Origin of the sequence: Hymenobacter crusticola (assembly GCF_002154225.1) — a bacterium.
Lineage (GTDB): Bacteria > Bacteroidota > Bacteroidia > Cytophagales > Hymenobacteraceae > Hymenobacter > Hymenobacter crusticola.
In genome coordinates this window covers 57,672-115,342 of sequence record NZ_MTSE01000016.1, presented here as the reverse complement: position 1 = coordinate 115,342, position 57,671 = coordinate 57,672, and the positions used below count along the sequence as shown (strand labels likewise).

Sequence of the window (57,671 nt, the reverse complement as noted above, 5' to 3'; positions counted from 1 at the left end):
CACCGACGGCGTGTAGTCGTCCTCGTATTGGCCCGAGCGCACGGCCCACAGGAAAACGCCCAGGAAGGTGACAGCCACCAAAAGGCTGATGCCAATCAGAATGAAAATGATGTTCATAGCTTGTTTCGATAAGCGGCGAGGCGCACCAGCAGCGTCGCAAACAGCATCACGCTGAGCGAGCTAATCGGCATCAGTATAGCCGACACGATGGGCGTGAACTTGCCTTGCACCGCCAGACCTAGGCCGATGCCATTGTAGCCGAAGGAGAGAATGAAGGTGGCTAGCACTACTTGCAGGCAGTCCTGGGAGAAGCGCAGGAAGGTGGCAAACTGGCCGAAGCTGCTGGCGTCCAGGATGGCGTCGCAGGCGGGGGAGAAGTTGCTGAGTGTGTCGGTGAGGGCGATGCCGGCGTCGGCTTGCCGGAGGGCGCCGGCGTCGTTCAGCCCGTCGCCGACCATGATAACGGTGCGGCCTTGCTGGCGCAGGGCGGCTACGTAGTCGAGCTTGTCTTGGGGCGACTGCCAGAAGCGGAGTTCCGCTTTCGAGCCAAATAGCTCCCGCAGGCGCTCTTGCTCGGTGTTGTTGTCGCCTGATAGTATGGCTAGGTGGTAGCGCTTGCCGAGGGTTTGCAACACCTCCTGCATGTGCTCCCGGTACACATTGTAGAACGCAAAGCAGCCTAGGGCCTTGCCGTCCACGGCCATATACACGCGCGACTGCCGGGTGTCGGCCGATGCTTTTGGGCCTTCCCGCGGCTGGGTTTCTGCGCCCACGAAAGCCGCCGAACCTACTTTCACTTCGCGCCCTGCTACTACGCCGCGCAAGCCTTGGCCGGGTACTTCGAAGTAATTGGCAACAGAGAGCTTATTGCTACCTAGCTCTTTCGCTAAACGCTGGCTAAGCGGGTGCGTGGATTGCTGCACCAAGGCGGCTATTAACTGGGTTTCTTCCAGTTGCAACGGTAGCCCCACGTAGCGCACTTCCGAGCGGTGGGTATCGGTGAGGGTACCGGTTTTGTCGAACACGATGGTATCGGCGCGACCTAGGGTCTCGACCACGGCGGAGTTTTTCAAGTAGAATTTCAGGCGCCCAAACACCCGCAACGCCGCGCCCATGGCGAATGGCGTGGCCAACGACAAAGCACACGGGCAGGCAATAACCAGCACCGAGGTGAAGGCGCGCATGGCCATGTGCGGGTCTTTCGGGTACCAATACAGAATGGAACCGAGGGCCAGCACCAGCGTAACCGCCACGAAGTAGCGGCCGACTTTGTCGGCATAGGTTTCCAAGGTTTGCTTCTCGGCTTTCTGGAAAGCGGGGTTGTTCCAAAGCTGCGTGAGGTAGCCTTGCGACACTTCGCGCACCACTTCCAGCTCCACCGCTTCGCCGACTTGCCGGCCGCCGGCGTACACTACTTCGCCCGTGAGTTTGGCTACCGGCACACTTTCGCCCGATACAAAGGAGTAGTCGATCTGGCCGGTGCCGCGCATGAGCATGGCGTCGGCGGGAATGACTTCTTGGTTGCGCACCAGAATGCGGTTGCCGACTTGCAAGTCCTTTACCGACACCGACTTCTCGCCGCCCTTCGTCAGCAGCGTGACGGCGACGGGGAAGTAGGAGGTGAAATCCCGGTCGAAGTGCAGAGCGTCGTAGGTGCGCTGCTGCACCCATTTGCCGATGAGCATGAAGAACACCAAGCCCGTGAATGAATCGAGGTAACCGGGGCCGCGGTGGGTGAGAATGTCGAAGAGGCTGGTCAGGAACAAGGCCGTGAGACCTAGGCTGATCGGGAAGTCGAGGTTAATGTAGCGCTGCCGCAGTCCTTGCCACGCCGATTCGTAAAAGCCGCGCGCACTCACTAGCAGCACCGGCAACGCCAGCACCAGACTCAAGTACCCAAAGAACCGCCCAAACTCCACCTGCAATTGCTCGGTGAACGACAGGTAATCGGGAAACGCCAACAGCATGACGTTGCCGAAGCAAAAGCCTGCCAGACCTAGCTTATAGTACAGCGCGCGGTTGCCGTGGTGGGGCTGGGCACCTAGCTCGGCCAGCGTGATCTGCGGCTCGTAGCCCACGGCGGCCAGCAGCTTTACTACTTCCTTGAGGCTCGTTTGGCTCGGCAGGTAGCTCACGGTAAGCTCCTTGCGCAAGAAGTTCACCCGCGACTCCGATACGCCCGGATTGAGCTTGTGCAGGTTTTCGAGCAGCCAGATGCAGGAGGTGCAGTGCATCTGCGGGATGGTGAGCGTGAGCTTGGCCAGCGTGTCGCTGCGGAAAGCGAGGAGTTGCGCCTGCACCGATTCTTGGTCGAGGTAGTCGAAGCGGCCGGGCAACTCTACCGCTTTTACCTTCTGGCCGGGGCGCTCGTCGAGGCGGTAGTAGGTGCAGAGGTTGTTGGCGTTCAGCAGCTCGTACACGGCTTGGCAGCCCTGGCAGCAAAACGGTTGCTCGGCGAAGATAATCGGCTCGTCGGGGCACTCGTCGCCGCAGTGGGTGCAGGCAACGTGGGTATGAATGGCGGGAGCAGTCGTGGGCACAGGAATGCTGATCTAAAAGAAGATCAAAGCTCCAAGTTGTGGCCGACGGAAAGGCTGACGAACGTCAGGGCTACGTCCTGATTAACGTCAGGGCATCCCGGCAAATAGCTCCGGAATTTTGACCCGTTGTTGCCGCCGCCCGCCGGTCCGACGCCCTAGGCGTCCGACCGGTTGTCGTGAGAACAGTTTGCCAGAATAACCCGCGTGTACAGCTAGCTCGTGCAGGCGGCAACCGGTCGGACGCCTAGAGCGTCCGACCGGCACAACGTCAATAACATACTCCTCTATATTCCTTACCGCATTATGCCTGCCCTTTCCGACATCCGCACTGAGGCTGATATCACGACGCTTATCAATGCCTTCTACGCCAAAGTGTTTCCCGACGAGCTGCTAGGTCCCATCTTCAGCGCCGACGTGCAGATTCACTGGCCGCAGCCTTTCTACACCATGGGCGCGTTTTGGAAGCGGGTGCTGCTGAACACCGGCGGCAACGACGGCTGGCCGTTTCCCGGCGGACTCGTGCTGCCCAACACGGGCGAGTATTTCCGGCGGTGGCAACAGCTATTTCTGGCCGCCGTGGAGGATAATTTCACCGGCCCGATTGCGGAAGCGGCCAAGGAAAGGGCACAGGAAATTGTGAAGATGTTTGAGAAGCGCCCGCCGCGCACGCTCAGCAGCCTGCTGGGGCTTTGTAAGTTAGAAAAGTAGGAGCCACTGAGAACCTAGCTTTATCAGACGTCCTTTCGACCAGCAGGAGAAATCTCGCGGGCTTCGCTAGAACGTCATGCTGAGCTTGTCGAAGCATCTTTACCGCTTCATTCTCACGCTACAATTACCATTGCACGCGAGATTTCTCCCGCTGGTCGAAAGGACGTTCGCTTTCTACTCGTCTTGGTGGAATAGACTCCAAGCAAAGACGAAGTTTTAACGTCTTTTAAATCCCATTCGGGGCCCAACTGTAGTATCTTTGTATCGTTGTTCCGTTCGCGGGGTCAGAGCTGCTCCTGGCCCCGTTTTTTTTGTGCTGTTGATTTCGTTTGTATGCGTCGTTCGCACACTACCGGTTCGCTGCTCCTGACGCTGGCCTTGTTCGTGTGGGCCGGGATGGTGGTGGGCATTTCCTTCCTGGAAGCGCCGCTGAAGTTCACTGCCCCGCACATCACCGTGCCGCTTGGGCTAGGCATCGGCCGCATCGTGTTTGCGGCGCTCAACAAGGCCGAACTGGCCCTAGGCATCCTAGCGGTGGTAAGTGCGTTTTACTTGCGCGTGCCGAAGCGGGTGGGCACCGGGCTAGGTGTGCTGAGCACCATCTTGCTCGCCCAAACTTTCTGGCTGCTACCGGCTTTAGATGTGCGTGCCACAGCTGTGCTAGCGGGCAGCACAGCGCCGCCGGGCTTCCTGCACATGCTCTACATCGGGCTGGAAGTGCTGAAACTGGTGTTTTTGTTGCTAACGGGAACCTGGGCGCATGGCTGGGCCTTGCAGGTAGCATGCCAGCGCACTTCTGCCCCCGAGCCGCGCGTACCGCACCGTCTAACGCTTTAAGCTGCTGTTCTTATGACTGCGCCCCTAGCTGATATTCAAACCGAAGCCGACATCAAAACACTGGTCGATAGCTTCTACGATAAGGTAAACCAGGACGACTTACTGGCGCCCATCTTCAACGGGGTTGCGCACGTCAACTGGGCCGCGCACCTGCCAGCCATGTACGACTTTTGGAGCAGCCTGCTGCTGGGTACCTCGCGCTACCGCGGCCGGCCCTTCCCTAAACACCTGCCGCTGCCCGTCGATGCGACGCACTTTCAGCGCTGGCTCAACTTGTTCTACGCGACGGTGGAAGAAAACTTCGCCGGCCCCAACGCCGACCAAGCCAAGGTGCGTGCCCTCAACATCGCCACGATGTTTGAGTACCGCATCCGCAAATACAACTCGTTGTCTATCCTGTAAAAGTCGCCTGCCGGTCCGACGCCCTAGGCGTCCGACCGGTTGCCGTCAGAACAATCCATCAGAACGATGGTCGTGCACCTAGCTTGTGTAAGCGTCGTTCTAACAGTAGCCGGTCGGACGCCTAGGGCGTGGACCGGCAGGCAACCATCCTAGCTTACCAGTGCGCCGAGCGCAGCTTTTCCGGCTGCAACACCCGGATGCTTTTCGGCGTGACTTCAATAAAACCGGCTTGCTTGAACTCGCTCAAGGTGCGAATCAGCGACTCGGAGGCGGTGCCGATCATGGCGGCCATGTCTTCGCGGGAGAGCTGGATGGCGGGCAAAGCGAGGTCGGCTTGCGCGTGCAGGCGCAGCAGCGTGTCGGCCACGCGGCGGCGGATGGAGTTGTAGGCCATGTCGAGCAGCTGCTGCTCCCGTTCGCTCACGCGCCCGGCTAGCAGGCGGATGAAGTGCTGACCCACTTCGGGGTTACGCGTCAGCAGTTGTAGAAAGTCTTGCTTGGGAATGTACACCAGTTCCGAATCGTCGACGGCCACGGCGGAGTCGCTGTAGGGCGTTTGCTCCAGCAGGGCCATGTAGCCGAAAAACTCGCCGGGGTTATAAATGCCCGTAATCAGCTCCTTGCCGGCGCCGGTGGTTTTCACCGTTTTCACCCGCCCCGACTTCACAAAATAAAGCCGCGCGGGCTCATCGCCTTCCACGTAGATGTCCTGTTTCTTGCGCGCCAGGTGCACCTTACGGTCGGCCGACAGGCTTTCTAAGTTAGCGACTTGCTTGGCGTCTTCCAGGAACTCATTCAGGCCTTCAGCTTGCAGATCGTAGTCGGGTTTGAGGTGCCGGAAGCGGTTGAGGCGGCCGGTTACGGCGCTGAGCAGCTCGGTTTCGTCGAAGGGCTTGGTGAGGTAGTCGTCGGCACCTAGCTCCATGCCGCGGCGCATGTCGGTGCGCTCGGTTTTGGCCGTGAGGAAGATGAACGGCACGCCCGCTAACTGCGAGTTTTGGTTGAAGATATTCAGCACGCCGTAGCCATCCAGCACCGGCATCATGATGTCGCAGATGACCAGGTCGGGGCGCTGGGCTAGGGCTTGCTCTACGCCTAGCTTGCCGTTTTCCGCCGTCGTCACGTCATAGCCGGCCAGCTCCAAAATCTCGGCGGTGTTCTCCCGGATCAGCTCGTTGTCCTCAATCAGCAGAATGGTTTTCATAGGGAATGGTGATGGTGACGGTGGTGCCCACGTTCAGCGCGCTTTGCAAAGAAATGGTGCCGTTCATTAATTCCAGGTACCGGCCGATGATGTACAGCCCCAGCCCCGTGCCCGGAATATTGGTGACGTTGCGGGCCCGAAAAAACCGCTCAAATAAGTGCTCCTGGTCCTCCACCGAGATGCCCACGCCCTGGTCTTGCACCGTCAGGGTCAGCAGCTGCTCGGTGCACCTAGCCCGCACCGTGACTACCGAGCCTTCGCCCGAGTACTTGATGGCGTTGGAAAGCAGATTCACCAAAATCTTGCGCAGCAGCGACGGATCGAGCCATACGGGCTTGCTGCAAAAAGCCTCTTTATCAATCGTCTGCCTAGCTTTTAGCAAGCCTTGTACGTCGGCAATGGTGTCGCTCAGCAGGGTATCAATGCTTAAGTGCACGGGCTTGGCTTCGATCTTTCCTTCCTCGATGCGGCCCACCGACAGAAACTCTTCCAGAATGTCGTTCAAGTGCATCACCGAGGCGCGGATGCGCTGTAAGTGCTTGAGGCGCTTGTCTTGCTGGTCGCCGCCGGGGTACTTCTCGATGAGCGTGGCCGACGTCAGCACGGCCGTGAGCGGGGTGCGAAACTCGTGCGAGGCCATCGACACAAATCTCGATTTCAGCTCGCCTAGCTCTTGCTCGGCGGCCAGGGCTTTGGTCAATTCCTGGGTGCGTTGTTCGAGCTGTTCGAGCGTGGTCATGAGGGCGTGGGTGCGGTCCACGACTTTTTGCTCTAGCTCGGCGTTTAGGCGCTCTACGCGCTGGCGCTGGGCAATCAGCTCGCGCTCAGCGTTTTTCTTAAAGGTGATGTCGACGATGTAGGACACCACGTAAAGCTCCTCATCCAGGTGAAAGTAGCTGAGGCTGACTTCCACCGGAAACTCGGAGCCGTCTTGGCGGCGGGCCAGCAAGTCGCCGCTGTGGGCGCCCATGGCCCGCACCGAGGGGTGGGCGTTGAAGGAGTGGCGCAGCTCCTCATGGCGGCGGCTCACCGACCTAGGTACCAGCAACTCAATGGGCTGGCCGGGCAGCTCGTCGGGCGCGTAGCCGAACAGCTGGTGCGAGGTGCGGTTGGCCGAGATAATCAGCCCCTGCCGGTCGCACACGATGATGCCGATGGTGGCGTTGGCTACCACCGCCTCGAAGCGGCCCACGCTTTGGGCTAGCTCGCGCTCCGCCTGTTGCAAGCGGCTTTGCTCGGTGAGGCGCACCAGAAAAAACGGTTGGTTTTCCAGCGCGAAGTACGTCAGCTCGATGCATCCCCAAAACGCCGGCCCGTTCTGCCGGCTGATTTCGGCTTCCGTTTCGTAGTGGCCTTGCTCCACCACGGTTTGCTGCAAGCTAACCCAGCCCGCATTCGACAGCGGCTCGGTGCGCAAAGTGCGGCTCGGCTCGTCTAAAAACGCCTGCTCCGACGCGTAGCCGAGCAGCGCAATACCCGCCTGATTGACCCGCACAAACCAGCCCAGCGTCACGTCATAAATGCCGACGAACTCTTTAGCTTGGTTGAACAGAATGTCGGTCAGGGCATTCGTAAACGGGGCGAGCGACATGGAAAGCAAGGAGAAGAAGATGAAGGTTTGCCTAGGCTAGGTGGGGCAAAGTTCCGCACAACGCCGCAGCCGGGGCCTGACAAATATCAGCTATTTGCCTGACGCGCATCAGGGAAAAGGAGACCTAGCGCCGGCAATTTTGCACGACCAAGATTCCTGAAAGCCGATGCCCTTCTCCCAGCTCAAACCACCGCGGCAAGCAGCCTCCACCGACGTGCTGCTGGTGCTGCTGCCCCCGACCCACGGCGAAGGTATAGCATCGCAGCTCGCCAGCACCAACGCCTCCCTCGACCGCCTCCAAACCCTGCTGGAGCCTGCTATTCGCATCCTGCGCATCAACGAAGCGAGCCATCCGGCCGTGGTGAGCAGCTTCCACGCCACCGAGCTGCCGGCCTTTGTGTTTCTGCGCCAAGGCATTGAGCTGTGGCGCCACCAAGGCTTGCCCGACGACGAAGCCATTGCGCCCCTGCTGCTGCGGAAGATTAATTCCTAAAAGCTAAGGCGGGTTGGGTCCGTCCGCTGTATAAGCAGGCCTAGGTAGCCAAGTGTCGGGGGCAAATCACCATCTTACGCCCACCAACACCAGCTACCGAAACCGGATGCACAACACACTTCGCGCAAAATTGCAGCAGGGCGAACCCGCCCTAGGCACCTTCGTGCAACTAGGTGGCACGACCATTATCGAATGCCTCGCCCTCCCGGGCCTCGACTACGTGGTGCTGGATCTAGAACACGGCACCGGGAGCGTGGCCGAGGCTGCCGCGCAGATCTTGGCCGCGGAGCGCCATCACCTCACGCCGCTGGTGCGCATTAAGGACGCCTCCCGCGCCTCGGTGATGAGCCTGCTGGATCAGGGCGCGCAGGGGCTCGTTATTCCCGCCATCAAAACGGTGGAGGAGGTCCGCGACGTGGTGCGCTACGGCAAGTACGCGCCGCTCGGCGAGCGGGGCTTTGGCCCGTCCCGAACCTCGGCCTTCACCTACTCGCCCGACCTGCAAGACCTGCCGCAATACCTAGAAAACTGCAACCGCGAAACCCTGATTTTGCCCCAGTGCGAAACCCGCGAGTGCCTGGAAAATGTGGAGGAGATAGTAAACCTAGCCGGGGTAGATGGCCTGTTCATTGGCCCGTTTGACCTCTCCATCGCCCTCGGAATACCCGCCCAATTTGAGTCAGATGTGATGCAAGCGGCCGTCCAACGCATCCTGTCCGCGTGCCAGGCCGCCGGCAAGTTCTGCTTCATCTACGCCGACCGCACCCGGGCGCGACAACGGTTTGCGCAAGGCTTTCACAGCGTAGCCACCAGCATGGACACCGTCGAAGTAACCCGGGCTTTTCAGCTGCTAGTCCGAGACGTACTCGAATCTAAATGAGAAGCTAGGTTTGCCTGCATTTAGGTTGAAAGCGAAAGCAGACCAAGCAAGCCGCTGCTTGAACAGCATAAGGAGCGCCCCTTTTCACTGCCTGCGGTAGACGCTAGCAGCGAAAAGGGACGCTCCTTATTACGTGTTCTTCTTACTTATTCTTCACGAACCGTACCGGCAAGTGAGGCGGGTTGTAGCCTACCGGGTACCCGCCAAATCGGGCGTAGGTGTCGCTGGGGAGCTGAATGATTTTGAAGGCAAGCGGCGTATCGTCGGCTTGCCGTTCGGAGGTCCAGAGCAGGCAGTTGGAGCCTTCGCCGTGGGGGTTACCGGAAAGCACGCGCAGGTTGGCGGGCACGGCATTGAAGCCCGACTTGTTGTTGGCGTAGCCATCCTGCTTGAGCCAGCCCGTGCTAGCCATTAGTTGACCTAGCAAGCGCTTCGATTGCAGATCTTCCCCGTCCGTCGACTCTAGGTATTCGTCGTAGGGGATGCCCTGCGACTTGATGAGCTTCACGTAGTCTTGCTTGGTGGGGATGCGCCAGCCGGCCGGCACCTGGATGTTGGGCAAATCGGCAAACTTGAGGAAGGTGCCATACTCCGGCTTGTCAGAATCCTTGATGCCGCCCGGGCCAGCGTAGTTCACGGTCGTCCACTCTAGGTCGCCGATGGTGACGGTGGGGTAATAGAGGTTGCCGATCTTCACGTACGTGCCCGTGGCCGGCGGCTGCGACAAGGCGCCGCCAGGGTTGCTGGGCGTGCCGCCCCCTACTTTGCGGTAGCGCACCGAATACTGGTTGCCGCCATCGTTGCGCTTGGCATCTAGGTAGTTGGTCGCCGAAGTGAAGGAGGTAGCTTCTGGGTCAACCAAAAGGCTGAAGTACGATTTCAGGTCTTTGGCGATAATACTAGATTCCTTGTAGCCGGAGTACTTGTTGCTAAACACCCGCATCTTGCCCGACTGCGCGTGAAAGCGCAACGACCTAGGGTTAGTTTTGTACTCCAGGGTACCGGTGAGCTTATAGAAATAGCGCTTTACTTCGTCGCCAGAGTTCATGACTTCGGTGGTGTATTCCACGGCGTTCTTGCCATCAGCGGCAAACACCATCGTGCGGAACTCCTTGAAACCCTGCTCGCCCTGGAAGGTGCCTTGTTCCCAGTTCGACGTGAGTGGGCCTTCGTTGAGGTCGGCGTACCAGGTGCCGGCCATTTCCTCCGGAATGGGCGTGACGGGTGTGTTGGGTACCTCAATGGGAGCTTCCGTCGTCGGGTCCTCTGGGGTGGGTTCGATGGCGGGGTCGTCTTTGCAGGAACTGGCCAAAAAGGTAAGGGGAGCCAGCAGGAAGAAGAGCGGCTTCAAAACGGTTTTCATAGCAGAAACAGGTTGGAAAGGTTGGCGGGTAAGGCAAAAGCGCCCCTGCGCGGCTCATAAGTCGCGGGCGCTGGGGTAAGTAGGAAGAGTGGAAAAACGAGAGCCTAGGTGCCTAGGTAGTCCAGCCGGAAGGGGGCGGAACTACCTAGGTGCGAGAGCCTAGCTCTTCACCAGCCGGCGCACGACGAAGCCTTGGGGCGTATCGAGGCGCAGGAGGTAAAAGCCGGCGGGCTGGCGCTGCAAATCGAGGGTGTGCGATTGGGAGCCCGTGGCGGCTTGGCGCAGCACGGTGCGGCCTTGCGCGTCGGTCACGGTGAGGCTCGCTTGGGCAAAATTGGCGTCGTGGCCCTGCGTGGTTAGCGTGAAAAGGCCTGACGTGCTGGGGTTAGGATACACCTGAAGGGCGGCGGCTAGCTTTGCATCGCGCGCGGCCGTCACGTCGCTGGTGAAGGCAATGCCATCGAGGTAAAGCGCATTGCCCGCCGTGTAATCTTCGCCCATAGCCGATTGAAACAGAATGAAAACCGAGTCGGGGGCTAGGCTAGATTGGTACTGCAACGGTAGCCGCATGAGGGTGTAGGTGCTAGGTCCGGCCAGCAGCAGGGAGTCGGCGCCGGCTATTACCACCCGTTGGCCATTCACGGTGCGCGTCAGCGCTACTACCACGTGCGCCGAATCAGCGGCGATGTTGGTGCCGGTCTGTTTATAGTGAAATTGGAAGTGGGAGGGGCGGCTCGTGAACGGAATACCCCCGAGCTCATTGGCCCCAAAGTCGGGCACTTTGCCCACCGAGAGCATGCCGGGCACGGGCACCAAGTCCCCTAGTAGCTTATTTTCCAGCTTCACGGCAAAGCTGCCATTGTGCTTCTCCGTGGTTTTGCTCACGGTTTCCGTGACCACCGGCGTCCCGAACTCGTGCAGCCAATCGTCGGTCGTCGACCAGTCGACGGGTTGCTCGGAGCCGTGGCGCTCCGCCCAGTTTTCGAAGTTTCCGTTGGGCAGGCTCTGTGCAGAAGCCGTGGCTGTCGCGCAAAGGCTTAGCGCGGCAAAAATGAGTTGGTACAAAGTCTTTTTCATAGCAAAAAGAGGAGGAAGAGTGGAGGTAAGGAATTCAAGCTGGCTGCCTGGAGGCGGTCTTGTATGGCTGTTTGCTCGGCCGGATTTATAATCCGGCTGTTCGGAGTTGCGGATTTGTAATCTGCCGGAGCTGCGCCATTTGGGGTTGTTCTGACGTAGCTGCCCGCGTTGCGGGCGGGGATTACAAATCCCCAGCTCTCGACAGCCGGATTACAAATCCGGCCGAGCCAAGACAAAAAGAAGAGGAAGAGTGGAGAGGTAGAGCGGGCGTTTTGAGCAAGCCGAAGGAGCGCGACAGACCTAGCTTCGCCCTTCGGTCCGAAAGCGGACCTAGCTTGTGGTTGAAAATCAGGGGATTGGTGGGCTAGCTTTTGGTGCGGGGCTTAGCCTTGCACTTGGCGTTGGCTATCCAGCCAGCGCAGAATCACGTTCATGAAATCAAAATTGCGCTCGGGGTTGGCGGCATCGGCAAGGCGCATGCTTTCCTGCTGGGTCTTGACTTTCGCGAAGCCGTGGTCAACGTTTGGCAGGGTTTGAAACGTGGCTTGGCCGGGGTGCTCACGGTTCACGATGTCGACAAGTAGCTGATGGTCTTCGTTGTAGGAAATGTAATCGGCTTCGCCGCGTAGGGCCAGCACGTGCGTGTTGAGCTTTTTCCAGGCGGCAGCGAGGTTCACTTCCTGCCACTGCTGCATGTAGGTGTAGTGCTGCGGGAAGGAAATCAACGGCTTGGCGCTGGGGTACTTGGCCAGCACTTGGGCGGGCGTCTGTTTCTCGGTGAGCAGCAGGTGCAAGGCCGCCGCGTAAGTCTTCATCAGGTTCGTGATGGAGTCGTAGGGCAGCTGCTGGAGCTGGGCTTGGTTGCGCTTGTTCTGCAAGGCGTACTCGATGAAATTGCGGCTGGCCGTGCCGTACACCACCACGCCTTTCACCGGCTGCCCTTCAGCCACCAAGGGCGCCATGATGCCGCCAATGCTGAAGCCAGTGATGAAGATGTTTTGCTGATCGACGAAAGCGAGCTTCCGAATGGCCACCAAGCCTGCTTTGTAGCCGTTGGCCTCCGTCTGGAAGTCCGATTCCAGACACGGAATGCCTTTGCTGTCGCCCATGCCGGTTTTATCGACGCGCATGGTAGCGTAGCCGTGGCGCGACAGCGAGTCGATGATGCGGTTGGTGGTTTCGGTGGGCGTGAGCGGGTTATCCACCGAAAAGCAGCCCACGCCTTGGATGAACAGCACCATCGGAAACTTTTGCTGCTTCGTGCCTTTCGGTTTGGTGATGATGGTGCGGAGCTGGTTGCCGCCCACCTGCACCGACGAATACTGGGCGTCGTACAGCGGGCTTTTCTCCTGCGGAAACGCCGTAAACACCACTTGCTTGCGAATCTTTTTGCCGTCGCGCAGCACCGTAAACGTGCTTTTGTCGCCGGTGCGGTACTGCTTGAGCAAGCTGACAAACGGCCCAACTTCCGGACCTAGCTCTCGGGCATCTACCTGCACGATGATGTCGTGGGGCTTCAGGCCCGCGGCCTGGGCCGACGATTGCGCCCGCACGTCGCGGACGAAGATGCCGTTCTTGTTGGGCAGCTTGTAGCGCCGTTGCAGACTGTCGTTGATGCCCTGCAGCCCAATGCCCACGTAGGGGCGCCGCGGCAACTCTTGGGCGCTAGCCGGCCGCATAGCAAGCGAAAATAGAAGCAGAAAGGCAGCAAAGAGTTTCATGAGGCAGAAGTAGAGCTAGGGTAGGCGAAGAGCCCCTTACACGATGGTGGTCGAGCGCTAAAGACTCTTACCCAAGGCTGGTTGATTTTATCAGTGCGGCTGGCTCGGCACCACGGCGGTGTTGATGTTTGCTTGGGCTTTGCGCAGCACTTCTTGCAGGGCAACGTTGAGCTGCTGCACGGTGCGGCTGCCCATGCGCCGGCGGTTCAAAACGAGGTGCTGATTCGCGAGGCGTGTTTCGTGCACCAGCTCGTGCTGGCCGTTGTAGAAGCGCACGATGGCGTATTTCTGGGTGCAGCGGTTGGCTTCCACGTTCCAGTAACCGGGCAGCGTGGCCGTTGGGGGTTGGGCTTGGGCCGTGGCCTGCGTGGAAACGCACAGCGCCAGCAGGAGAAGACTGAGAACGGAAGTGGCGAATGTTTTCATGGCGGAAAGGAGCTAGGGGTCGGAAAATGCTTCGGGGATCGGGCGCATGCTAACGGGTTGAGTGGCAATGACGCAGGCCTGTCAGATGCCTGCAAAGTACCGGTGTGTAATCAGGGTCCACAATCGCATATTGATGTGAGGGAGCCCTCAAACAGACGGCGCGCGGGGGCGCAGGCTGGCTAGCCGGCCCGGCGCTTCTCGTCCTCGGCGCCGTCTTGGCGCTTGCGCGTGGGCGCTACCTTGTCGTTGCCGAAGCGGTAGGAGAAGGAGAGGGTCGCCACCCGCGTGTCCTGGCGCTGGTAGATGGTTTCGGCGTAGTTATCATACACGGAGGCGGCCCGCACTTTGCGCGTGTAGAGCACGTCGCCGAGGTTCAGCTTGAGGCTGCCTTTTCGGTCCCACAGACTCTTCTGAATACCTAGGTTCAGCTGGCCGTAGGGCTGAATGAGGAAGAAGCCGTACTGGCTTTTGGCTTGGTAGCGGGCCATGATTTCGGCGCTCCACGTTTTGCCCAGCGTGAGGGTGTTGGTGCTGGTGAGGTTGAAGGTGGCCCGGCTGGCGTTGAGGGCGGTGCCGGCCAGCGTGCCCACAAACTGGTTACGGTAGAACACGCCGGTGTTGTGCATGGTCCACCACGTGGCGGGTTGCAGGGGCGTGGTGAGGGTGAGGCCCACGTAGCGCTGCCGACCTAGGTTGGCGGGCCGGGCCACCACCGTGCTATCGGTTTCGGGCTGCACCGTATTCACGATGGGCCGATTGGTGCTGCTGTAGCTCAGCCCCACACTGATTTTCTGCTTGTAAGTGTGCGTCAGCTCCAGGTTGTAGCTAGTTTGGGGGCGCAGGTTGGGGTTGCCAGCGCCGGAAGTGGTTGGGTCGATGATGACGCGGAACGGGTTGAGCTGGCTGTACGAGGGCCGGTCGATGCGGCGACTCACTGACACGGCCACTTCGTGCTTGTCGTTGAGGGTTTGCTTCAAACCTAGGTTCGGAAACAGCTGCACGTAGCTGCGGCGGAAGCTCGCGTCGCCGCCGTCGCTCATCAGCTGGCGGCCGCGGGTCTTGGTTTCTTCGCCCCGTAAGCCGGCCTGAATGCTCAATTTGGCTAAGGTTTGGTTGAAGCTCACGTACGCCGCCGTGATGTCCTCGTCGTACTGGAAGCGGTTGGTGCGACCTAGGTCCACGGTGGTTTCGCCGTTCACGGTGTTCTCAAAGCGCACATCATTATCAGAGCGCACGCGGCTGGCTTTCACGCCGGCTTCCAGGCGCGCCGTTTTCGAGAGCGGGTGCGTGTAGTCGGCCTTGGCCGATTGAATGGTCAGCTCCCCGCGCTGGTTGCCGGTCACCAGCACCGTGGGGCGCCCCGATAGCTCGAAGTCAGTCGTCAGCGCCTGGGGTCGACGCGTATCATAGCGGGCATAATCCACATCGGCGGTCAGCTCGCGGTTGCCGCTGGAGTCGTTCGGGAAGGTGTGCTTGAAGTTGACGTTCGCAGCCGTGTTCGGCAGCGAATAGCTCCGGCGCGACACGGTGTGGTAAATGTCAACGGGCTGATTGGCCACATCAAAAAACGTGACGAACGTGTTGCTTTCCCGCTCCGGCCCCCGGTCCGACAACCCGCTGACCACCGCCCCCAGCGCCGTGCGCTGGCCTAGGCTGTAGTCGGCGCCCGCTTTCCAGGTGTGGCTTTGACTGCTCACCAGCTGCACGCTCCGCTGCGCAATGCGGTCCGACTCCGTCCGTACGCCGTCCTGCACCTTGTAAAAGCGTCGGCTAATGTCGAGCTTGTCGAAGCCGTTGCGCTCGGCGTAGGCGTAGTTGCCAAACAGGTTCAGTTGGTTGTGCCGGTGGTTCAGCGTCAGGCCCGAGGTAAACTTGCCGTACTCGCCCCGGCCGTAGCTCAGGCTCACATTGCCGTTGGTGCCTTGGCGCTGGTCTTTTTTGGTGTTGATGGCGATGATGCCGGCGCTGCCCTGGGCGTCGTATTTGGCGGGCGGGTTCGTAATGAGCTCAATGTTCTTGAGCTGGTCGGCGGGCAGGGCGCGCAGGTAGTCGGCTAGCTCGGTGCCGGTCATGGGCTGGCGCTTGCCGTCGATGAGCACCAACAAACCCTGTTTGCCGCGCAAGGCTAGGTTGTCGTTGCCGTCTACGGTCACGCCGGGCGAGCGGGTGAGCACATCCAAGGAGCTGTTACCAGCGGCCAGCGTCGAGCCTTCCACGTTCACGATGGTGCGGTCGGCTAGCTGTTCGTAGAGTGGCTTTTGCCCGACTACGGTTACTTCTTTCAGCGTGGTAGCAGCGCTGGCGGGCAGGGCTAGGGCGGGCAGTTGCGTGGTTGTTTGCGCCTCAAAGGCTTGGCTCCACCGCCGCGCAAATCCTACCTGCGAAGCCGAAACCAAGTAGCGCCCGTCACCCGCTTCCACCCGAAAATTGCCTTGTGCGTCGCTGAACTCGGTTTTGATCACCGACGAGTCGGCAGCGCGGTGCAGCGTGATGGTGGCAAATTCGAGCGGGGCACCCGCCGCGGTACGCACGGTACCCGTAATTGTGGCCAAGCGTTGGGCCTGCGCGCCCGTGCTAGCTACGGTGCCTAGCACCAGCGCTAATGGCAAGCCAGCCGGTACGGAAAAGCGCGGAAGGAGCAGAGTTTTCATAGCAGAAAGAAGTGGAGACCAGAACCGGTGGAAGGCAGCAGTCAGGCTGGCGGATGCGGCGTTCCGCTAGGAACCTAGCCCGCTGTTGCCCGCTGTGCGTCTGATTGTTGTAAAACTATTGCGCGCCTTCGCGCCCGGAAACGACTTCTTGTCTGAATTGAGGAATGCGCTGTTTGAACTGTGGAATTCTGGCTATTGAGGAAAACAGCGCGGCAAACCCCAACAAAAAAGTCCGCGCAAGCGGACTTTGCTAAAGAATGCTAATGCACTGTAATAGAATAAGAAGGAAGCTGGGTGAGCGTAAAAACTTGCACCCAGAACAAGGCCGTCTGCCGGTCCGACGCCCAAGGCGTCGGACCGGTTGTCGTTTGCAACTGGCTATTTTAATGTGTAAGCGTCGGACTGGCCAGCAACTACTTGCCCATCCACGTTTTAAACGGCGTCAGCTTCTCCCGGCTCACCACTACTTCTTTGTCGATGGCGGGCTTCAGGTGCAAGGCTAGGCGGTTGCCGAAGTACGTTTCGATCTGCTCCACGCTGCCGATGGAAACCAAAAACGAGCGGCCGATGCGGAAGAACCTAGCCGGGTCGAGCATGGCTTCCAACTCATCGAGCGAATAGTCGACGGCCATCTTTTTGCCATCGAAAGTTTTGAACAAGTTCAGGCGCTCGTCGCTGTAGAAGTAGGCAATCTGCTGCGTCTCCACCGAAATCAACTTCTGGGCATAGTGCACCAAAAAGCGCTGGCGGTACTCTTTAGGCTGAAGTTGCTGCAACTCCCGGATCAGGCTGCTCACGTTCAAGCTAGGTTCCGATGATGGGCCTTGATACAAGGCTTTTACCTGCGAAAACTTATCCAGCGCCGCCCGCAAATCTTCCTTCTGAATGGGCTTCAGCAGGTAGTCAATGCTGTTGACCTTGAAGGCTTTAATGGCGTATTCGTCGTAGGAAGTGGTAAACACGACGGTGCTTTTGACCTCCGTTTCCTCAAAAATCTGGAAGCTTTGGCCGTCGGCTAGCTCAATGTCCATCAGGATCAGATCGGGGGCCGGGTGCGCTTTCAGCCACGCCACCGTTTCGCGAATGCTGCCGGCCACGCCCACCACTTCCGCGTCGGGCTCTACGGCCGTGAGTGTTTTGGTGAGCTTCTTCACGGCCATTTCTTCGTCTTCAACGATCAGGATTTTCATGGGACTCGACGCGTAAAAAATTGGGGCAAAGGGGGAAAACTTACGGCTTGGGTTGAATGAGCGGCACGGTGACCCTGAACTCGGTATCCGTCTGCGTTACCTGGATTTCGGGCTGCTTCAGCAGGTTGAACTTGCTGGCGATGTTGCTGAGCCCTACCTGGTTGGAGGCCACGTGCTGCACCTTCTTTTGCAGGTTGTTGCGCACCATCAGCAGCCCGTTGGGTTGGGTGCTGATGTGCACCGTCAGTGGATAATCTTTGTGGATAACGTTGTGTTTCACGGCGTTTTCCACCAGCAGCTGCAAGGTGAGCGAGGGCAGCAGGCTTTGCTCGTAGCTAGGTTCAATGGCTAGGTCGAGGTGCAGGCTGTCGCCGTAGCGGGTTTTGAGCAGGTGAAAGTAGGAGCGGATGAATTGCAGTTCGGTAGCTAGGTTGGTCAGCTCGTTTTCGTTGTTGCGCAGCAGGTAGCGGTACACCTTGCACATCTCATCCAAAAACTCCTCGGCCCTCTCCGCATCCTCGCCGATGAGGTAGGAGAGGGTGTTGAGGCTATTGAATAGGAAGTGCGGGTTAACCTGCTTTTTGAGGCTATCAAGCTGAGTCTGTAAGTTTTCCTTCTGAAGCTGCTCCTTCTCCTTCTCGGCCTGGAGCAAGCGCGAGAAATAAAACAGGGCCTCTTGAATGCCGGTAATCAGAAAGGCGATGACCAGGCCGCTCGTGATGGTTTGCATGTACACGGCCCACGGGTAAGGTGGTCGGAACCCCGTCACGTCCACAACCCACATAACCGCCCAGTCGATGAGCACGTTGCAGAGCCAGCACAGCGGAATGGCCAGCAGCAGGCGTTTGCGGGCTTGATGCAAAGCCGGATACCGGCGCTGAAACCGCCTCAGAATCCAGCGGTCTGTCTCCCAGGTAGCGGCAGAGTTGACCACAGACTCGATCAGTAGGTTGAGGGTAGCGAGGCTGAACGGGTGCTCGTAGGCCTTGAATGTGTAAATGGACAGCCCCACGAAAAACGCCACGCCCCCCACCCGAAGCCATCGGTCATCCAGTTGTTCTACTCGTTGAGCTTTCATGCACAGGGAGGCTTATTCACCAAATATAATCTCTTGGGAAGGCCAAGTGAAAGTGCCGACCGCTTGGTTTGGGTAATGGCTAGGTTGAATTGAGGAAAACGCCGCTTCAACCGTGCGCCGTGTTTGGCGGCTTCTGACGTCCCAACGGTTGTCATTCCGAGCGGAGCGAGGAATCTGGGTTGAAGGCAAGGTCGGTTTACTCAGATTCCTCGCTGCGCTCAGCAGGGCAATTGGTAGAAGCGCAAGCAGTTAAAGCGCAAAAAAGGAGGGTTGAAGCGGTGCTTTCCTCAATCTGTCATTTCCTGCTTTTCGGCGGCAGCGGGAGGGGAGAACTTGCTGGCACAAAGCCCGATGGCCGCGCCGCAAGCTAGGCTGCATCGGGCCACACGCCCTTCTTTCTTCTACTTCTATGAACAAGCTTTTCGCGACGTTGCTGCTTGCAACTACCTGCTACCTAGGTGCGCCCTGGTGGCGAATTGGCCTAGGTGCCGGGCCTACCCCCAGTGATTATCAAACGCTAGTGTCGGCCGAACGAGCGTTTTCGGCGTTCACCAGCGCGCACGGCATCAAAGCCGGTTTCACGCGCTTCCTGGCCGACGAAGCGCTGGTGATTGTCAAGGGCCGCTACCAGTTGGGCAAGCCGCTGTTCGAGCAGATGCCCGTGCAGCCCGGCGTGCTTTCCTGGCAGCCCCACTACGCCCGCCTTGCCGCTTCCGGCGACTTTGGCTACACCACCGGCCCGTTTGAAGTGCGGCCGCACACCGCCACCGACGTGCCAGTGGGCTTTGGGCACTTTACCAGCGTGTGGCGCAAAACCAGCACCGGCGAGTGGAAAGTAGTAGCCGATGTGGGCATCACGCACCCAGCGCCCGGCCAGCCCAGCGAAGCTAGCTTGCTTACGCCGCCCGCTGTCCGAAAAGCAGCACCTGCCGACACCGCCGCCCGCCGCCAAGAGCTGCTCGCGGCCGAAGAAAACCTCGGTCGTTTGGCCGCTGCCCAATCGTTGCAGGCGGCCTACAAAGCGGTGCTGCCCGCCAGCCCAACCGTGCGGCTCTACCGAAGTGGCAGCTTGCCTTACGTGGGCGCCGCGGCCACCACTTTTGCCGCTGCCCAAACGCAACCCGCCACTTTCTCCGACGCTAAGGCGGTGGTAGCGGCCTCCGGCGACCTAGGTTTTACCTACGGCTACGCACAGCTGCAGGACAAAAAAGGTCCCTTTCTGCGCATCTGGCAGCGCGGGGCCAAAAACGCTTGGCAACTGGTGCACGAGGTGCTCGACGTGCACTAAAAACCTAGGTAAGCGGAGTAACGCGGGCCAGGCAGTAGGCAAGAACCTGATAAAAGTCAGGGAATGACCTGATAGGTGGCAGGAAGGAGGCTTCAGGAAACAGCCAAATTTGACTGTTCATCAACGCGTTACCTAGCCATGACTCCAACCTTGCTCATCCTGACTGATTTCCTGGCGGGCGCCAACCGGGCGCTAGACTACGCCGCGACGCTGGCCCACCTCGTGGGAGCCCGACTCGTGCTTTTGCACGTGCAGCGCACCTCTTGGCTCGACCCGGAGCGGCTCACGGGTAAGCTTTCTGCTATAAACGAGGAAGCCACGCAGCTTGCCCTGAACAGCCTAATCCGCGACTTGCCGGTGTCGGCCGTAGCTGAGGTAGGCGTTGGTCGCGTGGAAGAAGTGGTGCAGGAAGCCGTAGAGCGGCACCACCCCGTCTTGATCGTGCTGAGCCGGCCGGAAACCGAAAACACGCCCGATGAACTGGTGACCACCACTGCCCTAAACTTGCTGCGCCTGCATGCGTGTCCGTTGTTGGTCGTGCCTCACACAGCCACCACCGACACGATTCCGCAGCGCGTACTGCTCGCCGCCGATGGCGGCCGATTTAGCCTAGGTACGCATCTAGAACCCGTGCGCAAGCTGCTGAAAGCGCTACAAGCGCAACTCACGGTGGTGCACATTACCGAATCGGCTACCCGGCACACGGCCGCGCAGGCCCGGGAATCGGTGGAACGCACCGGCCTCACGCGCGACTTGCCAGCGGTGCGTACCTGCCACCTGTGCCAGCAAGAACCCGGAGAGGGAATCTTGCAGGCAGTAGCCGAGCAACGGGGCGATTGGCTGGCTGTTATTGCCCGGCCGCACACCTTCCTCGGTTCGTTGTTTCACCATAGCGTAACGGCGTATGTGGTGCTGCATAGTCCGGTGCCGGTGCTCGTGCTGCCCGCCGATGCACACGTGCAAGAGACGGTACAACAGGTCGGAAATCACCTGCTGGCTGTATAGAAGCTAGAGTACGAAGCCCTCGGAGGGGATGTATATAACAAAAACGGTGGCCGAGCTCGGCCACCGTTTTGCGTGTGGTTGGTAAGTAAAGGATCAGGGCTTAACGGATAACCGTGATACGCAGGTTTTCCACCTTGCCATTGCTGACCAAGCGGCAGACGTATAGGCCGTTGGCCAGATCGGCGATGGGTAGCGGCACGTAGTATTCCTGCCCGCTCATCACCTCGGCGTTGTAGAGCGTCGAGACCAGCGAGCCTAGCTCGTTGTACAAGTACACCTGAGCTTTGCCGCCCTGCTGCGTGTGGAAGTGCACCGTGCTCGTTTCCGTCAGCGGGTTAGGATATACTTCGAGTAGGTTACGCGTTGCTCGGTCAGATACCAACGCCTTTTGCGCCAGCACCGCCCCAGACGTGGTAGCCATGGCAGCCGCACCGGTCACGCGACGCAGGGCCGTGGCTGGGATGAGTTGCTTGGCAATGTTGGGGCCTTGGTAGCTTACCGCAAACACCTGCCCGCCGCCGTTCTGGAAGTACGTCACCGTGAAGGCGTGCGTGCCGGCCTTCAGCCCAATGGTGCCCGATTGCTCGCGGGTGTCGTGCGAGCCATCGTTATTGACGATCATGGTGGAGCCGATGAAGAGCTGCGAACCGTCGTCGGAGCTGGTATAGAAGGTGTATAGCCCATCGGTGGGCACCGTCACGTAGCCTGTGTAGTACAGCGCGTACCCGTAGTTTCGGGGAGCTACTGCCAAGGTGGGCGTGGTGGAGGTGCCACTTTGCAGCGGCGTCAGGCTAGCAAAGTTGGGCAGCACGTCCCAGAAGCCTTCGTAGTACTTGTAGTCGAGGCCAGCCACGGTATTGGCCGGGTTTTCGGGTACGCGCAGGTTGGAAGCCGTATTTACCGTCACGGTGACTTGGCTCATGGCGCTAGCCGCCCCTAGGTTATCGGTGGCGACCAAGCCGAATACGTACGTGCCTGCTACCAAGCCGCTGACGGTGGGCTGGGCCACCGTTTTGCTGCTGAACGTAGCCGTGTTGGGGCCGCTCACTTGGCTCCACAAGAAGCCGGTAACGGTGCCATCGGCATCGGTGGCGCTACCGCTGAGGCTCAGGAAGTTGGTTGGCAGTGTGAGGCTCCGGTTGGCTCCCGCATTGGCTACTGGCGCTTGGTTGGCAGTAGTGGCTACGCGCTTGTAAGCGGAGGCCGGGATGAGCTGCTTGGCTAGGCCTGGTCCGGCGTAGCTCACGTTGAGCGTCTGCCCGCCATCATTCTCGAAGAAGGTAATGGTCAGCGCGTGCGTGCCGGCTTGCAAGCCAATGGTGCCCGACCTTTCTTGGTCGCCGTGCAGGCCGTCGTTGTTCACCACCAACGTGGAGCCGATAGAGAGCTGGGAGCCATCATCGGACGTGGTGTAGAAGGTGTACTGCCCGTCGGTGGGCACCGTCACATAGCCCGTGTACTGGAAGGCGTAGCCGTTGTCGCGCAGCGCTGGTGTGAGCGAAGGCGTCGTCACGGTTCCGATCTTGGTGGCGATGAGCGTGCTAAAGGTGGGTAGCGCGTTCCAGTAGCCTTCGTAGTAGCTGTAGTCTAGGCCGGCCAAGGCGTTAGCCGGATTTTCCGGTACGCGCAGATTATTAGCGGCATTCACCGTCACCGAGACAGTAGCTGCCGCACTATTCAGGCCTAGATTATCGGTGACGATGAGGCTGAAGGAGTAGGTGCCCGCTACCAAGCCGCTGACAGTGGGCTGGGCTACGGTTTTGCTGCTGAACGTGGCCGTGTTCGGGCCGCTCGTCTGGCTCCAGAGGTAGGCGGTAACGGTGCCGTCGGCGTCGGTGCCGCTGCCAGCCAGCGTCGTCGAGTTGGCCGGTAAGGTGAGGGTCCGGGCGGGGCCAGCATTTGCTACCGGCGCTTGGTTGCTCGCCGGGGCATTCACCGTGATGGTTACTTGCGCCGCCGCACTAGCCAGACCTAGGTTATCGGTAACGACCAGGCTGAATACATACGCGCCCGCCACTAACCCACTGACGGTAGGAGCAGCCGTGGTCTTGCTGCTAAAGGTGGCCGTGTTGGGGCCGCTCACTTGCGCCCACAGGTAGCTAGCTATGGTGCCATCGGCATCCGTGCCGGAGCCGTTCAGCGCGGCGGTGGCGGTTGGCAGCGTAATGGTTTGGGCGGCACCGGCGTTAGCTACTGGCGCTTGGTTGGCCGTGCCTGACAAGCGCTTCAAGGCTGATGCAGGAATGAGCTGCTTGGCTAAGCCTGGTCCGGCGAAGCTCACCTGTAGGTTCTGGCCACCCGCATCTTGCAAATAAGCCACCGTGAAGGCGTGCGTACCGGCTTTAAGTCCGATGGTGCCATTGACTTCTCGGCTGTCGTGGGTGCCGTCGTTGTTGACCACCAACGTGTTGCCGATGTACAGAAGCGAGCCATCATCGGAGTTGGTGTAGAAGGTATAGACGCCATCCGTGGGCACCGTCACGTAGCCCGTAAACTGGAAGGCGAAGCCGTAGTCACGCTGCTGCGCGGTTAGCTCAAAGGCCGTGGCGTTCCCCGTTTTGGTGGGCGTAAGGGTAGTGAAGTTCGGGACGGCTTTCCAGAAGCCTTCGTAGTACTTGTAGTCGAGGCCCGCTACGGTGTTTGTGGGGTTTTCCGGCGTGCGCAGGCTAGAGGCCGCATTTACGGCCACCGTTACTTGCGCTGCCTGGCTCACGGCGCCTAGGTTGTCCGTCACGACCAGGCTAAACACATAGCTGCCGGCTACCAAACCGCTGAGTACAGGTTGGGCAATGGTTTTGCTGCTGAAGGTGGCCGTGCTTGGGCCGCTCACTTGCGTCCAGAGGTAGGCGGCCACGGTGCCATCGGGGTCCGTGCCGCTGCCGATGAGCGTAGTGCTATTGGTGGGCAACGTGATGCTCTGGTTGGCGCCCGCATTCGCCACGGGCGCTTGGTTGGCCGGCGCGGTGGTGTTCGATACGCGCTTATACGCCGTGGCCGGAATCTGTTGCTTGGCTAGGCCCGGTCCGGCGTAGCTCACCACTAGGTTCTGACCGCCGCCATTCTGGAAGAAGCTTACGGTGAAAGCGTGCGTACCGGCTTTCAAGCCGATGATGCCGGTCTGCTCCCGGAAGTCGTGGCCTCCGTCATTGTCCACCACCTGGGTCGAGCCGATGTAGAGCTTAGAGCCATCGTCGGAGCTGGTGTAGAACGTGTACTGCCCATCCGTCGGCACCGTGATATAGCCCGTGTATTGCAGGGCGTAGCCGTAGTCGCGCGAGGCCACCGTCAACACGGGGGTCGTGCTGGTGCCGGTTTTCAGCGGAGCTAGCGTGTTGAAGGCTGGCAAGGCATCCCAGAAGCCTTCGTAGTACTGATAATCGAGGCCTGCTATCGCGTTGGCGGGGTTTTCGGGGGTGCGTAGCCCTCCCGCGGTAGCGGCATTCACCGTCACCGTTACCTGCGCCGGAGTGCTAATGGCGCCCTGGTTGTCGGTTGCGGTCAGGCTAAAGACGTAGCTGCCGGTTACCAGATTACCTACAGTTGGCTGCGCGACAGCAGCATTGCTGAAGCTCGCCGTGCTAGGTCCACTCACTTGCGTCCAGGCGTAGGTGGCGATGGTGCCATCTTCGTCCGTAGCACTGCCGTTTAGGTCCACGGTGTTGGTGGGCAGCGTGATGGTTTTGGCCGCTCCAGCATTCGCAATGGGCTGCAAATTGGTGGGCGTTAAGGTGGCTGGCGTGCGCTTGTAGGCGGCGGCGGGGATGAGCTGCTTGGCTAGGCCCGGTCCGGCGTAGCTGACCTGTAGGTTCTGGCCGCCATCATTCTCGAAGAAGGTGATGGTCAGCGCGTGCGTGCCGGCCTGCAAGCCGATGGTGCCGGTGCGTTCCACGTCTCCGTGCAAGCCATCATTGTCCACCACCAGCTGCGAACCGATGGAGAGCTGGGAGCCATCATCGGAAGTAGTGTAGAAGGTGTATTGACCATCCGCAGGCACTGTCACGTAGCCCGTGTACTGGAAGGCGTAGCCGTTGTCGCGCAGGGCCGGGGTGAGCACCGGGCTGGCCACGGTTCCCGTTTTGTTTGGCGTAAGCGAGCCGAAAGTCGGCAGTGCGTTCCAGTAGCCTTCATAGTATTTGTACTCCAAGCCAGCCACTGCATTGGCTGGGTTCTCCGGCACGCGCAGGCCGTTGCCCGGCGCCACCGTTACCGTTACTTGGGCAGGATGGCTGGCCATACCTAGGTTGTCGGTGGCCATCAGGCTAAACACGTAGCTGCCCGCTACCAAGCCGCTCACGTTAGTTTGGACGGTGGTGGTATCACTGAAAATGGCCGTGGTGGGGCCACTCACTTGGCGCCACGAATAAGTGGCGATGGTGCCATCCGGATCGTTAGCGGTGCCAGTGAGCGTAGCGTAGTCGGTGGGCAACGTGATGGTTTGGGCGGGGCCCGCATTTGCCACGGGCATTTGGTTGGCCGGCGTCGACGTACAGTCCGGGTATAGCTGCATTTCCTGCGTTGTAGCTAGGCCTAGCGCATCCGTCACGGTTAGCAGAATACGGTAGTAGTAGGTCTCAGTACCGCAGCCTAGGGGCGAAATAGTAGCCTTCGCCTCCACCGACGATACCACGGGCTCTGGGTGTTCGTGATTATCGTGGTGCAGAATGGTTTGCCACTGGTAAGAGAGTTGCGCGGCGCCGTGCTCCTGGTCTGTTACATTGGCCCGTAAGTCGTATATGGTTTGAGCCGTCAGAGGGTATTTGGTGCCGGGCGCGGGGCTGGTGATCGTGACTTGCGGGGGCGTGTTATTAGCCGAAATTACGAGGGTTGCTTGTCCGCTGCTGGCCTTATCCTGCACCGTCAGCGTGACGTTGTAGTTGGTGGGGTCACCCGTTGGGAAGGTATGCGTAGGGCTCATTAAGGTGCTGGTGGTACCATCACCGAAGTCCCACAAATAGGTAAGCTGCTGGCCTTCGGGGTCGCGCGAGTTGCTGCCATTAAATTGCACTGTTAGCGGCCCAGGTCCATACGTTTTGTCGGCTGAAGCAACGGCGACTGGCTCCACGCCCACCGGCGCGTTGTACACTATTTTCCGAATTTCGCCGGGCCAGAAGTTGACGTAATACAGCCCGCCTTCGGTGGGGTGCGTGGCCATACCGACTACAATAGCGCCCTCGTCGATGAAATTGCGAACGGCTACAGGCTTGTTGTCGGCATCCGTGCTCAGGTTGCGAATCCAGCTGCTGGCGTAGTCGCCGAAAAAGCAGGTATTCTGGTACTCCGGCGGAAAATCGGCGTGCGGGTAAAACGCGCCTACCATGCCCGAGCTACCCCCAAACTGTGGCCCCGCTACTGGCGAACCTGGCGCGCCAATGTTGATTTCGCTGGCTGTACCACCCGTAAAAATGCCCGTGCGCGCTGGCCCAGTAGGCTGGTGCTGCCAGTCGATGGCGGGCCGGCTATGCACGAAAGTGGTTACAGCGGTCGGCATAGCGGCCCCGCATGGGTTGGTGAAGGTGGCGGTGCCCGTCGGCGTTTCCTGCTGAATGAGGTCTTGGAAGTAGAAATAAGGCTGTGAGCAGCCAGCGGCGCCGGTGGGCGCATAGGGGTTAGCAGTTTTCTTGGCCCAGTAGAGGTCTTGCTTGGTTAAGCCCTCGAACAAGGGCCAGCCGAAGTTCATGCCGGGGCGCACGGCTATGTTCACTTCCTCCCAGGTGTCGTAGCCGACGTCGCCGATGTACAGCACTCCAGGGTCAGTAGCACTGCCCGAACCCGGCTTCAGCGTGATGCGGAATGGGTTGCGCAAACCAAGCGCCCATACCTTCGAGCGTACCGCGCCAGGAGCGTTGGCTTGATAAAAAGGGTTGGTAGTGAGCCCGTTGCCGGTTTCGGGGTCAATTCGAAGGATCTTGCCGTTGTAGCTGTCAATCTGTTGGGCCCGGAGCGCGCCCACGTTCTGCTCCGCCGGAATGATGCCGTCGGCGAGAGCCTGTTGGTAATACGATTCGCTCGCGCTGCCTACGTCGGGACTTTCGTAGCTAGAGCCGTCACCTACGGAAACAAACAGGCTGCCGTCGGTGCCAAATACCAGACTGCCAGGGCCGTGGCTCATGTGCAGCTCGGGTATTCCGGTTTCCTTCGTAGCGCCGATCAGCACCTTGCGGCTCGCCGGATTGACGGTGTAGCCCGCGGCGGTTTTGGTGGCCGTGTAGCGCGTCACGCGGTTGATGGTGGCGTTGTAGTACTCATCGTACGTGGGGTTGTAGCGCGCCGTGCCGTAGTTCAACAGATGGTGCCGATCGACGGTGTACAGTAGGTAGATGTACCCGTTGGTATCGAACTGCGGGTGCAAGGCAAAGCCCAACAGACCCAGGTCGCGCCACGCGCCTACCTCTTCGCTGAGGTCGAGGAGCAAAGCGCGCTGCCCATTGGCTTCCGTCCATACTTTGCCGGCTCTTTCCCAAACGAATCGATGGGTACCGGCCTTGTTGAAGGCGAGGCCAACGGCCTCGTTCCAGCCCGATGAGACGGTTACGGTGGAAAAACCAGTAGGCGGTGCCTGGGCAAGCGCCTGCTGCCTACTGATTAGTCCAAGAAAAAATAAGATGAGTAAAAATTTTTGCTTCATAAGGCGTGATTAATAGGCGTGCAGGGCGGTGATTTTGGGCAAAGCAAGCTTACTCCGAACCCTATGGGCGGATGTGCTTGCCCAGTTTTGTTCAAACAGGCGTATCGCAGAGAGTTGGGAGGGAGAGAGAGGTAAAAAAGGACGTGACGCTCTATAGATTAGCGCACTAAGTAATGGACAAAGATTGCGTAAAAAGAATGTTTGAATGGCATAAATATAAAAGTACTAGTAATAATTATAACTTATTTAGTAAGAAATTATTAATATAAATTTTAATATTAAAGATATCATTGGTTGTTAGCCATTTATAATGCAGCACAGCGGCATAAATCGTTGATAAAATCTTGATAAAATATCTAAGACCAGTACAAGAATAGCTGAGCTTGTGCTGCTAGTCGGCCGAAAGCTGTCAGGGTTTATCCTAAGCTTTGTACAAATAAGACATTGGGGACAGTTCTAGCTTGCTCGTAAGCTAGCCTGCTGCTAAGCAAGCACCTGCAATGTGAACAGGTAAGGGTACGCATCTGACAAAAAAGAGCCGTCTACAAACGTAGCCGGCTCTTGCTCAAGGGTGAGCTAGGTTATTCGATTACCAAGCGCTGGTTCAACGCACCTTGGGTGGAGCGTACTTGCACGGTGTACACGCCCATCGGTAGTCCGCTGAGCAGCAACTCGGCGGCCGCTTGTGGGGCCAGTGTGCGCTCGCGCACCACTTGGCCGAGGCCGTTGCGCAAACTCACTTGCACCGCTTGCGTCGAGAAGTCGAGCGGCAGGTGCAATTGTACGCGGTCATGGGCCGGGTTGGGGTAGAGGCCTAGCTCCCGCGCCGCGCGCGCCGCGTAGGTCAATGTTGGGCTGGTTTGCGCCGTGGCCGCGCCGGCGTTCAGGCGCACGCTGGCCGTGTTCGAGTTCGAGCTGGCGGTGACGAAGTCCAAGTCGCCGTCGCCGTCTACGTCGCCGAACGTAACATCTCCGAGCGACGGAGTTCCGTTGTCCACAAACGGGCTAGAGCCTTCGGCAAACGTGCCAGAGCTAGGCGTGGTGGCGGTCCGGAACTGGAATACCTGCCCGGCTGGCGCCACTGCTGCTCTGCACGGCCGCGGTTAAGGTTGTGAATACCGTTTCGCCGGGCTTAAAGTCGGCAGCGGGGTTGAAGGTAAGCGTATTGCCGCTCACCGTTGCGGTGCCGGCTTTCCGTCCACTTGCTTGCTGGCCGTACACCTTCAAGGCTTGCTGCGTGGCAGCGGTATTGCTCAGGGGCTGGTTGAAAGTAGCCTGTTCGTGGTGCGGAGTGCCGCCACGGCGTTAGGAGGCGGCGTGGTGCTCGTTACTAGAAGCTGCGCCTGCACATGTAGGGCGCTCAGTTGTCCGGCGCATAACACCACGAGCCCAGCGTGGTAAGACTGTAGAATTTTACGGAACGGCGGCAGGATGCTACACCAACAAGAATGCAAAGTAGAAAGGAACACAAGCGGAGTTAAGGAATGGAGTGGATAATGAGCTGATTATGAGTAAGAATACCAAATAACCGTCCTTTCCATGTAGATAAAATGAAAACGTATCAAGGTTATTTTATATAATAAATTTTATTGAATAGACAATATTCTATACTCTTTAAGTAGGCGAAAGGCAATGATAGAGGCCGTGTGGAAAACCTAGGTACTTGATGCAGCAAAGGCGCAACGGACTTTATGCTAGGTTGACAAGAACCTATACAGTGACGGCTGCCGGCCAAGCAATGCCGCGTTACCTTTGCGTAAGGATAGCCTTTTGCAATACCCAACCGCCCGCAGCATGAAAACAAGTAAAGTAGGCGTGGTACAAGCCACCCCCGCGCTTTTTGACCTCGCCAAGAGCGTCGATTTAGTCATAAGCTGGATACAACGCGGCGCCGAGGCCGGCTGCGAGCTGCTGCTCTTTCCCGAGTCATTTATTCCGTGCTACCCGCGCGGCCTGACCTTCGAGGCCATTGTGGGCCGGCGCACCGACAAGGGCCGCGCCATGTGGCTCGACTACTGGCAGAACAGCCTCGCCGTCGACTCGCCCGAGCTAGGTCGGATTCAGCAAGCTGTGCGGAAGGCGGGCGTGTTCGTGGCGCTGGGCATCACGGAGAAAGAGCCGATTGGTGGTACCTTGTATTGCACCTTGCTCTACTTCGGCAAAGATGGCGCGCTGCTGGGCAAGCACCGTAAGCTCAAGCCCACGGGGCTGGAGCGCTACATCTGGGGCGAAAGTGATGGGAGCACGCTGGTGAGTTTTGCCACCGACCTAGGTATTCTGGGCGGACTTATCTGCTGGGAAAATTACATGCCTCTAGCGCGCACGGCTCTTTATCAGAAAGGCGTCGAAATTTACCTCGCGCCCACGGCCGATGCGCGCGACTCGTGGCAGGCGACCATGCAGCACATTGCCCTGGAAGGCCGCTGCTATGTGCTGGCTAGCAACCAGTTTGTGCGCAAAAGCGACTACCCGGAGCGCTACCAAACCGACCTAGCCGACGAGCCCGATGTGATGAGTCGGGGCGGCAGCGTGATTATTTCACCTATGGGCGAAGTTTTGGCTGGTCCGCTGTGGGACCAAGAGGGCTTGTTGACGGCAGAACTGGACGCCGACGTGCTGATTAAGAGTAAATTGGACTTCGACTGCGTGGGACATTATGCGCGCCCTGACGTGTTCCAGCTAACAGTGGCCAACCAACCCGAAACGCTACCCGTGCAGGCTAGGTACGATGGAAAGAAAGCCCGGCAGTCAAAACCTCTTGGGCCGGCAGCCTGTTAAGAGGGACTGAACCGCGTTTACCCTTCTCCAAAACCAACTTTATGATTCCAGTAAAAGGCTATGCAGCGGAAGCTGTGAAAGTCCCCCTCGCGCCTTTCAATTTCGAGCGCCGTGAGGTCGGACCCCACGATGTGCTCATCGACATTCAGTTTTGTGGCGTGTGCCACTCCGACTTGCACCAAATACGCGACGAATGGGGCGGCTCCATCTTCCCGATGGTGCCCGGCCACGAAATCGTGGGCCGCATTAGCAAAGTCGGCGACCATGTAAAGAACTTCAAAGTCGGCGACCTAGCGGGCGTCGGCTGTATGGTCGATTCGTGCCGCACTTGCCCTAGCTGCCAAGAAGGCCTAGAGCAGTACTGCGAAACCACCGGCATGGTGGGCACCTACAACAGCCGCGAGATTGAGAGCGGCGCGCCCACCTACGGCGGCTACTCCAACCAGATCGTGGTGGATGAAAAGTACACGCTGAAAGTATCCGACAAGCTCGACCTCGCCCGCGTGGCTCCGCTGCTGTGTGCCGGCATTACTACTTACTCGCCCTTGCGGCAGTGGAAAGTAGGCCCAGGGCACCGCGTAGCCGTGATGGGTCTGGGTGGCCTCGGCCACATGGCTGTGAAGCTAGCCGCCGCGATGGGTGCCGAAGTAACGGTGCTCAGCACCTCGCCCAACAAAGAAGCCGACGCCAAAGAGCTAGGTGCCCACAAGTTTGTGGTGACGAAGGATGAAGAGCAGCTGAAAAGCGTAACCAACTACTTCGATTTCATCATCAACACCGTATCGGCCCAGCTCGACCTAGCTGCCTACGTGAACCTGTTGCGCCGCGACGGCACCATGATTCTGCTAGGGGTGCCTTCGGAAGCGCCGCACATTCACGCTTTCAACCTCATCAGCAACCGCCGCCGCATTGCCGGCTCGCTGATTGGTGGCATTGCCGAAACCCAGGAAATGCTGGATTTCTGCGCCGAGCACAACATCGTATCGGACATTGAGCTAATCAACATTGCCGATATCAACGAGGCCTACGAACGCATGCTGAAAGGCGACGTGAAGTACCGCTTCGTGATTGACATTGCCACGCTGTAAGGCTAGCATTTGCTCATAGAAAAAGCCCGGTTTCTCTCGTAGAAGCCGGGCTTTTTTAGTGGTAATGGGTTTACAACGCTACTGTCGTTAGCTCACCCGAGTCGCTGACCGTGATGAGGAAACGTCCGCCGTTGGGGGCTTGCAGAATGACCCCGTTTGCGGCATTGCTAAATTCCAAATTGCCGGCTTCCTGAATCATGTTTTGCTTAACGTACAGCGCGCTGGCGCTGATTTCGACAGCGGTGCTGTTGGCCGCTTGCAGCACCGTGTTGCTGCCGCTGTTGAGGTACAGGGTGCCGGAGGCAGTCAAACCATTCGCATCTTTCCCCATCGTGACGGTATTGCCGTCGGTCGAGCGCCACTCGGCTAGGTCGTCGGTGGCGTTGGTGGCCACCTGCGTAACCTTGCCTAAGATGGAAGGTTCGTGCAAAACATTGGACGTGGACGTAGGCATAGGATGGGTAGTTCCGAGTAAAATGCTGCTGTTCGATTGAATAAAGTTGGCGACCAACGCGTAGCCAGCCGACGACAAGTGCAGGAAGTCGTTGCGCAGGGAGGTAGGGGGTACATCGGCCTCGTGGTCTGTCACATCCTGCGCTAGGCTAGGGTTGTACTGCGACACTAAGAACGTGCGTACATCGAGGTAATGGCTGCCATAAAGCGCTGCCAAATCGTGGTTCAACGAAGTTACTACCCCGTAGCCGTACGTGCCGTGGCCTTCTCCCGAGCCGTTCAGGATGGAGAGTACCACGTAGTTGGTATGCGGCAAGGCCCCCACCATGGCGGCAATGTTCGCTTTCACCTGCTCCAACTGGTCGGAGTCGTTGCGGCCTGCCCAAATAATGGTGGGCCAAGCATGCTTGTCCGTATCGGCCAGCATCCGGTTTCTAATCTGAACGGACGTTTCGCCCCCAATGCCGCCGTTGTACACCAGCAGGCCACTAAGCTGGGTTAGGAAGGTAGGGTAGGGCGTGCCACCCGCGCCAGCGGTGAGGGAGTCGCCCCAGGCCGCAATGCCATCAGTAGTTGGACTAGGTTCCATGAGGGGTATGGTTCGTGGTGTAACAATTTGAAAGCCATACGGGAAACGAGCAGCCGTAGCTAATTCAGCAATCAAAAGATGATGAATAGGACTGTCTTAGGAGAGGCCAAGCTTCAAAGGTGCGTTTGGGTGAGCTTTCGTTGTGCTAGGGCCTAGGTACCAGAGCCGCTGAACCAAGAGAACGACCAGCACAAGCGTGAGGACGCTGGAAAGATAATTGCCGGCTTCCCACTTACGGTAAGCCACAACGGCTTGCGTTACGGCGCCAGTCTGGTCGGGCAGGAAGCGCGCTGTGTCTAGGTCGACAATGGCTTCGCCGGTGGAGGGAATGGGATAGATTGGAGTAATCAGCCACTGATTATCTCGCTGCATCGTCAAAAACAGCTTAACATCCTCGCCTTCTAGTACCGCATCACTGCTCTTACCTGGCATGTAGCTTTTCCAGGTAGCGAACATTCGTCCGTGATACTGCTTGATATAATAGAAGCTGCGCAATAGGTCGGAGTGCTCACTCTCGACGGTGACGTGTACCGGCGTGGATGCCAGTGTACTAGGAGAAGTGCGGAGCAGTTTGAAAAAGGAGGTTACTAGTGCCAAGAGGAGCACGAAGCTGTAGCACAGAATCCTGGTCGATTGCCCCTTTATTCTCGGTAAAAAATAGAGTGCAACAACAAGTAACAGATCAATACCTAGGATAGGCAACAACAGAACGCCAACTATCTGGTACAGCATAAAACAGAGCGGATTAGGTAAGCTGAATATCCATGTGCCGGACCAGAGCAGAGGCTAGCTCGACTGCTCGCCCCCGTTGATCATATCCGACACGATGCCTTTATCCGTCGTCAGTTCGGCGCGCACCACCCCGATGATGTGCAGCGCGGTAAAGGCTATAATCAGGTACATCGTGAAGTTGTGCACTTCTTTGATACTGTGTTCCGCGGCGTGCAAGAAGGCGACATCGTCGGCGTAAATTAACGCTAAGCCAGTTATCACCATCACTACCAGCGTGATGTAGAAAAACAGGTAGGAATATTTCACAAATACCGAATGACGATAGTCGGGGCTATCGGCGCCTACCTCGCGGAACAGCTTCTGCACTTGCCGCAGCTTGGCGGAAAACTTCTGGGTGGCGGGCTGGGTGAACTCCGTGATAAGGCGAAACACAAGCAGAGCAGAAAGCCCAACACCTAGGTAAATGTGCCAATCCCAGATGCGGTGCGAGATGATGCGCGTGAGTGACCTAGCCTGCTCCTTCGTAAGCGTGATGTTGCTCTTTTGCAAGGTTTCTTGAAAGAGCGGCCCCGCCTCGCGGGCTTTCACAATCACAAACTGAAACAAGATGGTAATCAGCAGACCTAGGATGAGCAAAGCGCTGGTCCAGTGCCAGAAGCGGAGAGCTGCCGAGTTCTTGCGTTGCGTAGCCGCGAGGGGCGGGGCGGGCTGGGGCATAAGCTAGGAGAAAAAAGAATAGGCCGGCAAAAGCGCCGGCCTACCAATGTAACAGAACTGTTGGGTGTTACGCCACCTCCACGTCGTTGGGGCGATTAGGCTTTTGCTTCCTGCAACACGGCCGTTTCCTCGGGCGCGTGCTTGCGGCCGGGGTACGCAGCCAACCCTTTTTCGAGGCAGGTGAGGGCCACGTTCAGGTCGTCGAGGTTCAGCACGTAAGCTAGGCGCACTTCGTCGTTGCCGAGGCCAGGGGTAGCGTAAAAGCCAGCACCAGGTGACAGCATCACCGTCTGGTTGTCGTAAGTGAAAGCCTCTAGCAGCCACTGGCAGAACTTCTCACTATCATCCACGGGCAGGCGGGCTACCACGTAGAAGGCACCACCGGGCACGGGGCAATATACCCCCGGCATGGCGCGCAAGCGGCTCACCATCAGGTCGCGGCGGGCCGTGTACTCGGCTTTAGTGTGCTCGAAGTACGAATCGGGCAGCTCGGTGGCGGCCTCACCCATAAGCTGCGACAAGCCCGGTGCGCTCACGCGCATTTGGGCAAACTTCAGCGCGGTGGCTTGCAGCTGTTTGTTCTTCGTAACGAGGGCCCCTAGGCGGGCACCGCAGGCGCTGTAGCGTTTCGATACGGTGTCGAGCAGCACCACGTGTTCCTCGGCGCCTTCCAGCTGAAACGCGCTGAAGTACTCGCTGTCGTAGCAAAACTCGCGGTAGGCTTCATCGGAGAGGAAGTACAGGTTGTGGCGCAAGCACAAGTCGCGCATCTGCTCTAGCTCGGTGCGGCTGTACACGTACCCCGTGGGGTTGTTGGGATTGCAGATCAGGATGGCCTTGGTGCGGGGCGTAATTACCTTCTCAAACTCACTAATGGCCGGCAGGGCAAAGCCCTCGTCCATGGTGGAGGTGACGGGTACGATATTCACCGTAGTGGCAATGGCAAACGCCGTGTAGGCACCGTAAAACGGCTCGGGCACAATGACTTCGTCGCCGGGATTGAGGCAGCTCATCATAGCGAAGAAAATAGCCTCGCTGCCCCCCGACGTCACCAAAATATCGTCGGGCACTACGTTCATGCCGGCACGTTGGTAGTACGCCGCTAGCTTTTGGCGGTAGCTTACGCTGCCCGCGCTGGGGCTGTATTCCAGCACCCGGATATCCGCTTGCTGCACCGCCGCCATCATGGCCGGAGGGGTTTCAATATCGGGCTGCCCGATGTTGAGGTGGTACACATGAACGCCCCGCTGCTTCGCTTCATCGGCGAAGGGGGTTAGTTTTCGATAAGGCGACACCGGCATGGCGCGGCCGCGCTGGGATACTTCTAACATGCTCGTACTAAAGGGCCAAGAGCCAAAAATCTCCGAAAAATACGAGGATTGCCGCTAACCTTCGCCGCGAATTATATTTCTGAGGCTGAATTTGGTCAGTTTTGAGCGATAAAGTTGCCGTATACTCCGGCTTTGCCAACCCTACCCTAGCTTTTCGGGTTAACCGCTTATGACTTCCTCCGACCCCCGCGAAGTGTGGCTGCGCGGCCCACTGCCCGATATGCCGTCACTGCTTCAGCCCGTTGCGCACGCGCTTCTGCAAGCCCGCGAAGAACTCGACAAGCTCCTGCTCGATTTCCCCGAAGACCTGCTTTGGGAGCGACCGGCCGGCGTGGCCTCGGTCGGCTTTCATCTGCAACACCTCACTGGCGTCCTCGACCGCCTGTTTACCTACGCCCGCCAAGAGGCGCTTAGCCCCGCGCAGCTACAAGCCTTATCGGTTGAAGGCCAGTGCCCGCAGCCGCCGTGCCACGTCGCCGACCTCGTGCGCGCCTTCGACCAGCAAGTAGACCAAGCGCTGGCCGAGCTGCGCGCCACCGACGAAACAACGTTATCGGAGCCGCGCGGCGTCGGGCGGGCCCAGCTGCCTTCGACCAAGCTAGGTTTGTTTGTGCACGCCGCCGAGCACACCATGCGCCACCTAGGGCAATTGCTCGTGACGGCGCGGGTGCTGCAAGCCGGCCTGCCGTTCCGAACAGCCTGAAGGTTCTGGGTTGCTGCCCTCGGTACGTAGCTTACCTTCCGCTCACGGCTCGGAATGATAAGCTAGCATCTTACGCCGTCCAGTGCTGGGATACGCCGCCTTGGTTGCCAGTGAGCGGATCGGTGGCGGGGCGAGGAAGCGCGGCAATATTCTGGTCGGCGCGGGGCCGCTCGCCGGGTTCGCCGCGTAGCACGTCGTAGGTGCGCCCGTCGGGGTAAGCGCCCACCACTCCAAAATCGGATGACGCCTCCATTTTCTTGTGACCCACGCCGGCCGGAATAACCAAAATATCGCCGGCTTGTACGCGGACCTGCTTGCCCTTTTCGCCACCTAGGTGCAGTAGCGCCGAGCCGCTATATACGCCCAAGACTTCGTGCGAAATGCTGTGGTAATGATGATACGGAAAGACCCCGTTGCGCCAGGAGTTCGTCCAGTTGTTCGCCGCAAAATGCTTTTCCAGCCACGCTGCCCCCTCGGAGCCAGCCGCCGAAAATGCCTTGCGGTACACCAGCAAGGGGTAGCGACTGTTGGGAATGCGGCCGTCGTCCTGAAAAAGGTAGGTTTCGGGCGCTGGCGCCGTTGTGCCGGCTAGCAGCTGAGAAGCCAGTAAGCCAAGGGTGGAGGCGCCGCCCAGGCGCAAGAAGTTCTTTCGGTTCATGGGGAGTAGCGCTAGGTTGGATATGGTTACTACCTACTCAACGAGTCTGACTTCGGAGAGTTAAGGCAGCCACGGCTGCCCGACCTAGCGCTGTTGTTCCCTACTGATAATCGGCGGCAGTGTATACCGCGGTGGCTTGCTGCGCCTGCTGAATGGCGGCGCTTAACGTTTCGTGCTGCGTCAGCTGGCAGCGTTCCTCTATGGCTGCTTCTTGCGTAGCCGTGTGCAGCTGCATAGCAAGCTGACGCGTGCTGTGCTCGGGTTCCACGAAGCGTAAGTGCCGCAACCCTGCCGCGTAGGCGCGCGGCTGCCAATCGGTGGCGGTCCAGTGGCGCACGGTGTTTGGCAGGGTGTCGAGCTGGCGCACGTCCACGATCCAGCTGGCAGGCGCATCAGCGGAGGCGTGCTGGTTATAGAGGGCTAGGCCCTGGTCCATGAGGTGCTGGTAGTGGGGTGGGTTCACGGCACCGTGGAAACGTACCATCAAGCAAGGCACTTCGGGTGCCCACAGAACTGAACCAGAGGAATTAGCAAATAGGAGTGATTGAGCCATTGGAAGATCGAGTTAAGATGCCTACTGAGCATCGAGTGAGTTCTGGCAAGTCCAGAAGAAACTGATTAGCTGGTCGTAGTTGCCATTGATTGGCAAAAACCCGTGCGTGCCAACCAAGCGGGTAGTGCAGCAAGCGGAGCGACCTAAGCAGTAGCTTATAAGTGCAAAATTATAAATATTATTTAAATAACACTACTTATATATTCGTTGCTTCTGATACTATTTTACTGTTGTGTTGTCCTATTGAGCATCTTTCTGGCCGGTTGGTCGTTAATAGTGCATGAAACTGGAGTTTGAACCGATTCAGCCCACGCCGGGTAGCTCCTTTACCCTGCTGCACTTCACGCACGCGCAAGACCGCGACATTCTGTGGCATTATCACCCTGAGTACGAGCTGGTTTATATTCCGCGGGGCAGTGGCCGGCGGCACATCGGGCAGCATTTCTCCCGCTACCAAGGAGGCGAACTGGTATTTATTGGGCCCAACTTGCCGCACCTGAGCTTCAGTTACGAGCAGCAAGGCAGCTTCGAGCAGATTGTGGTGCAGCTGCGCGAAGATTTTATGGGCGACCAGTTTTTGCAACGGCCTGAGCTAGCTGCTGTGCAACAGCTGTTTTTTCGCTCTCGGCAGGGGTTATCGTTTGGGCCAGCTACCCGTGCTTCCGTAGGAGCCACACTGCGCCAGATGCTCACCCAACCAGGTCCTACTCGCCTTCTTACGTTGTTGCAGCTGCTTTACGAGCTAGCTGAGGCACCCGACGTGGTCGAGCTGCAGGGCGATATGGGTATGTCGGCGCTGCAAGCTCGGGAGCAGCAACGGCTCCGCGAGGTATATCAGCACATCGAGCAGCACTACGCCGAGCCCATCACGGTGCAAGCAATGGCCGACCTGACGCACCTGACGGTGCCGGCCTTTTGCCGCTACTTCAAAAAGATGACTGGCCAAACGCTCACCGGGTTCTTGCAGGAATACCGCATCAGCCAAGCCCGGCTGATGCTGCTGGGCGACATGGCTATCATGGAAGTGAGCTACGCGGTGGGATTCAATAATTTGTCGCACTTCAACCGCACTTTTCTCAAGCTCACCGGCCAAACTCCGACGGACTACCGCAAGCAGCAAGCCGTGGCAAGCTAGCTAGGCTATTTCAAGGAAGTAGCTCTGCTTCAGAGGCGTGCCTAGCTGCACAGGCCGACTTATTTACCTTGCGCTACTAGTTGCTCTTGCCTTGAGTTGGCCGTTAGCTTCAAATAAAGGATGATGCCGGAAAGCACGGCGGTTACGCCATTGGCCACCAGCACCGGCACGTTGTCGATGGCTAGGGCGTACCCAACCCAAAGCATGGTACCCACAAAGAGCATCGAATACGTGGGCAGCGACAGGCTAGCCGTCGAGCGGGTGAGGATGGTTTTGTAAGCTTGCGGAATGTAGGCAGCCGTGGTAATAAGGGCGGCCAGCAGACCGAGTACAGAGATGAACGTCATAGGCGTGGAGTAAGTGAAACAAAACGACCTGACTTAGCTCTGCCCTAAGGCTTTGGCTAAAGCTAGATCGAGAACTAAAAGGCGGTTACGAAAGGCCTGTTTTAGTAAGGCCAGGCTTTTTGATAGCTGCGAAGTAGGGTGCTCCTACCCTGGAAACAGAGATTCAGATACCGGAGCGTACGCGTGGCATCCTCGGCAGTAAACTGCCAGACGTAAGGGAAATACATACCAGAAAAAAGAGCGTGAAGCAGCAAAACAAAACGTAGCAGAAAAGCTAGCTGCGCTGAAAAAAGCTGTTGCGAACCTAGGTGCATAGCAGCCGGTTGGGGGCAACAGCCTACGGACCTATCATCCGCCGCAAGTGAAACCACAAAGGTAAAAGACTCTGAAAAAGCCTACTGCCACTGCATTATCCAGTTTTGATACTGAATTAACGCAGTGGCAGTACGGTAGTAGAGGATTAGCTTGGCGTGCAGCGGTGCTAGGTGTTTGGCTCGCGCTGAGGGTCGCGCACCACCAGCGTGAGCGTCGTCTGCACGTACTGGTTCATCTTCACGATGGGCGTTTTGCCGAGCGTGTCGAAGTCGCCGTTGATATCGGTGAAGCTGATGACCTGGGTGAACAGGGGTTTGTCTTCCACGCCCTGGAGTTGCTCGCCTACCACGCCACCGAGCTGGAGCAGGAGGGAGGCAATCTGGGCCGGGGCGTTGGCGATGGTGGCCACCACCGCATTCACCAAGCTTTGGTAGTCAGCTGAGTCTTTGGCTTGCGTCAGGATGGTGCCGGTGTCGCGCAGGCGCTCTTTGCTTTTCATAACGGAGAGCAGCAAGTGAATCTGCGAGGGAGCGGGCGCATCCGGGGTAGTTTGTTTCCAGTAATACGCCGTTTTGTCCACGGGCAAGTCTTCGTTGTCGTCGATGCGGGCGAAGCCAGAAAGGTTGATGGTTTGCGGCTCGGGGTTCAGGTTATCAAACACAATGAGCAGCAAGTACACGTCGGCGTAGCCAGGGAAAGGCCACACTTTAGGCGTCCGGTTGTCTTTCACCAGCACCCGCGAGAGGCGCACCTCTAAGCCGGTCACGGTCTTCGAGTCGGGAATAGTTTGGTCGAAAGCACGCCGCACGGTAGCAGCCGGCAACGACACGGTGTCAATTACAGCGTTGGTTTGCAGATCGAGCGCCATCAATAGAAGATTATTGTGTGGTATGGTAGAAAACGGCGTTTTAAAGAGCTCAGTCACCCACCAATCGGGCAACCCAAGCGTCGAACTGGGGGTACCCTAGGTGTTGCAGTCGTCAGACCAGCGGGCGACTTTATACCACGCTCGCTTTGGCTAGCGCTGCTTGCTCCAATTCCTGAAAGGCGGCCAGCAACGACAGCGTGACCTCGCCCGGCTTGCCAGTACCGATGGGCTGGCCATCCAGCTCCACCACAGGCAGGAGGCGTTTCGTGGTATTCGTCAGGAAGGCTTCCTTGGCCTGCCACACATCGTGCAGCGTCACAACGCCTTCCTCTACGGGGTACTGTTGGCTGGCCAGTTGCAGCACCTTCTTGCGGGTGATGCCAAACAGCATGTCTTGCGCGGGCGTCACGACGGTATTGTCCTGGCGTACGATGAAGAAGTTGCTGCGCGGAAACTCACTCACCACGCCCTGCTGGTGGTACAGCACGTCGTCCAGACCTAGCTCGCGCAGGCGTTGCAGCAGCCGAATGCCCATGGTGTAATTGATGGTTTTGGCCCGCGCCACCTCGCGCACGTACTCATGGCTCATAATGCGGATGCCCCGGTCGACGACCGACTGTTCTACCATCGTGAGCGGCTGCTGAATCATGACCAGGCTGGCCTGCTCCGGCACCGGCGTGTAGCCATCGGTGGAGTAGCCGCCTGTGAGTAGCAATTTGATGCCCGACAACTCTAGGTTGTTACGCTGGGCCAGCTCCAGTACCGTCTCCCGCAGCGCCTCGCGCGACATGGGCACGTCGAGCTGCATGAGCCGCGCCGATTCGTAGAAGCGGTCCAGGTGATCTTCCACGAACAGCGGCTGCGTTTCGTGGATGCGGAAGTAGTCGAAAACCCCGTAGCCCCGCTGAATAGCAAGGTCGCTCACGTGCAAGTAAGCATGGGTAAGCGGCACTAGTTCACCGCGAACGAAGGCGTAAAGATCAGGGCTTGAGGGCATGGTGTTTCTTGAGGAGGGGAATGACTTTATCCAGCGGCAAGGCTTCTACGGTGTGGTTGTCGGTGCCGGTTGTGGTTTCTGCTTTAAACAACGAATTGATAATAGCTTCTTCGGTGGCTTCCACGGCTGCCAGAAACAGCGGCGACATGGCGTCGTTGGTCAGCACGGTAGCAGTTTGGGTGGCTTCGGCGGAAGCGTAAGGTACGCGCAGGCCAGTATGCGTAGAAAAGGCCAGCACGTAGTCGCCGCTGCCGTTGGTGGCGATGCCGCCGGTTTTGGCCAGGCCCATAAAGGCGCGTTTGGCGAGGCGCTCCAGGTTGCGTGCGTCCACGGGCGCATCGGTGGCTACCACCATCATGCAGGAGCCGTCGGCTTTGTCCTTGAGCTGCTCGCTTAAGTAAAATTGCCCGAGAGTTTCGCCCACGCGCACACCATTCACCTGCAGCACGCCCCCAAAGTTGGTTTGCACCAGCACGCCCACCGTGTAGCCACCTAGCTTGGCCGGCAGCCGCCTCGAAGCCGTGCCGATGCCGCCCTTGAAGCCAAAGCAAACGGTGCCCGTGCCCGCGCCCACGTTGCCCTCCGCCACCGGGCCGCTGCTCGCCTGCTCGATGGCAGCGCGCACGTGTTGCTCGGTGATGGAGCGGCTGCGGATGTCGTTCAGGTAGCCGTCGTTGGTTTCGCCCACTATGGCATTCACGGAGCGCACTTGCTCGTTGCCGGGCTGGCGCAGCACGTAGTCGACTACTGCGTTCAGGCCTGTGCCCACGGCTAGGGTGTTGGTCAGGATGATGGGCGTTTCGAGGTTGCCTAGCTCTTGCACCTGCGTGGTGCCGGCAAGCTTGCCAAAGCCGTTGCCGACGTACACCGCCGCGGGTACCTTCTGCTGAAATACGTTGCCGGTGTGCGGTATGATGGCCGTAACGCCTGTGCGTACCGTCTTGCCTTGCACCACCGTGGTATGGCCCACGCGCACCCCTTCCACGTCCGTAATAGCGTTGAGCGGTCCGGTTGGCAGCACACCAATGGCTAAGCCATAGGCCCGCGCCCGCTGCCGTTGCTGGCTCCAGGCCGGAGAAGCGACACTACCTAGCAGAAGCAGGAGCAAAGCAAGGCGCATAAGGATAAGGCGGAAGGTCAGGGGTAAAAGTAACAAAAACCAGTTGGCAGCGGCTGTAGTCCGTCCGCTGCTAGCTCTGGCGTCTGCCTACTGCGTTGGCCAGCGCACGGCCCAAGAAAGCTAGGTTTGCGCATTAAACTTTGGCAAAGCAGCGCTGTCTAAGGATCAGTCAACAGAAAGCGGCGAAGCTAACGGGTAGCATACAACTTCACTTGCCAAACCGCGTTTGTATAAATACGCAAGTAGCTCAGGCTGATAGGATAATTCCTGCTAAAAAGAGGAATATGGCTCGTAAGTTGCTTCTGTACCACTGTCTCTCACCTCACCTTTTGTAATCATGAAATCGTTCATAAAATCCTTCTTGGGACTCACCTTAGGCGTGTTGCTAGCTAGCAGCGCCGCGGAGGCCCAGGTTCGGGTGAATGTTAATATTGGCGCCCCTGTTTGGGGCCCGGCCGTTGGGCCAAACGTTGAGTACTACTATATCCCCGAAATCGACGGCTACTACGACCTGTACTCGCAGCAGTACGTGTACCTCGACAACGGCTACTGGGTAAGTTCGCCTTATTTGCCCCAAGTGTATGCCGGCTACGATCCGCGCTTTTTCCACCCCATCGTGATTGACTACGTGGGCCGCAATCCGTGGAGCTACATCGGCAGTCACCGCTCGGTGTACTACTCACGCTACGGCTACGCCAGCGCGCCAGGCTGGCGCTACCCCGTGCCGCCCCGGGTGTATGGCAACTACCGGCAGCCCGTCATCGTGAACCGCCCATACTCGGGGTATAACCCAGGACCTGGCTATGGCCGGGGCTACGATAACCGAGGCGGTTACGTCGACAACCGCGGTGGATATTACAACAATGGGGGGTACTACAATAACCGGGGCAACGACAACCGGGGTGGTGGCTACAACAACCGAGGTAATGACAACCGCGGTGGCGGCTATGATAACCGGGGTAACGACCGTGGTAATGATAATCGCGGCGGCAACTACGATAATCGTAGCAATGATAACCGGGGTAATGACAACCGCGGCGGCAACGACAATCGCGGGGGCGATACGCGGGGCGGCGAAAACCGTGGTGATAATACGCCCGGCCGCAACGACAACGGTGGCGACCGGAGCCGCGGGCGCATTCGCTAGGGTACATTTCGCTGCATCTCACTAAAGCTCTTCCAGGACACTGGAGGAGCTTTTTGCATATGCGGGCGATGGTTTTTGTTTATAAAAAGGCACCATAAAAAAGGAGCAGCAGCCCGCACAGACCAGCAGGATTCGGGCGAGTGTGGCGCGTTCCTCCGAATCGATACCTAGCTTTGCCTTCTCCTGCTAATGTCATCTTGCTAGTGCCAGCTTGCCCCGTCTGCTTATGAATAACCCGATTCTCTCCTTCGAACACATCACCGTTCGCTACCTGCAACAAGTGCTGTTCGCCGACCTTACGTTTCAGGTGATGCCTGGCCAGCAGTGGGCACTAGTTGGAAAGAGCGGTTCGGGCAAAAGCGCTTTGCTGGAGACAATTGCCGGCAACTTCAACATCATGGGCGGTAACGCTAGCCTCCCGCTGCTGGAAGAAGTGGTGCAACGGCACATCGGCGCCGACCCGTTTCTGACGCCGCGCAAGCTCATGGGGAAGGTAGGGGCGAAATACGCTTTCCGGACCCTTTCCAATACCACGGAGTTCTACTACCAGCAGCGCTTCAATGCCCACGACTCGGAAGATGCCCTCACCGTGCGCCGCTACCTAGCCACCATTCAGTCGTACGCCGAGCAGCCCTTCTGGACCTACGAGCGCACCATCGACACGCTGCACCTAGCGCACTTGCAAGAGCAACAGCTGATCAAGCTCTCGAACGGTGAAACCAAGCGCCTGCTGATTGCCGCGGCTCTGCTCAAGAACCCGTTACTGCTGCTGCTCGACAACCCCCTAACCGGCCTCGACAAGCAAACTCGCGCCACCTTCAATGATATTCTAGGCGCTATTACGGCTTCCGGCATCACCATAATCATGGCAACGGCGCCCGGCGAAATCCCCATGAGCATCACCCACGTGGCTGAGCTGGACGCGGGGCATATCGTGAGGACGAGTACCCGCGAAGAGTACCAAATGCAGGAGGCGGCTACAACGGAACTACCGCCCTTGGACGAGCAAGAGTTACGAGCCTTGCTCGCGCTAGCTCCCACGCCAGCCTTCGAGGTAATAGCGCAGCTCAAAGATGTATCGATTTCTTACGGGGGCAAGCGCGTACTCGACCAGATCAGCTGGGAGGTGCGACAGGGCGAGCGGTGGGCCCTGGTGGGTCCAAACGGCGCCGGCAAATCAACCTTGCTGAGCTTGCTTAACGGCGACAACCCGCAGGCGTACGGCAAGAACATCACCCTGTTCGACCGCAAGCGCGGCAGTGGCGAAAGCATCTGGGATATCAAAAAGAAGATCGGGTTTGTGTCGCCCGAACTCTTCCAGTACTTCCCGTCGCAGAATACCTGCCAACAAGTCATCGAATCGGGCTTCTACGACACGCTAGGCCTCTTCCGGAAAAGCCAGGCGCCCAACGCTGCCCTGGCTTTGCGCTGGATGCGCGTGCTAGCTCTGGAGCATTTTGCGGCTACGCCCTTCCGGAAAGTAGCCGCCAGCGTGCAGCGCCTATGCCTGCTGGCCCGCGCCATGGCGAAAAACCCACCCTTATTTATTTTCGACGAACCGTGTCAGGGGTTGGATGCCGAGCAGCAGCAGCACTTCAAACACGTGCTGGATACCATCTGCCAGGTCAGCAACGCTACCCTGATCTACGTGAGTCACTACCAGCAGGAAATTCCGGCCAGCGTGACCCACGTGCTACAACTAGACCAAGGCAAGCAAGTGGAAGCATGAACAGAAGCACGACCACCTAGGTAAGTGTCGGCCCATACACAACTACGCCGCCGCCGACGCATATTGGGCGGCGGAGTTGTAGTAAACAGTAAATGATCGACAGAGCCTTAACGCAAATGCAGTAGCTACAGTAGCACCCAGCTTACCATCATCGCAATAGCCAGAAGGCCTGTCGTCAGCCAGAAAAGGCGCGTCACCCGGATGAGCTGCTGCCGGAGTTTGGTGGAATAAGGTGAGTAATGCAGACGATTTGAGATTTGCGGCTCCCACGTATTTTGCCACGCTACGCGGCAGGCGCTCAGCAAGCGAAGCAGTGTTACTAGTAGTGGATTACGAGAAAAAGAAGGGGGACTCGTGAGGTTCATAGCTAAATGAGAGGTATGGCGGGTTGGCAGGTCGGATTTGCTCGATAAAAATCGTGATTCGCACGACGAACCACTTTCGCGAAACGGATTTTATTTTTCTTGGGCAGAGGCTTTGTTTCTCGCCAAAGAATGCAGATGTTTATGACTCTATTGTAAGTCAGGGAGTTATCTTTTTTGTCTGCATGAAGCCTTTTTTCCAATTTCGGAGTGCGGAGTTGGTCGATAATTGCCAAACGGACGTCCGAGCACAAACAGGCTTATTGCAGGCTGACACCATCTGGCACGGGGCCGATGGTGGGGAGCTAGTCTTTACCGACTATCTCATGGACGGCTTGCAGATGACCCACATGGCCGGCCACCTCGACCGGTCGCTGCGGGTGGAGCTAGCCGTTGAGCAGCCTTGGGTAGCCTTCTACTACCAGCTACAAGGCGATATGGCATCGCGCCGGTGCGCTCTGCGGCCTCTCCACGTGGGCGTGGGCCACCAGAATGTGATGGGTGATGAAGCACCCGTAAATACCTACACGTTTCGGGGGCAACAAGCACACTTTAGCAGTTTTTGCCTGCATCTAACGCCTAATCTTTTTACGGACATGGTAGCCAACAACCTCGAGTGGGTGTCTATGCACGAAAAGCACCTAGGTCGAGGCGAACCGTTTGTGATGCTGCCGCCTGGGACCGATATCAGTCTCAAGCAGCGCATGATTATTCAGCAGATTGTGCAGTGCCCCTACACGGGTACGCTGAAGAAAGCCTTTTTGGAGGCGCGCATCATGGATCTGTTCGTGGAGCAGCAGGCGGAGCTAGGTCGCCTTGTGCCGCGCCTGAGTGCCCGCGAGCGGGACTTGCTGTTTCGCATTCGCGACTTCCTCGATTGTCATTATGCGGAGCCACCTAGCCTGCTGGAGTTGGCGCGCCTATTCGGTACTAATGACTTCAAGCTCAAAAAGGGCTTCCGGCAGCTGTTTGGGACTACTGTGTTTGGCTACATCGCCGAGCAGCGCCTGCGCGTAGCCGAGCAGCTGCTAACGCTCACGGACCAATCCATCCAGGAAATTGCCGAGTCGGTGGGCTTCACCAATCCGGCGCACTTTACGACTGCTTTTCGGCGCAAGTTTGGCGCGACGCCTTCCCAGATTCGGCGCCTGCCGCAGAAGCACCGCTACACGAAGGTGTCGGTGGATGCGTGGCTGAAGCGCGCAAAGGAACCATTGCCTACTGCGTAGCGGTCGGTACTCGCTGCATCATGCTGGCATCGTTCCTAGCGAAGCCGAAGGCGCTTCTGCGCATCCTTTTCAGCTCTGGCACCCTGAAGCAAGGGTCACGCTCCTTGTGTACCTAGGTTTCGGGTAGAGCAGAGCAATGGCATTACTGGAGAGCGTATCGTGGTCAGGGTGTTTGCCAACTGAAAAGTTAAGTGGGAGCTTGCTTAACTGGTTTGGTAAGCTAGGTCGGAGCAGGTAAGTGTAGCATTCGGGCTAATGAGCTGATTAAGCTAACTTATTGAAAATCTTGCCGTTTTAGGAGAAGTTTTTAGCTCTAACCTCAACACTATGCCCAGCGCCATCCAGCCCCAGGAACTCGACCTGCTCAAAGATAAAATCAAGGACATCAGCTATGCCATGCTCACCACCCAAGAGCAGGACGGCGATTTCCATACCCGCCCCATGTACACGCACGGCGTGGACGACGACGGCACTCTTTGGTTTTTTACCTACAATGACTCCCGTAAGGTGGAGGAAATCCACCGCAACAGCCGCGTGGGTATTAGCTACGCCGAAAACGACGCTCAAACCTACGTGACCCTAGCCGGCACCGCTGAAGTAATCCGCGACGAAGCCAAGATCGATGAACTTTGGGTGGGCGGCCTGAAAGCATGGTTTCCGAAAGGCAAGGGCGACCCAAATATCACGCTGCTCAAAATTCAGCCGCACCAGGGCGAGTACTGGGACAAGCCCGGCGGCAAAATCAACAGCCTCTTTCAGATGGCCAAAGGTGCTCTCACCGGCGCGCCCGACAACAGTCAGCACAACGAGAAATTCGGCGAACAACCAAGCTAGGTTGACAAGGCCGCAAGAGTACGAAGAAAAGGCACCCACTAGGGTGCCTTTTTAGGTAAACAGAACCAGGACAGGGCGGGCGCGGCCTGTCCGACAAGAGCTAGCACAACTATTCCAAAGCGAGCTACGTGTCTAATGATGACGCACCCCTAGCCGTAGCCCTATGGATTTCTCAATTGCCTGGCAGAAGATCAACCAAATAGCCCACGATACAATGGCAGCATTGCCCAACTTGTTCATTGGGTTGCTCGTGTTCATTATCTTCTTGTTTGTGGCGAAAGGTGTCCGGGCGATCGTAGAACGAGTTATTCATCGTCGTGAGCACGGCAGCGAGAGCCTGAAGCTGTTGCTCAGCCGTTTGGCCTACGTGGCGGTGCTTATCCTAGGCGTGCTCGTAACGACTACCATTGTGGTACCTAGCTTCACCCCGGCCAGTCTGATTAGTGCCTTGGGCGTGGGCGGCATTGCCATCGGCTTTGCCTTCAAAGACATCTTTCAGAATTTCCTGGCCGGTATTCTGCTGCTGCTCACCGAGCCCTTCAAAATCAACGACCAGATCAAGTACAAGGACTTCGAAGGCACCGTGGAAGCCATCCAAACGCGGGCTACTTCCATCAAAACCTACGACGGCCGGCGCGTGGTTATTCCGAACGCCGAACTGTTCACTAACGCCGTAACCGTGAATACCGCCTACGACAAGCGCCGCCTGCAATACGACATCGGCATTGGCTACGGCGACGACGTAGCGCGCGCTAGAAAAGTGATGGTAGAGGCGATGCGCGAAGTAGAAGGCGTCCTCACCGATCCGGCGCCTGAAGCCTTGGTCGTTGACCTAGCTGAAAGTACGGTTAACATCCAGGTGCGTTGGTGGATCAACCCGCCCCGCCGCACCGACGTGATGCACGCCCAGGATGCCGTGCTAGAAGCCATTCGCAACAAGCTGACGGAGAATGGTATCGACCTGCCCTTTCCAACCCAGCAGATCCTCTTCCACGACCAAACTGAAGAAACCGACGGCGACCGGAAGCGGCAACGCGAAGGGTGGCCCGCAGGCGCAGGCAACGTGCCGAAGCCACGCGCAGAGGTTGTGCGGGCCGCGCAAGAACAAGCAGGGCGAGCCGAGTACCAGGGCAGTTAGGGCGCTATCAAGAAAGCTAGGGTGTCGGGAAAAGCTTAGCCGTACTACTAACCAGCGCTTCCCTTGTGCGCCGGTTAGGCTTTTTACTGCGAGAACGTTGCCGTGGCTAGTGAAGAAAGATTAAGTACTGCGGAAGAGTAAATCCTTAAACCTAGGCAAGCCTAGTGCAGTAAGCTATTCATCTGCAAATGATAAGCTTATACTATGCATTTGGGTAGTACGTATGTTCCCACCGCGGGTGAGGTCGGCATTTTGTGCATGGTTACCTACTTTTTCTTGTCGGTGGCTGCTTACGCTTTCTTGGGCAACCTGATTTTCTCGCTCGCGACCCACAGTAGCGTAGCGCCTGAGCACCGCATCTCCCGCACCTTCGAAGCCATTATTGCGGCCGTGGCAGGCGTGTCGTACTTCTTGATCCTGAGCGACTACCACCACATGTTGGAGGACCTAGCGAAGCTCACCGACGAGGCTAGCCGCCACCAACTAATCAACCGCAGCTACAATGCCATCGGCCAATATCGCTACATGGATTGGGCCGTGACCACGCCGCTGTTGCTGCTCAAGATGGTGGGTGCGCTTCGGATTAAGCCCCACGAAGCGCCGCGAGCCATTTTTACGCTATTAGCGGCTGATTTCTTTATGGTGCTGACGGGCTACATTGGCGAGCAACAGCTCACAGCTGCCGGCGAAATTATTGCGAGCCAGAAATTACTGTGGGGCGCTATTTCTACTGCTGGCTACGTGCTGGTGCCGCTTACCTTGTTTGGGCTGTGGAAGCGCTTTAAGGACCGGGCCAAGGAACCCGAGCGCCGCGCCTACAAGTGGATGGCCCTTACCACCGTGACTACCTGGGGCGCGTATCCCATCGGCTACCTGCTCACCCTGACGGACTTAAACTTGAACTGGCTGCACATCTCGTTCACCATTGCCGATATTATTAATAAAGTAGGCGTCGCCGTTGTGCTATACCTAGCTGCCAAAAAGCTGTTGGAAGAGCGCGTGCCGGAGGAAGCCGTGCTGCCCGGCCATCAGGTTAGCTAGGTTTTCAGTGTGCCCAGCGCAACAATAGAGGAGCCACACGGGCATTCGACCAAAAACGGCAGCTAGCACTACAGGGCTAGCTGCCGTTTGCATTTGGCCTGTAGGCTTTGCGGCCCGACCTAGGTACCGGCAAACGGCAGCCAGAAGAAGCCAGCCTAGGACTAGTTTACACAACCGATAAACTTGCACACGGCATTTTATCAATGACCTTCTATCTTTGGCGTACGCGCACGGCCAGCAGCGGCCTAGGCGTGAACAATAGTCAGTACAAACAACCCCCTAGAGGACAATGGCAAAAATTAAAGTAGCGAATCCCGTTGTGGAGATGGATGGCGACGAGATGACGCGCATCATCTGGAAATTCATCAAGGACAAGTTGATTACCCCGTATCTGGAACTGGATATCAAGTACTACGATTTGGGCATGGAGTACCGGGACGAAACCAACGACCAGGTAACCATCGACGCGGCCAACGCGGTGAAGCAGTATGGCGTGGGCATCAAGTGCGCCACCATCACCCCCGATGAGCAGCGCGTAGAGGAGTTTGGCCTAAAGCAAATGTGGAAGTCGCCCAACGGCACCATTCGCAACATCTTGGACGGCACCGTGTTCCGCGAGCCAATCGTGACGAACAACGTACCCCGCTTGGTGCCCAACTGGACGGCTCCGATCTGCATCGGCCGTCACGCCTTCGGCGACCAGTACCGCGCTACCGACTTCGTAACCAAAGGCAAAGGCAAGCTCACCATCACCTTCACCCCCGAAGATGGTGGCGACGTCCAGTCGTTTGAGGTGTTCAACTTCAAGAACGACGGCGTGGCCCTGGCCATGTACAACACCGACGAGTCGATCCGCGGCTTCGCGCACTCCTGCTTCAACCAGGCCTTGATGAAAGGCTGGCCCCTGTACCTCTCCACCAAGAACACCATCCTGAAAAAGTACGACGGTCGCTTCAAGGACATCTTCCAGGAGATCTACGAGCAAGACTACCAAGAGAAGTTCAAAGCTGCCGGCATCACCTACGAGCACCGTCTGATCGACGACATGGTGGCCTCGGCGCTGAAGTGGAACGGTAACTTCGTGTGGGCTTGCAAAAACTACGACGGCGATGTGCAAAGCGACACCGTAGCGCAAGGTTTCGGCTCGCTGGGCCTGATGACCTCTACGCTGGTAACTCCTGATGGAACGGTAATGGAAGCGGAAGCTGCCCACGGCACCGTAACCCGCCACTACCGCGACCACCAGAAGGGCAAGCCAACCTCAACGAACCCTATCGCCTCGATCTTCGCTTGGACGCGTGGCTTGGAGTTCCGCGGTAAGCTCGACGGCAACCAAGAGCTCATCGACTTCTGCCACGCCCTGGAGGCCGTTTGCGTTGAGACCGTAGAAAGCGGCAAAATGACGAAAGACCTCGCCGTTTGTATCCACGGCAACAAAGTGGAGCACGGCCGGGATTACCTCTACACTGAGGAATTCCTAGATGCTCTCGACCAAAACCTGAAAGCCAAGCTAGGTCAGTAAGCGTTAAGCGCGAGTAACAAAAAAGCCCATCTGGTCGCCAGATGGGCTTTTTTGATGGTTAAGCAATTATGGCCGAGTAGCGTGGACTTTGTAGTCCGCGCTGAAGCCAGTACAAGCGCGGACTACAAAGTCCACGCTACTCGGTTACACTTCTAAACTCAGCTAGTTTGTAGAGGTCGATAGCCGCTGGATCTACACACTGCAACCAATCTTGTTGAGCTAGGTGGAGCGTACACGGCCCGTAGGTGAAGAGCCGGATACTTCGACCTTGTGCCTCCGCTCGCAACCTATCCAGTACTTGCTGCAACATGCGGCCTGCAAACGGCGTGTACAGAAAAAAAACGGTGCCATCGGAGTAGTCGGCGGTGCGGGCGTCGGCTTGAATAAACGTTACCCGCGGCAGGTTTAGCTCGGCCGCACAGGCGCTGGCATACGCGCAATAAGCAGGCTCCACTTCGACGCCTTTGGTGGCAGCGCCACTAAGCAAATTCACCAGAATAGGAACATGCCCCAAGCCAGAACCTAGGTCATATAATACGTCCGCGCTGGTGAGCTGGGCTTTCTCAACCAACTCAAAAATGATCCGCGCGGGCGTCTTCTGGTAAAACACCATCTCCGGCTCTCGCTCCTGCGTCTCCGACGGAAAAGCTAGGTCGGGAAACAGGCCGTTGGTAAACACATCGAGGTTATCATACCCAATTTCCGCCTGTGCCTGCTCGCCCCCGGCACCGCGTCCGACATACGTGTTAATCAAAGCTAGGAGGGAGGCTCCTCGGCAATGACCCATCTGAATATCTTCCCGCAACCGCTGAAATAAGGTAGCGTCGATGGCTTCTAGTTGGCGCTTTACGGCCTCCGCACGCTGTTGTAGAAGGAGCAGCTCTGTTGGGAAATTTGACGCTTGAAGTAGTCCTGTAATCCGGTCAAAGACGTGAAATTCTAAAGTGTCTAGCACTTCTACCCGGTTATTGAAATTTAGCTCTTGGTAGAGCGTTGCGTTCCGCTCAATAGCCTCCAAGTCAGCTTGTATTTTACGGGTGACCATTGGCGGCTTCAATTGTAAGACTAGTAAAAAGTCACTTATTTCTGATGCTAGACTTACTCTAATGGAGGTGTAAAGTCAATATTATGAGGCGTAATGTGCTGATTAATAATGCGCTATGTTGTTATGGCTTCGTTTTATAAGTCTAATATATAGGAATTTATTTGTGCTATTGATCTAGGATCGACCTAGCTTTGAATCATCAATAAATCTTATTTTAATAATAATATGGTCGCGGTTAAACGTAAAATAGGTGTTTTGGTGTGGTGTGGTTTTTTGCTGTCAAGCTTACTAAGCTGTAAAAAAGAGGAGAATGGTCCAACAACTCCATATTATCAATTTACCGATGATGACAAGCTATGGCTTAATTCAAAGCAAGGTGATAAATGGGTATTTGAAACAGAAACTGGGAAACGCCAGAGCTATTTAATAGATACTATTCAGAAGAAAATTAAATATGAAAATCGTGATGGTAATCTAGGTTTTCATTGGGGTTCGTCAGTGAAGTTTTATTCTGATGAAGTTAAAATAGAATTTACAAGATTAGATTCACTCGGATTTTATTCGCTTGAATTCCGGCGTACTTTACCTAAAGGCGCTGATTATTACAATCCTCCGTCGGGAAATGGAGAGTTTGCATTCGGCGGATTATGGAGGACTTATAATGGAAGATTCAATTTTCAGCAAATAGCTGGTAATGTGAATGTAGCGCCTTCGCAACTTAAGTTAAGTAGTCCTATAACCTTGACGATACGAGGTAAAGTATATAACCGAGTTATAATAATCTCACCCGATCAGTTGGATAATCTATTTGTGGAAAAAACTTATATCAATACTATGTATTATGATCAGCAAAATGGTGTTGTAAGGATGGTTAGTACAACAGGTGAGGTATGGGACCGTTTGCCATAAGTTTTTAATTACAAAAGAACCCCGCGCCAGCCTCACAGCCAACGCGGGGTTCTTTTGTAATTGGCCTAAGCCAATGTATTACATATCCTTGATAATTTCATCCCCGAACTCCGAGGTCTTCAGCAGGGTGGCGCCTTCCATCAAGCGCTCGAAATCGTAGGTGACGCGCTTGGCGGCAATAGCGGCTTCGAGGCCTTTGTAGATGAGGTCGGCGGCTTCCTGCCAGCCTAGGTATTCCAGCATCATGGCGCCCGACAGAATCACCGAGCCGGGGTTTACTTTGTCTTGGTTGGCGTACTTGGGCGCGGTGCCGTGGGTTGCTTCGAAGATGGCGTGGCCGGTGGCGTAGTTGATGTTGGCACCCGGCGCAATACCGATGCCGCCCACGATGGCGGCCAGGGCATCGGAGATGTAGTCGCCGTTTAGGTTCAGGGTGGCAATTACCGAGTAGTCGGCGGGGCGGAGCAGGATCTGCTGGAGGAAGGCATCGGCGATGCTGTCCTTAATGAGGATCTTGCCGCCGTCGAGGGCTGCTTTCTGCTGGGCATCAGCTACTTCCTGGCCTTGCTTGGCTAGCACTTTGTCATACTGCGCCCAGGTGTACACTTTGTCGCCAAACTCGCGCTCGGCTAGCTCGTAGCCCCAGGTTTTGAAGGCACCTTCCGTGAACTTCATGATGTTGCCCTTGTGCACGATGGTCACCGAAGGCTTCTTGTGCTCGATGGCGTACTCAATGGCCGCGCGCACCAGCCGCTCCGTGCCCTCTTTCGACACCGGCTTGATGCCAAACGACGAGGTTTCGGGAAAGCGGATTTTCTTTACGCTCATCTCGTCTTGCAGGAATTCGAGCATTTTCTGCGCCTGCGGAGTGCCGTTCATGTACTCAATACCCGCGTAGATGTCTTCGGTGTTTTCGCGGAAGATTACCATGTCCGTGAGCTCGGGGCGCTTCACCGGCGACGGCACGCCTTCAAACCAGCGCACCGGGCGCACGCACGCATACAGGTCTAGCTCCTGGCGCAAGGCCACGTTCAGCGAACGAATACCACCACCCACGGGAGTCGTCAGCGGACCTTTAATCCCCACCAAATACTCGCGAAATGCCTCCAGCGTATCGTTTGGCAGCCAGTTGTTGACTTGCTTAAATGCTTTCTCGCCAGCCAACACCTCTTTCCACACCAGCTTACGCGTGTCACCGTAGGCTTTCTCTACTGCGGCATCGAGTACGCGTACGGAAGCTGCCCAAATATCTGGCCCCGTGCCGTCACCCTCGATGAAGGGAATGATGGGTTGGTCGGGAACGTTCAGCTTGCCGTCTTTGATGGTGATCTTTTGTCCTGCCATTTTAAAAAGGTCGCGTCAGGTATTAGGTGACGGTATTAATAGAGTGATGAATAAGTTTTCTGTGAGTCCTCATTCCCAAGCCTCCTCCTCAAACAAGAGAGAAACTAGTATCTAATTTTTTAGCTCCCCTCCTTTTTTAAGGAGGGGAGCTAGCTTCGTTTCTAGCTCTAGTGTCCTTTTTTGTGGGAGGCTGGGGACTAAGGTTAATACCCAAAAATCTCTTTTAGGGTAAGTTGTTGTACCTGACCATACTTGGCCAGCTCTTTAAAGTTTAAACGATCCTTCGAGCCAATGACCAAAATGGTTTGGCTTTGGCCCTTCACTTTAGCTTGCTGAAACTTCTTTAGGTCGTCGAAGCTCATGTTTTGAGTCTTTTCGTACACGTCGCGGCGCACATCGTAGTCGAGCCCGAGGCGCTTGGCGCGCTCGTAGCTGAACAGCACGTCCGACTTGGTGATGCGCTCCGTGGCAATGCTGTTGCGGATAGCATTTTTAGCGATTTGCAGGTTGGCTTCGGCCATCGGCATATCCGTGAGCAAGGCTTCCATGCCGGCCATGGCCTCGGGCAACTTGTCGTTCTGCGTTCCGATGTAGGAGAGTAGGTAGTTGGAGCGGCCTTGCTTGTCGGCGTTTGCGTAGCGCGACGTAGCCGAGTAAGCTAGGGCCTTGCTTTCACGCAACTCCTGAAACACGATGCTACCCATGCCGCCCCCGAAGTACTCATTGTAGAGGCTCACCGTTGGCACCAAGCTCTTGTCGTACACGTCGCCTTTGGTCAGGAACAGGATTTCGGCCTGCACCATATTGTAGTCTACCCAATACACCTTGCGGTCCTTCATGGGCTGCTCGGCAAAGTCTTTCTGCGGCGGGGTAGGGGTGAGCTTAGCCGGGATACGGTGACCGGTGTTAAGCACCGTTAGTAAGCCATCCGTCTGGCGCGGACCATAGTACAGAATGCGGTGCTGGTAGCTGGTCAGCTTCTTGGTCAGCGCCGTGAGGTCAGCAGGCTTCAGGGCCTTTAGCTCTTTCTCGGAAAGTTGGCTCGTGAACGGGTTTTTTTGGCCGTACTTGGCGTAGTTCACCATCGCCTGGCTCAAAATTACCTGCTTGTTGAGCTTGGCATCCTGGCGCGACTTCAGCACACCCGCCACCATGGCGCTCAGCGCCTGTGCGTCGGGTTTGGGGCTAGCTAGCAACGTTTCAAACAGCTGCAAGGCCGGCTCAAAGTTGCTGTCGAGGCCGCTGAGGCTCACGAACACGCGGTCTTGGCCGCTCGATACGCCGAAAGAGCAACCTAGCTTGTAGAACTCCTGCTGAAGCTGAGCGGCCGTGTATTTGTCGGTGCCTAGGTATTGCAGGTAGTCGGCGGCCAAACCTAGCTTGGGGTCGTTGTTCGTGCCAATGTCCAGCACATAGAACAGGTTGAACAGGTTGTTTTCGGTGTTCTTGGTGTAGAACACCGGCAGACCCGGCTTGAGAGCTAGCTCCTGAATATCCTTTTTGTAATCCAGAAACACGGGCTCCAGCGGCGGCGTGGGCAACGCGGTTACTTCCTTGTAGAATGTCGACGCCACTTCGCGGTTCACCGGTACGGGCGTAATAGCCGGCTTAATCACCTTAGGCGTGCTGGTGTCCTTGCCCGTGCGCTTGTACACGAGGGCGTAGTTGTTGCCGTAGTACTCGTTGGCCACGCGCAGCACATCTGCCTTCTTGATTTCCGAGAAGTCGTCGATTTGCTTCAGGTAATCCTTCCAATCTTCGCGGGCAATGAACGCCGACACGAAAGCACCCGCGCGAGCCTCGTTGCTCTCGTAGCTCTTGGTGCGTTGCAGCTGCTCGTTGTTGATGATGGCCGGAATAAGCCAATCGGGGAAGTTGCCCTTCTTCACCTGGTCGAGCTGGGCGAGCAGCAAGTCACGCACGGCTTCCAGCTTTTGGCCCTGGCGCGGCGTAGCGTACAGAATATGCGACGAGTAGTCGTTGTTAAGGTCCGTGAACGAGGCCGCCTGCAACACGAGCTGCTTCTGGTTCAGGTTCAAGTCGATGAGGCCGGCTTGCCCGTTCGTCAAGATCTTGTCGATCATACGCAGCACGTTGGCATCCTTCGAAGCCGTGCCGGGGAAGCGGAAGCCGATCATCACGTTTTCGGAGCTAGGTCCCACCACTTCCTTCACGATGGGCGCCGTAATCGGCTCTTCCTTCGCGACGGTGAAGCTAGGTACCGGCTTGTTTGGCAACTGCCCGAAGTACTTGTCGATGATGCGGATGGTCTGGTCGTAGTCCAGGTCGCCGCTCAGGCAAAGCGCCACGTTGTTGGGCACGTAGTACTTGCCGAAGTAGTTCTTAATCTCCGTAATCGACGGATTCTGTAAGTGCTGAATCGTGCCGATGGTGGTTTGGGTGCCGTACTGGTGCTTGCGGTAGAGGCTAGCATTCAAGGCTTCGTATTCCTTCGAAAAGTCGTTGTCGAGGCCCCGGTTCTTTTCCTCGTACACGGCTTCTAGCTCGGTGTGGAAGAGGCGCGGCACCATCTCGCGCATCCGCTCACTCTGGATAGCAGCCCACTTCTCAATTTGGTTCGACGGAATATCTTCCTGATATACTGTCTGTTCCACCGAGGTATAGGCGTTGGAGCCTTTCGCCCCGATGGCGCCCATCACCTTATCGTACTCGTTGGCCACGGCGTACTTGGCCGCCACGCTCGAAACGGAGTCAATCTGGTGATACAGCTTCTTGCGAACGGCCGGGTCGGTTTGGGCGCGGTATTGTTCGTAGAGTGCTTCAATCTTATCAAGCTCCGGCTTTTCGGCCTGCCAGTTTTGGGTACCTAGCTTTGAGGTGCCCTTGAACACCATGTGCTCCAGGTAGTGCGCTAGGCCCGTGGCTGTGCTAGGGTCGTTTTTGGAGCCGGCACGCACGGCCAGATACGTCTGGATGCGTGGAGCGTCTTCGTAGTCGGAGAGGTAAACCGTCAGCCCGTTGTCGAGGGTGTAGATGCGCGCCTTGAGCGGGTCGCTGGCAACGGTTTCGTATTTGTATTCCTTCGCTTTCAGAACCGGCGCCTGCGAGGCGGCCGTTGGCGCTGTCGAGGTGGTGGGAGCAGCTGGTTTGCTGGTCTGGCATTGGGTGGTCAACCCAAGCGCCGCAAGGGCTGGAAAGAGAAGTCGAAAGGGTTTTTTCACGGAAGTTCCGGAGCAGAAATAGGGCAGGGCAATAAGAAATCAAAGATACTGGGTAGGCCTTGGAATTAAAAGCTGAGGCTAAGCAAAGAGCGGCTGAGTGCCTGAGTGAACGTTGTCCAACATCACTCAGGCACTCAGCCGCTCAGGCACTCTTTTCTTAAAAGTCCGTGTCCAGACCTAGCTTCTGTTTCATATCCAACAGGATGGGAAACTTATCGGCTAGGTACTCAAACTTATCCGCCGAGGTGTAGAGCTTGCGGGCCGTTGGCGCCTGCTCCATGAGCACCGGATGCACGTTCAGGCGTGGGTAGCCCGTGCGCTGGCGCAGCTCGGTCAGAAACTCGCTGCGGAAGGCGTTGAACTGATCGATTTGGATGGGGTTGTCTACGGCCAAGCGAATGACGTGCTGATCATCCACCGTCACGGGCCGGTTCAGCACGATGTATTCGCTCATGCGGTCCTGGGCACGTCGGTCCTCCTTGATATCGTTCCAAGCTTTCTGAAGGACTTCTTCATCGATGACCGGCAAGCCCGTTACGGGGCCGCTCGGCTCATCGTCGGCTACGGGCGTGGCCTTGGCCGCGCTCATCTGCTGCGTCACCTGCGCTTTCAAATCCTTCAGGCTCGGAATCTTGGAAGCTAGGCCTGGCAGCTTGGCCGTGGTAGGCAGTGGCTTCTGCATACCCGGCGGGGGCGGGGGCAACCGCGTGGTGGTCGGTTCGTGGC

47 protein-coding genes and 1 pseudogene (2 of these 48 cut by a window edge) are annotated in these 57,671 nt (G+C 57.5%); 19 read left to right on the top strand and 29 right to left on the bottom strand.

All coding sequences use genetic code 11. The features are described from left to right. Both ccoS and BXP70_RS22015 read right to left on the bottom strand, forming a co-directional pair. On the bottom strand, positions 1-117 hold the 5' portion of the coding sequence (gene ccoS / locus BXP70_RS22020; protein ID WP_086596281.1) for a cbb3-type cytochrome oxidase assembly protein CcoS. It extends 27 nt beyond the left edge of the window; 117 of the gene's 144 nt are visible here — the first part of the coding sequence; its start codon is at positions 115-117; its stop codon lies off the left edge, out of view. Continuing rightward, positions 114-2,540 (bottom strand): heavy metal translocating P-type ATPase, encoded by a 2,427-nt coding sequence (locus BXP70_RS22015; protein WP_086596280.1) that lies wholly within the window; start codon positions 2,538-2,540, stop codon positions 114-116. Before BXP70_RS22015 ends, ccoS begins: the two co-directional genes overlap by 4 nt. A 303-nt stretch (positions 2,541-2,843) precedes the next feature. Here BXP70_RS22015 and BXP70_RS22010 point away from each other — a divergent pair, with 303 nt between their 5' ends. The 3 genes from BXP70_RS22010 (at position 2,844) to BXP70_RS22000 (ending at position 4,487) form a co-directional block, all read left to right on the top strand. After that, on the top strand, positions 2,844-3,248 hold the full coding sequence (locus tag BXP70_RS22010) for a group III truncated hemoglobin (protein ID WP_086596279.1): 405 nt from the start codon (positions 2,844-2,846) through the stop codon (positions 3,246-3,248). Between the two features lie 333 nt (positions 3,249-3,581). Further along, positions 3,582-4,085: a hypothetical protein gene (locus BXP70_RS22005; RefSeq protein WP_179197775.1), complete on the top strand. Its 504-nt coding sequence runs from the start codon at positions 3,582-3,584 to the stop codon at positions 4,083-4,085. Positions 4,086-4,097: 12 nt separating this feature from the next. Next, positions 4,098-4,487: a group III truncated hemoglobin gene (locus BXP70_RS22000; RefSeq protein WP_086596278.1), complete on the top strand. Its 390-nt coding sequence runs from the start codon at positions 4,098-4,100 to the stop codon at positions 4,485-4,487. Between the two features lie 154 nt (positions 4,488-4,641). Here BXP70_RS22000 and BXP70_RS21995 read toward each other — a convergent pair whose 3' ends face one another. Both BXP70_RS21995 and BXP70_RS21990 read right to left on the bottom strand, forming a co-directional pair. Next, positions 4,642-5,691, bottom strand: a complete 1,050-nt coding sequence (locus BXP70_RS21995; protein WP_086596277.1) for a response regulator — start codon at positions 5,689-5,691, stop codon at positions 4,642-4,644. Continuing rightward, entirely contained in the window at positions 5,669-7,282 is a 1,614-nt protein-coding gene (locus tag BXP70_RS21990; RefSeq protein WP_086596276.1) for a sensor histidine kinase, read from the bottom strand. Before BXP70_RS21990 ends, BXP70_RS21995 begins: the two co-directional genes overlap by 23 nt. 166 nt (positions 7,283-7,448) lie before the next feature. On the opposite strand from BXP70_RS21990, the gene BXP70_RS21985 reads away from it, so the two are divergent. Then, positions 7,449-7,775, top strand: coding sequence for a thioredoxin domain-containing protein (locus tag BXP70_RS21985; protein WP_086596275.1), 327 nt, complete (start codon positions 7,449-7,451; stop codon positions 7,773-7,775). Positions 7,776-7,881: 106 nt separating this feature from the next. Then, entirely contained in the window at positions 7,882-8,655 is a 774-nt protein-coding gene (locus tag BXP70_RS21980) for an HpcH/HpaI aldolase family protein (protein ID WP_086596274.1), read from the top strand. Positions 8,656-8,797: 142 nt separating this feature from the next. Here BXP70_RS21980 and BXP70_RS21975 read toward each other — a convergent pair whose 3' ends face one another. The 7 genes from BXP70_RS21975 to BXP70_RS21945 form a co-directional block, all read right to left on the bottom strand. Further along, positions 8,798-10,018 carry an FISUMP domain-containing protein gene (locus BXP70_RS21975; RefSeq protein ID WP_086596273.1) on the bottom strand — a complete coding sequence of 407 codons (1,221 nt, stop codon included), beginning with the start codon at positions 10,016-10,018 and terminating at the stop codon, positions 8,798-8,800. Between the two features lie 159 nt (positions 10,019-10,177). Then, a complete protein-coding gene (locus BXP70_RS21970) occupies positions 10,178-11,095 on the bottom strand; it encodes a T9SS type A sorting domain-containing protein (RefSeq protein WP_086596272.1) in 918 nt (305 codons plus the stop codon). Positions 11,096-11,478: 383 nt separating this feature from the next. After that, positions 11,479-12,816: a CocE/NonD family hydrolase gene (locus BXP70_RS21965; RefSeq protein WP_086596271.1), complete on the bottom strand. Its 1,338-nt coding sequence runs from the start codon at positions 12,814-12,816 to the stop codon at positions 11,479-11,481. A gap of 90 nt (positions 12,817-12,906) precedes the next feature. Continuing rightward, the gene (locus tag BXP70_RS21960; protein WP_086596270.1) at positions 12,907-13,242 is read right to left on the bottom strand and encodes a hypothetical protein; all 336 of its coding nucleotides are present in this window, start codon (positions 13,240-13,242) and stop codon (positions 12,907-12,909) included. Between the two features lie 179 nt (positions 13,243-13,421). Beyond that, on the bottom strand, positions 13,422-15,893 hold the full coding sequence (locus tag BXP70_RS21955; RefSeq protein ID WP_086596269.1) for an outer membrane beta-barrel protein: 2,472 nt from the start codon (positions 15,891-15,893) through the stop codon (positions 13,422-13,424). A 413-nt stretch (positions 15,894-16,306) separates the two neighbouring features. Continuing rightward, a complete protein-coding gene (locus BXP70_RS21950; protein WP_086596268.1) occupies positions 16,307-17,083 on the bottom strand; it encodes a LytR/AlgR family response regulator transcription factor in 777 nt (258 codons plus the stop codon). A 40-nt stretch (positions 17,084-17,123) separates the two neighbouring features. Further along, a complete protein-coding gene (locus BXP70_RS21945; protein ID WP_086596267.1) occupies positions 17,124-18,161 on the bottom strand; it encodes a sensor histidine kinase in 1,038 nt (345 codons plus the stop codon). Between the two features lie 409 nt (positions 18,162-18,570). On the opposite strand from BXP70_RS21945, the gene BXP70_RS21940 reads away from it, so the two are divergent. Continuing rightward, positions 18,571-19,449 carry a YybH family protein gene (locus tag BXP70_RS21940; RefSeq protein ID WP_086596266.1) on the top strand — a complete coding sequence of 293 codons (879 nt, stop codon included), beginning with the start codon at positions 18,571-18,573 and terminating at the stop codon, positions 19,447-19,449. A gap of 138 nt (positions 19,450-19,587) precedes the next feature. After that, positions 19,588-20,454, top strand: coding sequence for a universal stress protein (locus tag BXP70_RS21935; protein WP_086596265.1), 867 nt, complete (start codon positions 19,588-19,590; stop codon positions 20,452-20,454). A gap of 100 nt (positions 20,455-20,554) precedes the next feature. On the opposite strand, the gene BXP70_RS30605 is transcribed toward BXP70_RS21935, so the two are convergent. The 3 genes and pseudogenes from BXP70_RS30605 to BXP70_RS21895 all read right to left on the bottom strand — a co-directional run. Further along, on the bottom strand, positions 20,555-27,079 hold the full coding sequence (locus tag BXP70_RS30605; RefSeq protein ID WP_245849711.1) for a PKD domain-containing protein: 6,525 nt from the start codon (positions 27,077-27,079) through the stop codon (positions 20,555-20,557). Positions 27,080-27,660: 581 nt separating this feature from the next. Further along, entirely contained in the window at positions 27,661-28,077 is a 417-nt protein-coding gene (locus BXP70_RS21900) for a T9SS type A sorting domain-containing protein (protein WP_143436624.1), read from the bottom strand. A 34-nt stretch (positions 28,078-28,111) separates the two neighbouring features. Then, positions 28,112-28,345, bottom strand: a pseudogene (locus BXP70_RS21895) (Ig-like domain-containing protein); the annotation flags it as partial. A gap of 528 nt (positions 28,346-28,873) precedes the next feature. Between BXP70_RS21895 and BXP70_RS21890 the strand changes: the two are divergent. Next, the gene (locus BXP70_RS21890; RefSeq protein ID WP_086596262.1) at positions 28,874-29,857 is read left to right on the top strand and encodes a carbon-nitrogen hydrolase family protein; all 984 of its coding nucleotides are present in this window, start codon (positions 28,874-28,876) and stop codon (positions 29,855-29,857) included. A gap of 41 nt (positions 29,858-29,898) precedes the next feature. Then, positions 29,899-30,945 (top strand): NAD(P)-dependent alcohol dehydrogenase, encoded by a 1,047-nt coding sequence (locus BXP70_RS21885; protein WP_086596261.1) that lies wholly within the window; start codon positions 29,899-29,901, stop codon positions 30,943-30,945. 70 nt (positions 30,946-31,015) lie between these two features. Here the strand turns inward: BXP70_RS21885 and BXP70_RS21880 are convergent, their stop codons facing one another. The 4 genes from BXP70_RS21880 to BXP70_RS21865 form a co-directional block, all read right to left on the bottom strand. Next, positions 31,016-31,987, bottom strand: a complete 972-nt coding sequence (locus BXP70_RS21880; protein ID WP_086596260.1) for an SGNH/GDSL hydrolase family protein — start codon at positions 31,985-31,987, stop codon at positions 31,016-31,018. Positions 31,988-32,083: 96 nt separating this feature from the next. Continuing rightward, positions 32,084-32,584, bottom strand: a complete 501-nt coding sequence (locus BXP70_RS21875) for a hypothetical protein (protein ID WP_143436623.1) — start codon at positions 32,582-32,584, stop codon at positions 32,084-32,086. A gap of 189 nt (positions 32,585-32,773) precedes the next feature. Further along, positions 32,774-33,436: a cytochrome b/b6 domain-containing protein gene (locus BXP70_RS21870; RefSeq protein WP_086596258.1), complete on the bottom strand. Its 663-nt coding sequence runs from the start codon at positions 33,434-33,436 to the stop codon at positions 32,774-32,776. A 95-nt stretch (positions 33,437-33,531) separates the two neighbouring features. Beyond that, the gene (locus BXP70_RS21865; protein WP_086596257.1) at positions 33,532-34,767 is read right to left on the bottom strand and encodes a pyridoxal phosphate-dependent aminotransferase; all 1,236 of its coding nucleotides are present in this window, start codon (positions 34,765-34,767) and stop codon (positions 33,532-33,534) included. Positions 34,768-34,936: 169 nt separating this feature from the next. Here BXP70_RS21865 and BXP70_RS21860 point away from each other — a divergent pair, with 169 nt between their 5' ends. After that, complete coding sequence (locus BXP70_RS21860; protein WP_086596256.1) at positions 34,937-35,470, top strand: DinB family protein; 534 nt, start codon at positions 34,937-34,939, stop codon at positions 35,468-35,470. A gap of 70 nt (positions 35,471-35,540) precedes the next feature. Here the strand turns inward: BXP70_RS21860 and BXP70_RS21855 are convergent, their stop codons facing one another. Then, positions 35,541-36,128, bottom strand: coding sequence for a cupin domain-containing protein (locus tag BXP70_RS21855; RefSeq protein ID WP_086596255.1), 588 nt, complete (start codon positions 36,126-36,128; stop codon positions 35,541-35,543). Positions 36,129-36,228: 100 nt separating this feature from the next. After that, a complete protein-coding gene (locus BXP70_RS21850) occupies positions 36,229-36,681 on the bottom strand; it encodes a hypothetical protein (RefSeq protein ID WP_143436622.1) in 453 nt (150 codons plus the stop codon). Positions 36,682-36,961: 280 nt separating this feature from the next. Between BXP70_RS21850 and BXP70_RS21845 the strand changes: the two genes are divergently transcribed. Further along, complete coding sequence (locus BXP70_RS21845) at positions 36,962-37,816, top strand: helix-turn-helix domain-containing protein (RefSeq protein WP_086596253.1); 855 nt, start codon at positions 36,962-36,964, stop codon at positions 37,814-37,816. Positions 37,817-37,875: 59 nt separating this feature from the next. Here BXP70_RS21845 and BXP70_RS21840 read toward each other — a convergent pair whose 3' ends face one another. The 4 genes from BXP70_RS21840 to BXP70_RS21820 all read right to left on the bottom strand — a co-directional run bounded on the left by BXP70_RS21840 (position 37,876) and on the right by BXP70_RS21820 (position 41,463). After that, positions 37,876-38,163, bottom strand: a complete 288-nt coding sequence (locus BXP70_RS21840) for a SemiSWEET family sugar transporter (protein WP_086596252.1) — start codon at positions 38,161-38,163, stop codon at positions 37,876-37,878. Positions 38,164-38,644: 481 nt separating this feature from the next. Next, positions 38,645-39,346, bottom strand: a complete 702-nt coding sequence (locus BXP70_RS21830; RefSeq protein WP_086596250.1) for a hypothetical protein — start codon at positions 39,344-39,346, stop codon at positions 38,645-38,647. 130 nt (positions 39,347-39,476) lie between these two features. Continuing rightward, positions 39,477-40,343: an aminotransferase class IV gene (locus tag BXP70_RS21825; protein ID WP_086596249.1), complete on the bottom strand. Its 867-nt coding sequence runs from the start codon at positions 40,341-40,343 to the stop codon at positions 39,477-39,479. Next, positions 40,327-41,463: a DmpA family aminopeptidase gene (locus BXP70_RS21820; protein ID WP_086596248.1), complete on the bottom strand. Its 1,137-nt coding sequence runs from the start codon at positions 41,461-41,463 to the stop codon at positions 40,327-40,329. The genes BXP70_RS21825 and BXP70_RS21820 overlap by 17 nt, the downstream gene beginning before the upstream one ends. Before the next feature lie 337 nt (positions 41,464-41,800). Between BXP70_RS21820 and BXP70_RS21815 the strand changes: the two genes are divergently transcribed. Both BXP70_RS21815 and BXP70_RS21810 read left to right on the top strand, forming a co-directional pair. Beyond that, entirely contained in the window at positions 41,801-42,610 is an 810-nt protein-coding gene (locus BXP70_RS21815; RefSeq protein WP_086596247.1) for a hypothetical protein, read from the top strand. A 226-nt stretch (positions 42,611-42,836) separates the two neighbouring features. Further along, on the top strand, positions 42,837-44,339 hold the full coding sequence (locus BXP70_RS21810; RefSeq protein ID WP_086596246.1) for an ATP-binding cassette domain-containing protein: 1,503 nt from the start codon (positions 42,837-42,839) through the stop codon (positions 44,337-44,339). 125 nt (positions 44,340-44,464) lie between these two features. Here BXP70_RS21810 and BXP70_RS21805 read toward each other — a convergent pair whose 3' ends face one another. Then, positions 44,465-44,704, bottom strand: a complete 240-nt coding sequence (locus BXP70_RS21805) for a hypothetical protein (protein WP_086596245.1) — start codon at positions 44,702-44,704, stop codon at positions 44,465-44,467. A 182-nt stretch (positions 44,705-44,886) separates the two neighbouring features. On the opposite strand from BXP70_RS21805, the gene BXP70_RS21800 reads away from it, so the two are divergent. The 5 genes from BXP70_RS21800 to BXP70_RS21780 all read left to right on the top strand — a co-directional run bounded on the left by BXP70_RS21800 (position 44,887) and on the right by BXP70_RS21780 (position 50,465). Then, positions 44,887-45,930, top strand: coding sequence for a helix-turn-helix transcriptional regulator (locus BXP70_RS21800; RefSeq protein WP_086596244.1), 1,044 nt, complete (start codon positions 44,887-44,889; stop codon positions 45,928-45,930). A 327-nt stretch (positions 45,931-46,257) separates the two neighbouring features. Beyond that, positions 46,258-46,764 carry a pyridoxamine 5'-phosphate oxidase family protein gene (locus BXP70_RS21795; RefSeq protein ID WP_086596243.1) on the top strand — a complete coding sequence of 169 codons (507 nt, stop codon included), beginning with the start codon at positions 46,258-46,260 and terminating at the stop codon, positions 46,762-46,764. A gap of 163 nt (positions 46,765-46,927) precedes the next feature. Then, complete coding sequence (locus tag BXP70_RS21790) at positions 46,928-47,902, top strand: mechanosensitive ion channel family protein (RefSeq protein ID WP_086596242.1); 975 nt, start codon at positions 46,928-46,930, stop codon at positions 47,900-47,902. A 258-nt stretch (positions 47,903-48,160) separates the two neighbouring features. Then, a complete protein-coding gene (locus BXP70_RS21785; protein ID WP_179197774.1) occupies positions 48,161-48,943 on the top strand; it encodes a bacteriorhodopsin in 783 nt (260 codons plus the stop codon). Between the two features lie 289 nt (positions 48,944-49,232). Beyond that, positions 49,233-50,465, top strand: a complete 1,233-nt coding sequence (locus BXP70_RS21780) for an isocitrate dehydrogenase (NADP(+)) (RefSeq protein ID WP_086596240.1) — start codon at positions 49,233-49,235, stop codon at positions 50,463-50,465. A 136-nt stretch (positions 50,466-50,601) separates the two neighbouring features. Here BXP70_RS21780 and BXP70_RS21775 read toward each other — a convergent pair whose 3' ends face one another. Then, complete coding sequence (locus BXP70_RS21775) at positions 50,602-51,510, bottom strand: hypothetical protein (protein ID WP_086596239.1); 909 nt, start codon at positions 51,508-51,510, stop codon at positions 50,602-50,604. Between the two features lie 225 nt (positions 51,511-51,735). Between BXP70_RS21775 and BXP70_RS29560 the strand changes: the two genes are divergently transcribed. After that, positions 51,736-52,419, top strand: a complete 684-nt coding sequence (locus BXP70_RS29560) for a hypothetical protein (protein WP_143436621.1) — start codon at positions 51,736-51,738, stop codon at positions 52,417-52,419. Between the two features lie 78 nt (positions 52,420-52,497). Here the strand turns inward: BXP70_RS29560 and icd are convergent, their stop codons facing one another. The 3 genes from icd to BXP70_RS21760 form a co-directional block, all read right to left on the bottom strand. Then, positions 52,498-53,763 (bottom strand): NADP-dependent isocitrate dehydrogenase, encoded by a 1,266-nt coding sequence (gene icd / locus BXP70_RS21770; protein ID WP_086596238.1) that lies wholly within the window; start codon positions 53,761-53,763, stop codon positions 52,498-52,500. A 203-nt stretch (positions 53,764-53,966) separates the two neighbouring features. After that, positions 53,967-56,945, bottom strand: coding sequence for a M16 family metallopeptidase (locus BXP70_RS21765; RefSeq protein WP_086596237.1), 2,979 nt, complete (start codon positions 56,943-56,945; stop codon positions 53,967-53,969). A gap of 157 nt (positions 56,946-57,102) precedes the next feature. Then, a protein-coding gene (locus BXP70_RS21760; RefSeq protein ID WP_086596236.1) for a DNA polymerase III subunit gamma/tau crosses the window boundary here: on the bottom strand, positions 57,103-57,671 show its final stretch. Its footprint extends 1,504 nt past the window's final position; only the last 569 of its 2,073 coding nucleotides appear in the window; its start codon lies off the right edge, out of view; its stop codon occupies positions 57,103-57,105.

Coding starts and splice junctions, on each gene's coding strand:
- BXP70_RS22010 (WP_086596279.1), top strand. CDS start 2,844: ATGCCTGCCCTTTCCGACATCCGCACTGAGGCTGATATCACGACGCTT.
- BXP70_RS22005 (WP_179197775.1), top strand. CDS start 3,582: ATGCGTCGTTCGCACACTACCGGTTCGCTGCTCCTGACGCTGGCCTTG.
- BXP70_RS22000 (WP_086596278.1), top strand. CDS start 4,098: ATGACTGCGCCCCTAGCTGATATTCAAACCGAAGCCGACATCAAAACA.
- BXP70_RS21995 (WP_086596277.1), bottom strand. CDS start 5,691: ATGAAAACCATTCTGCTGATTGAGGACAACGAGCTGATCCGGGAGAAC.
- BXP70_RS21990 (WP_086596276.1), bottom strand. CDS start 7,282: ATGTCGCTCGCCCCGTTTACGAATGCCCTGACCGACATTCTGTTCAAC.
- BXP70_RS21985 (WP_086596275.1), top strand. CDS start 7,449: ATGCCCTTCTCCCAGCTCAAACCACCGCGGCAAGCAGCCTCCACCGAC.
- BXP70_RS21980 (WP_086596274.1), top strand. CDS start 7,882: ATGCACAACACACTTCGCGCAAAATTGCAGCAGGGCGAACCCGCCCTA.
- BXP70_RS21975 (WP_086596273.1), bottom strand. CDS start 10,018: ATGAAAACCGTTTTGAAGCCGCTCTTCTTCCTGCTGGCTCCCCTTACC.
- BXP70_RS21970 (WP_086596272.1), bottom strand. CDS start 11,095: ATGAAAAAGACTTTGTACCAACTCATTTTTGCCGCGCTAAGCCTTTGC.
- BXP70_RS21965 (WP_086596271.1), bottom strand. CDS start 12,816: ATGAAACTCTTTGCTGCCTTTCTGCTTCTATTTTCGCTTGCTATGCGG.
- BXP70_RS21960 (WP_086596270.1), bottom strand. CDS start 13,242: ATGAAAACATTCGCCACTTCCGTTCTCAGTCTTCTCCTGCTGGCGCTG.
- BXP70_RS21955 (WP_086596269.1), bottom strand. CDS start 15,893: ATGAAAACTCTGCTCCTTCCGCGCTTTTCCGTACCGGCTGGCTTGCCA.
- BXP70_RS21950 (WP_086596268.1), bottom strand. CDS start 17,083: ATGAAAATCCTGATCGTTGAAGACGAAGAAATGGCCGTGAAGAAGCTC.
- BXP70_RS21945 (WP_086596267.1), bottom strand. CDS start 18,161: ATGAAAGCTCAACGAGTAGAACAACTGGATGACCGATGGCTTCGGGTG.
- BXP70_RS21940 (WP_086596266.1), top strand. CDS start 18,571: ATGAACAAGCTTTTCGCGACGTTGCTGCTTGCAACTACCTGCTACCTA.
- BXP70_RS21935 (WP_086596265.1), top strand. CDS start 19,588: ATGACTCCAACCTTGCTCATCCTGACTGATTTCCTGGCGGGCGCCAAC.
- BXP70_RS30605 (WP_245849711.1), bottom strand. CDS start 27,079: ATGAAGCAAAAATTTTTACTCATCTTATTTTTTCTTGGACTAATCAGT.
- BXP70_RS21890 (WP_086596262.1), top strand. CDS start 28,874: ATGAAAACAAGTAAAGTAGGCGTGGTACAAGCCACCCCCGCGCTTTTT.
- BXP70_RS21885 (WP_086596261.1), top strand. CDS start 29,899: ATGATTCCAGTAAAAGGCTATGCAGCGGAAGCTGTGAAAGTCCCCCTC.
- BXP70_RS21880 (WP_086596260.1), bottom strand. CDS start 31,987: ATGGAACCTAGTCCAACTACTGATGGCATTGCGGCCTGGGGCGACTCC.
- BXP70_RS21870 (WP_086596258.1), bottom strand. CDS start 33,436: ATGCCCCAGCCCGCCCCGCCCCTCGCGGCTACGCAACGCAAGAACTCG.
- BXP70_RS21865 (WP_086596257.1), bottom strand. CDS start 34,767: ATGTTAGAAGTATCCCAGCGCGGCCGCGCCATGCCGGTGTCGCCTTAT.
- BXP70_RS21860 (WP_086596256.1), top strand. CDS start 34,937: ATGACTTCCTCCGACCCCCGCGAAGTGTGGCTGCGCGGCCCACTGCCC.
- BXP70_RS21855 (WP_086596255.1), bottom strand. CDS start 36,128: ATGAACCGAAAGAACTTCTTGCGCCTGGGCGGCGCCTCCACCCTTGGC.
- BXP70_RS21850 (WP_143436622.1), bottom strand. CDS start 36,681: ATGGCTCAATCACTCCTATTTGCTAATTCCTCTGGTTCAGTTCTGTGG.
- BXP70_RS21845 (WP_086596253.1), top strand. CDS start 36,962: ATGAAACTGGAGTTTGAACCGATTCAGCCCACGCCGGGTAGCTCCTTT.
- BXP70_RS21840 (WP_086596252.1), bottom strand. CDS start 38,163: ATGACGTTCATCTCTGTACTCGGTCTGCTGGCCGCCCTTATTACCACG.
- BXP70_RS21830 (WP_086596250.1), bottom strand. CDS start 39,346: ATGGCGCTCGATCTGCAAACCAACGCTGTAATTGACACCGTGTCGTTG.
- BXP70_RS21825 (WP_086596249.1), bottom strand. CDS start 40,343: ATGCCCTCAAGCCCTGATCTTTACGCCTTCGTTCGCGGTGAACTAGTG.
- BXP70_RS21820 (WP_086596248.1), bottom strand. CDS start 41,463: ATGCGCCTTGCTTTGCTCCTGCTTCTGCTAGGTAGTGTCGCTTCTCCG.
- BXP70_RS21815 (WP_086596247.1), top strand. CDS start 41,801: ATGAAATCGTTCATAAAATCCTTCTTGGGACTCACCTTAGGCGTGTTG.
- BXP70_RS21810 (WP_086596246.1), top strand. CDS start 42,837: ATGAATAACCCGATTCTCTCCTTCGAACACATCACCGTTCGCTACCTG.
- BXP70_RS21805 (WP_086596245.1), bottom strand. CDS start 44,704: ATGAACCTCACGAGTCCCCCTTCTTTTTCTCGTAATCCACTACTAGTA.
- BXP70_RS21800 (WP_086596244.1), top strand. CDS start 44,887: ATGAAGCCTTTTTTCCAATTTCGGAGTGCGGAGTTGGTCGATAATTGC.
- BXP70_RS21795 (WP_086596243.1), top strand. CDS start 46,258: ATGCCCAGCGCCATCCAGCCCCAGGAACTCGACCTGCTCAAAGATAAA.
- BXP70_RS21790 (WP_086596242.1), top strand. CDS start 46,928: ATGGATTTCTCAATTGCCTGGCAGAAGATCAACCAAATAGCCCACGAT.
- BXP70_RS21785 (WP_179197774.1), top strand. CDS start 48,161: ATGGTTACCTACTTTTTCTTGTCGGTGGCTGCTTACGCTTTCTTGGGC.
- BXP70_RS21780 (WP_086596240.1), top strand. CDS start 49,233: ATGGCAAAAATTAAAGTAGCGAATCCCGTTGTGGAGATGGATGGCGAC.
- BXP70_RS21775 (WP_086596239.1), bottom strand. CDS start 51,510: ATGGTCACCCGTAAAATACAAGCTGACTTGGAGGCTATTGAGCGGAAC.
- BXP70_RS29560 (WP_143436621.1), top strand. CDS start 51,736: ATGGTCGCGGTTAAACGTAAAATAGGTGTTTTGGTGTGGTGTGGTTTT.
- icd (WP_086596238.1), bottom strand. CDS start 53,763: ATGGCAGGACAAAAGATCACCATCAAAGACGGCAAGCTGAACGTTCCC.